The organism is Paenibacillus sp. JZ16, from assembly GCF_015326965.1.
Lineage (GTDB): Bacteria > Bacillota > Bacilli > Paenibacillales > Paenibacillaceae > Paenibacillus_AQ.
This window is the reverse complement of the sequence record NZ_CP017659.1, coordinates 2,018,500-2,076,170: the sequence shown is the minus strand read 5'-3', so window position 1 is coordinate 2,076,170 and position 57,671 is coordinate 2,018,500. Positions and strand designations below refer to the sequence as shown.

The window sequence follows — 57,671 nt, the reverse complement described above, 5'->3', positions numbered from 1 at the left end:
CAATGGCTGAGCATTACGAGCTGGCAAGGCAGCTGAACGTTCTCGAACGAGTTCATTTTGATCTCAAGGAGGAGCGGTTTGAACGCTCAAGTCTTACGGAAACATATGATATAGGGTTGCTACTAACCGTATTCTATCATGTGATGGACGATCTGCCGGCGCGGGAAGCATTTCTGAGGAAATTAGACCAGAGTGTTACAGGAGTTCTATTTTGGGAATCAGGGGCCGAGCCGGAGAAGGAAAAGGCTATTTTGATTAGTGGAACACAATTTGACAGATATGAGAAATTGGGGGATACCGAAGGGACCGGGAAGAAAAGAGAATTTGGTGTTTTTCTGAAATCATCATACAAATCCGGCAGCGCTATATGAATGGAACATCTTCTATAAGGAAGGTGTTTTCTTTTTATTCTTTACTGAAAAATGATATATTGTAAGAAACAAATAGATAAAATGGGAATTTATAATAGGGATAAAACATAGAGAAATGAGCTGATTCTATTCTATGAAAAAGATCGTTCTGGCTGGTGGAACAGGTTTTATCGGAACTTATCTTGCGAAAAAATTCACGAATGAGCAGCAAGCACAAGTACTTATGATATCCCGACGGAAGGGCCATATCCCATGGAACGATCAAGAAGCGATCGTCGCTGCTCTGGAGGGGGCGGATATGCTGATTAATCTTGCAGGTAAATCGGTCAATTGCCGTTACGATGAGGAAAATAAGAAGCTGATTCTGAAATCAAGAATAGATACAACGAATATACTCGGCACGGCTATCGAGGCATGCCGTACTCCTCCTCGTACATGGTTTAATTCTAGTACGGCCACGATTTATCGCCATGCTGAAGATAAGCCGATGACGGAGGAACAGGGTGAAATCGGGACAGGTTTCTCGGTTGAGGTTGCCAAGGCATGGGAGCGCGCTTTTTTCTCGTTCTCACTGCCTCAAACAAGACAAATCGCTTTACGCATTGCCATCGTGCTGGGACCGGGGGGCGGCGTCATGACACCTTATGTTAACTTGGTAAAATACGGACTCGGTGGCGTTCAAGGTACAGGCAAGCAAAAGTTCAGCTGGATTCATGTAGAGGATTTGTATCGTATGATCCTGTTTTTACAAGAAAGAGCAGAGCTGAGCGGGATATTCAATTGTGCCTCCCCTCATCCGGTTACGAACAAGGAACTAATGGAGCAGCTTCGGCTTGCATTGAATCGCAGAATGGGATTGCCATCACCCAAATGGCTGCTTGAACTGGGAGCCCGGCTGATTCAAACCGAAACGGAACTCGTGCTGAAGAGCCGATGGGTCATTCCGGACAGACTCTGCAAGGCAGGATTTCATTGTACATATGATACGCTGAATAAAGCACTGGCTGACTTCTTGAAGCGATAAGTGGATTTTAACGCCTTGGTGGATTACGCATTGTAAAAATGATTGCATATGGAAACGGAACGGATAGAATGAATTTATTAGATGAGAGAGGGAGTGTACTGTAATGAATTCTGCGTTTACGATTATGGAGGTCGACCAATTAGAAAGCGAGACGCATCATCAATTAACGGAACTATTGATTCGGGTAGTAGAAGATGGGGCATCGGTAGGATTCTTACCGCCGCTGTCTTACGATGAAGCTTTCGCTTACTGGGAGGATGTGCTTGGCCCAGGGGTTACCCTGTGGGTTGCCGTACAGGATGGGCAGGCGATTGGCACGGTTCAGCTGCAATGCGCCATGAAGGCAAATGGCAGACACCGGGCCGAGGTAGCAAAACTGATGGTGGATCCTGTATCTCGCCGCGGAGGTATCGGCAGAACGTTGATGCTTCATCTGGAGCCGAAAGCCAAGGCAGAGGGTAGAACGTTGTTGGTATTAGATACCCGGGAGGGGGACCCCTCCAACAAGCTGTATCAGTCTCTGGGTTACATCCAAGTTGGGATTATACCCGATTATGCCATATCCTCTAACGGCGAACTGGACGGGACGGTGCTGTATTACAAACGTATCTAAGCCACGAAACGGAGGGGTTGGATGGATCGAGATGAGCGATTCTATCGCAAATGGACTCAGATCCGGGCGAAGGGAAAAGGCAAATTCGTACTATCCCGAGGACTGGCTCACGGCTTATTTCTATATGTTGTGTGGGCTGCAGCTACCTGGTTTTTTGACAAGGACCGGTTTGATCCTGATTTTTTTATAACACGGTATTATTATTATTTTTTGATCTATATGATTGTCGGCTTCCTTATTTCTAGCGGAGCATGGAGAGGTCAAAATACCCGTTATGACAATTTGACCCGGTCTTATGAGAAACAGCGGAAGAAGAACTTGCCGTAGCGGCGAGTTCTTTTTTGCTTCTGGAATGGACGTCGATAGACGTTTTCTACTATTGGCCGTCGGCATTACTAGCCTTTTCGCCCAACATGGTATACTGTTTTTTAGCAGCAATTAGAGAAGGGATTGTGGTTATGGGTTACCAGCTGACCGAACGGGTGATCAAGTTATTATGCGGAAAGACCTCCTACGATCGCGGCGGGGTTTTATATAGAGATGGACATGTTACGATGTTGAAACAAGATACGGACACTCGGAAATACGAGGCTGAAGTGACGGATCAGGAGCCGGGTATCGCCTATGCCGAGATTGACTCGAACGGGGATGTATTCACGGAATGCAGCTGTATCGATTATGGATTCTCCCGGAAGCGATGCAGACATATTGCGGCTCTGCTCTTGAATATCCGTGATATTGAGCAAACGGTGGAAGCACCCATGCGCCCCTATCCATCGTTATTACATCCTTCTGACGGCGGAAATAATGGAGACGGGCAATTAACACCTCGGTACTCTTCGGAGCATGAGAGAAGCTCGGACGAAGGGGAGCAGGATGCGCGGCTCAGCAGCCAGCTGCTCGGATTGTTCTCTTATTCTGCAGGCCGGAGGGCTACGGCAGCATCCAGGTTTGACACCCGGGAAGTTCTGGAGATGGAGTTCATTTTCAAGTTATATCCTTACGGAAATCGGAAATATCTGTTTGGCGTTGAACTGCGAATCGGTAAGAAACGCTTGTACATTGTGCAGCGGATCCGAGAGTTTCTGGCGTGTGTAAAACTCGGAGAGACCTGCATGTTCACGAAGAATTTCACGTACGATCCGGAGCAACACAGCTTTAAAAAGGAGGATGATGATATTCTCCATGAGCTGATTCGTATATACGAGCATGAAAGTATGTTTAAACAGTCACTGGACATGTATGCTCCGCATGGCAAAAAGGGAGGCGGCGACCGAATGCTGATTATTCCTCCCACTTTTTGGCCTGAGGTTAGGGAACGAATATCCCATTCGAACCATTCCCTGCTGTCTTTGGACGGGATCCTCACGGATAAGCTGGAATTCGTTCAAGATCCGATCCCCCTTCAATTCGAGTTTGATGAAGCCGGGGATGATCACTACCTGATGAAGATCGAGGGACTGGAGCGAATGATCGTTCTGGAGGGATACGGCCTCGTCATTGTGGACGGTAAGCTCATTCAGCTTGAATTGGATGCTTGCAGAAGACTCTCCGAGATGAAGGAGCTGCTTGAGAATTCGAATAAACCGCATATCCGGATTCAACCTGAGATGATGGAGTCCATTATGGAACGGGTGGTTCCGGGACTGATGAAGCTTGGAAGTGTCCACGTGGCACAGACCGTATCGGACCGCATTGTCAAAACGCCTTTAAAAGCGAAGCTCTATCTGGACAGGGTGCGTGGCCGGCTTTTGGCCGGACTCGAATTTCAATACGGAGAAATCACCATTAATCCGTTGGAGGGACATCGTGCAACACGCAGCAGCAGCTCAATCCTCGTTCGCGACGGAGAGCAGGAGCAGCGGATTCTAGAGCTTATGGAAAACGCCTCCTTTGCCAAAACGGATGGCGGCTTCTTCATGAACGATGAGGATGCCGAATACGATTTCCTGTATCATACGATCCCGCAGCTGGAGAAGCTGCTGGTTGTTTATGCAACGACAGCCGTGAAGGAACGGGTGCTGACTGAACCGATGGGAGCCAAGGTGCGGGTGGAGGTCGACGAACGGACGGATTGGCTTGAATTGAAGTTTGACATGGAGGGGATTCGGGAAGCCGAAATCCGGGAAATCGTCAAATCGCTTGAAGAAAAACGAAAATATCACCGGTTGCGAAACGGAGCGCTGCTTCCGCTGGAGAGCGCCGAGTTCCAGGCCATGGTTGCCTTAATGAACCGGGTAGGGCCTTGGTTATACGAAGGGGAGGGCACAGAATTCAAAATGCCGGCAGTCCAAGGACTTCAGCTGCTGGATTGGGAGGAAATGGGATCAGCGGTCCAGCTTGGCCGATCCTTGCGCCGAATGCTGCAGCACGTGAAGAATCCGGATCATTTGGATTTTGCCGTGCCGCCGAGCCTCGAAACGGTCCTCCGGGATTATCAGAAGTTTGGTTTCCAATGGATGAAGACGATGGCCCATTACCGCTTCGGCGGCATCTTGGCCGATGACATGGGCCTCGGTAAAACCATTCAGAGCATTGCTTTCATTCTGTCGGTGCTCCCGGAGATCAGAGAGCGCAGCGAACCTGCACTTATCGTGGCGCCTGCCTCACTGCTCTATAACTGGTTTAACGAGCTCCAGAAGTTTGCACCCGAGATCAAGGCCGTCATTGCCGATGGCACGCAGACCGAGCGGACTAAGATTATACAGAATGCGGGGAACGCAGATGTTATCATTACTTCGTACCCGCTGCTCCGCAGGGACGTTGAGCGGTATGCGAAGCTGCCGTTCTTAACGTTAATTCTGGATGAAGCCCAATTCTTCAAAAATTATACAACGCAAACGGCTCAGGTTGTCAAAACGCTTCATGCCCGTTATCGGTTTGCACTGACAGGCACCCCGGTCGAGAACCGGCTGGAGGAGCTGTGGTCCATATATGACGCCGTTTTCCCGGCACTCTTTGGAGATCGAAAAGCGTTTCAGGAATTGCCGAAAGAAACCCTGTTGAGGCGGGTGCGTCCCTTCCTGCTTCGCAGGCTGAAATCGGATGTGCTCAAGGAGCTGCCGGAGAAGATCGAGACGGTTCAGGCATCAAGCCTGCTGATCGAACAGAAGAAGCTCTATACAGCCTATCTTGCGAAGTTAAGACAGGAGACGCTCAAGCATTTGGCGCAGGATGGATTTCAGAAAAGCCGGATTCGCATCCTGGCGGGCATTACCCGTCTGCGCCAGATCTGCTGTCACCCGGCCCTATTCGTGGAAGGCTATGAGGGCAGTTCGGCCAAGTTTGAGCAGCTCCTGGAAACCATTGAGGAATGTCGTCTTGCAGGCAGAAGGATGCTGGTATTCTCCCAGTTTACGGGGATGCTGAATCTGATTGCCGGGGAGCTCGGATATCGGGGGATCCCGTTTTTCTATCTGGATGGACAGACTCCGGCATCGAAGCGGGTGGAGCTGTGCGAACGCTTCAACGAGGGAGAACGGGAAGTGTTCCTCATCTCGCTGAAGGCAGGCGGAACGGGGCTGAACCTGACCGGGGCCGATACGGTGATCTTGTATGACCTGTGGTGGAATCCGGCTGTGGAGCAGCAGGCGATGGACCGGGCCCATCGCATCGGACAGAAGAAGGTTGTGCAGGTGATACGGCTGGTGGCTCAGGATACCATCGAGGATAAAATGGCTGCTCTGCAGCAGAAGAAGAAGGATCTGATCGAGGAACTGGTTCAGCCGGGAGAAGAGTCGCTTCCAAGCTGGACCGAGGCGGAGATCCGGGAGCTGTTGTCCCTTCAGAGCTAAACTCATGGGTATGGATGGCGCTCGAGTGCAAAAGATGACAAGGAGTTGTTGTTTTGAAAAAAACAATGTTTCTCATACTGGCAGCCGTGTTGGTCGTCATCAGTTACATGCCGCTTTTCCTGGGTGGATATGTATACAATGAAGAGCAGGCCTTGCAGCGCTTGCATCCTGCGTATACCGGGGATAAGTTATACGAGAGAATAGGGGATCATCACAAGCTGATCGTCTGGCATGATGGCAACGTGAAGATGGTCACCCTTATGGAAAGTAAATGGGGACTGCTGCACCGTGCTTCGAACTCGGTCGTTCTGGAACGGGGATCCGAAGATGAACCCTTTACTCGGATCTGGTCTGCTAGCCGTCGCGGGGAGGATATGTATGATACCTTACTGGCGGTCGAGACTTCAGAGAACGAGAGCAGGAAGATCATCGTGACTAATGAGCCATGGGATGATGAGCCGATCGATGATCTGGATCAGATCAAAGCCTTGTCCGGGGTCTACATTGAAATGGATGTCGAACAAGGATATGCCGTTCATTATGAACAGCTGCCTTCCGATCAAATCGGAGGTTTTATATTTCGAAGTATCGATTCCGAAGGGAATATTCTCTCCGTTCATCCTTAGCTGATGGGCGCAGAACATAAACGCTGATATAATAGCTGTATAAGATTGATGTAACGTATACTCCAGTTATAGAATAGGACGGTTTCCGGGATGATATCTTTTTTACTAACGTTAAAACGTCTTTTCAGCGGTCTGTTTCGAGCGTTTAAGCAGCGGTATTTTGTAGCGCTGTTTGTGCTTATCGTCATCATGCTGTTATCGGGCACGATGTTTTATACCAGACAAGAAGGCTTGTCGGTGCTGGATGCACTTTATTTCTGCGTGGTTACCTTGAGCACGGTAGGGCATCCGGAATTCGTGCCGCAGACGCCGCTTGGTAAAACATTCACGATGGTCTATATTGTCGTCGGAACGGGTTTATTCCTGGGGATGGCCGGACAATTGGCGTATGCCTTAATCCGAACGAATCAAAGGGATGAGAAGTAAACAACGAATTCATAATGAAAACGAAGAAACAGCCCTGGCGCCGGGGCTGTTTCTTTTCTTATGGAAAGACGGATGCGAGATGCTTGGTAAATCAATCCACAGCAGGTCTATTCAACCGTCACCGCGAAATAAAAGCTGGCTTCTCCTTGATCCAGGGGCCATGTGCAGTGAATTTCGTACAGGTACGAGCCGGCTTTCGCTGGTACGGTATATCCATCGTTACCTGAGTCCGTCAAGTTGAGAATGGTGAAGCCTTGTATTCCTTCGGGTGGCTTCGATTGAATGTCGGCACCGGCTTGGACCGCAACCGGCGTCATATCCTCAAGCCTGGGACGGGCCGCATCCGTCGTCGCGCAGTTATCCCCGTTGCACCACGAATAACCGCCACGTTGCAGCTTGATCTCGGTGCCGTCAATGCTTACCTTGGGCAGCGGAGGTTCGGCGGCTTTCACCCACAGGGTCTGAACGGCTTTGCGGGCATTTTCCTTCGAGATCGGCGTTACGTTCTCAGACCTGGATCCGATGTAGTACCCGGTACCGAACACCATGATTAGAAGAACAATGTATAACACCGGCCGCATTTTTTTCATGTCCAGCTGTCCCCCCTTTTATATCCTTTGTCTCATAACTTGCTAGAAAATATGTTATAATTTTGAAATCAGCACTTCCATTATAAACCAATCACGTATAGCAGGCGTTATATATTATGAGATTCTTTGAAGAGGATGAAACCTATGACAATAAAATGGTTAGCGTGGGCAAAGGAGATGCAGGCCATCAGCCAGGCCGGACTGGAGTATACGAGGGACGTTTATGACAAGGAACGGTTTGAGCAGCTGAGGGAGCTCAGCATCCAGATCATGCAGGAGTATACCGAGGCGGGCGAAGAGAAGATCCGTACGCTGTTTGCGAGTGAAACCGGATACCAAACGCCGAAGGTGGATGTCCGCGGCGTTATTTTTCAAGACGGAAAGCTGCTGCTGGTGAAGGAAAAGGCCGACGGGGCTTGGGCGCTGCCGGGAGGATGGGCGGACATCGGCTTATCCCCTGCGGAGGTCGTGGTGAAGGAAGTGAAGGAAGAGGCCGGTTACGACGTGCGTGCAGGGAGGCTGCTGGCCGTATTGGACAAGAAATTTCATAACCATCCGCCTTCGGCCTTCCACGTGTACAAAATGTTTATTCAGTGCGACATTACGGGCGGAGCCGCAGGCGTTGGGACCGAAACGTCCGCGTTCGGTTTTTTCCCTCAGGACGAACTGCCGCCGTTGTCCGAAGAACGGAATACCAAGGAACAGCTGAAGAGAATATTCGAATTCGAGAACAACCCGCATTTGCCGACTTGGCTGGATTAAAACATATAACAAAGGAGCGTAGACAATGTGATAGGCTTTAAACCTTATAAAGACGTACCGGATGAATCAGAAATCAGGCGTAGATTTCATGGGCGGATTAACATTTTCTTTTTCAGCGCATTTTTAATCTTTTGCGTCATTATCGTTCGCATGGCCATTTTACAGTTCGTGGAGGGACCGGAGCTGGCAAGCCAGGAAACCGGGGGGGAGCAGAAGCATTTCCCGCTGCAGCCGATCCGGGGGTCCATCATCGATGCGTCCGGCACCAAGCTTGCATACTCTACGGCTTCAAATTCTTTATATATCACGCTCATGAAGGATTACAGCAAGAAGACGGACAAGGGCAAAGCGAACAGGCCGGAAGCGGAGGAAATGGCAAAACGAATTGTCCAAGCGTTTAACAAGTATGGGGACCCCGAGGCAGAACCGATCACAGTGAAGAAAGTGATGGACGACCTGGATTTGGAATATAACAAGCAGCATGGTTATGAACCCAGACGCATCAAGACGGATTTGACGAAGGAAGAGATCGCTTATTTTATGGAGAACCGAGCCAAGTTTCCCGGCATCCAGATTGTGGAGGAGAATGTTAGACACTACGATCCGGATACGGTGGCCGTTCAGACGATCGGATATCTAAAGAAGTTCAGAGGCTCCAAAGACCTTAAGGATTATGAGGCTATTGATCAGAGCAACAAGGATCAGAAGAATCCCGGCTTGATCTACACGGAAGAAGAGTGGATTGGCTATGACGGATTGGAACGGATGTACCAGGAAGAACTGCGCGGCAAGAGCGGGTATCTCAGCATTCCGATCAATCCGCAGAATATGGTGGACGGCGTACCGACGATGGTCGCTCCCGAAAAAGGCCTTGATATTCACACCACGATTCATAAAGACATTCAGCTTGCCACGGAGCAGGCCATTATGGATCAGCTCCAATATCTTCATACTCATCCGGTATCGGGTAAGTTGCATAAGGATGCCTTAACCGGATATGCGGTTGCCATGGAGGTGGATACCGGTCATGTGGTTGCGATGGCGAGCATGCCGGATTACGACTCGAATGTGCGGGTAAATGGTGGCAAGATTACGCAGGATGTCGTAGACTCGTCGGGAAACGGGACGATTACAATCTATGGATCAGGTCGCTCGGGAAACGGCTTTGAATCCATGATCTTTCTCGGTTCCGTCATTAAACCGCTGACGGTGCTGATCGGGCTTAATGAGGGGTTATTTGGCATTAATGACACTTATCCTGATCAAGGGTACGCCACCATAGGTCGGGAAGGAAGCGAAACGAGGATATCCAACTCGGGCGGTCATCGAAACGGTCCCATCAAGCCGCAGTTAGCGATTCAGCAATCCTCGAATGCTTTTATGATTGATATGATCGGCAAAAGGCTTGTCAATAAGTATGGCGGGGAGAAGGGCGTTACGGTCTGGGATGAGTATATGGAGAAGTTTGGTCTTGGCGTCGTAACGGGGAGCGGTTTGCCCAACGAGCATAAAGGATTGAAAAATTATACCGATACCAAAGCAGCGGGAAGTAATCTGGCGGCGTTAGCCTACGCTTCCTTCGGTCAGCAGGGTAAATACACCCCTCTACAGCTTGCTCAATACACCGTCATGCTGGCAAATGAAGGCAAGCGGGTCAAGCCGCAGCTGGTCAGCAAAATCACGGACCAGGATGGCAAGATAATCAAGAAATTCGGGCGCGAGGTTCTGAACGAGGTCGAGTTCCCCAAAGCGTATTGGCAGACCGTCAAGCGGGGGATGAATACGCAGGGGCTGGCAGCCTTCGAAGATTTTAAATATGATTTTGCCCGCAAAACTGGTACATCCGAGCAATCATATAAAGGTGTTAACCTTGATAACGGCGTCTTCATCGCCTTTGCTCCGCGAGATAATCCGAAGCTGGCAGTTGCCGTGGTTGTGCCGGAGGGCGGCTTCGGCTCGCAAAGCGCTGCGCCGATTGCGAGGAAAATATTCGATGCTTATGACGAAGTCTATGGACTTGATGGAACACCGCATCCGAAGAAGACAGATGAGCAGAAGGACAGCACTCAAGACGAGACAGGGGACAATGAATAAACAGCGTAGACGTAGAATCGTGAAGATTAGCGATGGGAAAAGGGGCGATAAAGCAATGATTTTGAATGTAATTATCCTTGTTATAACTGTCCTGTTAACCGGTTATTTTTCAATAAAATATCGCTTGTGGAAACGCATATAACAATAGGCAGGTTGTAGAGGCGCACTTGATCCTCTCCAATCCTGCCTTTTTTTGTAACTCATTTCATCAATAAGGATTGTCCTTGTTCTTCAGCACTTCCGCGAGAAAGGTCAGAGCCAAGCCTTGACCCCAGCCCTGGATTCGCTTATCGGGCACGCCTCTGTAACCTGCGGCGTCTTTCATGACGGCCGTTCCCGCGGATACGCCGGTTACGGTGCCATCCTCAGTAATCTTGGACAAAATGCCGTCAATCGATTTCTGCGTGTATTTATTATAGATGCGTCCCTTGGTCAGCAGGGCGGCGGCGATGCCGGCCGAGCCGGACGTTTCCAGCGGGGATTGCGGATCGCTTGTAATCGTATGCCACAGGCCGGATTCATGCTGCAGCCGGACCAGGGCGCTGAGCTGGTCGCGCAGCGATCCTTCGATGATCATGAAGGAAGGATGCGTAACCGGCACGAGCTCCAGTGCACGAGCCATCGTGATGGCGGCCCAGGCATTGCCCCGGCACCAGAACACGCCCGACATATGGTTGCCGGCAATATTGTCCCAGCCGTGGTAATAGAGATTCGTAACAGGGTCCTGCAGGCAATCTTCATGGCCATGATACTGCTTCAGGCCATCCTCGAAGTAATCCTCCCGGTCCAGCATCACGCCGATCCGAAGCAGGAAGTAGCCTGCCATGAACATCGTATCAACCCACGCCTGCTCCGGAAAGTTATACGTTTCGGAGTTCACCGTATGCTGAAAGATGCCGTTGCCGAAACGCAGCGCATCATGCGTGAGAAACTCGGCCATTTCCTTGGCCGTTTCAATATACCGCTCATCTTCATAAACCTCGTATAAGGTCAGCAGGGAATGACCGATGGAGACGCCGTTGACGGACAGCTTGGGCAGCCCATCCTCCATATTTTCATCGACCCAGGCTTTCAGCTGTTCCAGATACTCCTGTTTGCCGGTGGCCTTATAGGCTTCGCATACTCCGTAAAAGGCGACCCCGCCCGGCCAGTCCCAGCTGAAATCCATGCGAAAGGTCCGGTCGACCACGCGGTCTATGACAACCTCAATCTGTTGATCATCAAATACAAGTGCAGGCATGATGAGAAACTCCCTTCATATTCTATTTGCTTCTATCTGTATGAATTACCCTTTCAATCCCGTCGTACTGATCCCTTCCACGATATATTTCTGGAAGATAAAGAAGACGATGACGACCGGCAGCAGCGATAAGGTAGCCATAGCAAACATGCCGCCCCAGTTATTAAGCGACTCCCCGTCAAGGAAGAGCTTCAAGGCAAGTGACACCGGGTATTTCTCCGGATTGTTCAAGTAAATGAGCGGATTGATGAAATCATCCCATCTCCAGTAGAAGGAGAATATGGAACACGTAATGAGAGCGGGTACGATCAATGGCACAACGATCCGGAAAAATATCCCGTATTTGCTGCATCCGTCAATCTTGGCGGCTTCATCCAGTTCCTTCGGAATGGTGCGGATAAATTGCATGATCAGGAAGATGAAGAACGGAATGCCGAAGAATTGGGGAACAATTAATGGTTTGAAGGAAGACAGCCAGCCGAATTTGGCGAACATCACATACTGCGGAACGATCACGACATCATGAGGCAGCATCATCGTAATCATCATGCAGGCGAACCAGAATTGCTGACCGAAGAACTTGGTCCGAGCCAGGCCGAAGGCGACAAGCGCAGAGGAAGCGACGGCACCGATGGTGGATATGATGACAATGATAAAAGAATTTTTAAAGAAGGTACCGAAGGTAGTCCCGGCAAAACCCTTCCAGCCTGTAGCATAATTCGAGAATTCCAGCCGACTCGGAATCAGGCTGTAAGCCGTCGTGAATATTTCATGATTGGGCTTCAGCGAGCTGGCGACCAGCCACAGAATCGGATAAGTCATGCAGAGGGCGAACAATCCGACCAGGGTATGGTAGAGAACACGTCTGGATTTGGTCATAACCGTCAATCTCCTTTCGACTCGTAATGAACCCAGCGGGTAGATGATCTGAAGATGAGCAGGGTCAGGACACCAACGATAATGAGCATGATCCAGGCAAGCGCCGACGCGTATCCCATCTCAAAATGCGAGAACGCCTTGCGGTACAAATAGAGCGAATAGAGCAGCGTTTGGTCCAGGGGCCCGCCTTCTCCGCGCGAAATAATGTAGGCCGGAGTGAAGGTCAGGAACGCCGAAATTGTCTGGAGCGTCAAATTAAACAAAATAATGGGGCTGAGCATAGGCAGCGTAATCTTGAAAAAGCGATGGACCGCATTGGCACCGTCCACGCTGGCAGCCTCATAGTAATCCTTCGGGATATTTTTCAAACCAGCCAGAAAAATGATCATCGAGGAGCCGAACTGCCAGATAGACAAGGCGATTAGTGTCCATAGCGCCGTGCTCGGATTTCCGATCCAAGAGGTCGTGGAATGGATCCCGAAGAGGGAAAGGGCAGAGTTCACGAGTCCCTTGTCGCCAAAGATCTGCTGCCACATGATAGCCACGGCCACGCTTCCGCCAATGAGAGATGGCAGGTAGAAGGCAGAGCGGTACAGCCCTACCGCCTTGGTTGCGGTATTCAGGATCATGGCAACAAAGAGGGCGAAGATAAGGCGGAGGGGGACACTGGCAAATACATAGGTGAACGTGACCTGGAACGATTTGCCGATCTTGTCGTCCTCCAGGAACAACCGTTCATAATTCCCCAAGCCCAGCCATCTTGGTGCTTCCATCAGATTGTAATTGGTGAACGAATAATACAGGGACGACAGAATTGGATATAAGGTAAAGATGAGAAAACCAAGAACGAACGGCGCTGAAAACACGTAACCGGTGATGTGCTCGTTCTCACGGAGCCTCTTCATAGATTTCAACCCCTATGATTCAGATTTGGTTGCGCCCCGTGCAGGGGTCACTGATGTAAAAAGGCATCTCTTGCACGGGAAAGACGTGCCGGAGATGCCTTGTCTAGCCGTGTCCTGGTTATTGCTGAGATCTGGCCAAGATGGCATTCGCTTCCTTGCGGAACTCGGCCGCGGCATCTTCGATCGAGATTTTCTTGAACAGGATGCGTTCGCTGAGATCTCGCAGCAGCTTCTCGATTTCCACCGCGCCGATCGGGTTAGGCGGATCGCCTGGCGTGCTGTTGGCCTCAGCCCAAGTAACATAGTCGAAAATCTTGGCTTCGTTCTCGGAGAGGAGCGGCTTGAGCGCTTCCTTCACCTTGGCGGATACGGGAACGCCGCGTTCGCCCTTGATCAGCTTGTTGGCCTCAATGTCGTTGATGAAGAAGCTGATGAATTTGGCGGCTTCTTCTTTATGCTTGGAGGTTTCGGTGACCGAGAAATACATCGATGGTTTCAGGAAGAGTCCTTCTTTTGTTCCGGGTCCCGGCATCGGATTCAGCTCCAATGGACGATCGGTTACCAGATTGGCCACGGCGAGGAATTGGTTGGACCAGCCGGTGCCTGATATGGAGTTGCCCAGGACAATTTCATCCTCTTCGGCTACGCCTTTCTTCTGGGCTTCCTTGTCCAGGGACAGGATATATCCGTTGTCGTACCATTTCTGGTAGCGGGTGAAGTAATCGATAAAAGGCTGGTCGTCGCTGTATCCGATGGTTTTGCCGTCAGCGCTGTACATTTTCTGCCCGATGGTTCTTAGGTAGTAAGGGAAGAAGACGTCATGCCGGTAAGCAAAGCCTCCGATTTGCAGGCCTTTTTCTTTGGCTTGTGCCCCCATCTTGTCCATGTCGTCCCAGGTCCATTCCTTGGACGGAATATCGATGCCGTTCTTCTTCATCGTCTCCACGTCGAATGTAGTCTGGAGTGCGTTCACGCCGAGGTTCATGGCAACCAGCTTGCCGCTGACCTCACCACCGCTCAGCGCATTCTCGCTGACATCGGCGACATCGAGCTCGCCGCTCTCGGTAAACGGCTTCAAATCCGCCAGTTGATTCCGGCCTGCATATTGATTCAGGTAGGAGATGTCCATCTGGATAATGTCCGGAAGTCCGCCGGCCACCGCTTGGGGAGCAAGCTTCTTCCAATAGTCATCGAATGGAGCATACTCCGGCTCAATGGTGACATGCGGATTCTGGGACTCATACATCTCGATGACCTTCAAGGTATAATCATGCCGGGACTGACCGCCCCACCACGCAATGCGGAGCTTGACCGGATCCTTGCTATCGCTTGCAGCCGGCGGCGTTTCCGTTCCGGTTCCGCCGTTTGCCGGTGGTTCTGCGGCGCCGCCGCCCGAACAGCCGATCAAACTTCCGATCAGGGAAAACATCAGAACCGCGTTTAACACTTTTTTCATTCCATTTCCTCCCCTTTGTTAATCAACCATTTCATGACGCTCCAAATGTTAGTGCTTACATTCCCAATTATCTAGTGTTTGCGGGGAAAGAGTAAGGAAAAAAACCGTGCAATTTGTTTAAAAAGCAGAGATGTACGTACAAGTTAATCACTCTTTTTCATGTATTCAGAGGGTGTACAGCCAATCTGTTTCTTGAACACTTGGCTAAAATATTGAGGATTATCGCCGAAACCGAGCCGTTCCGCCATTTCAAAAATTTTGATATCGGGATCGCTTGCCATCATTTCGGTTGCGCGCTTCATCCGAAGCTTCATCACGTAATTGGAGAACTTCTCGCCGGTCTCCTTCTTGAACAGCTTGCCGAGATAGTCGGCGTTCATATACAGCATGTCGTTTGCCACCAGATTTAGGGTAAGCTCCGAATTCCCCAGCTGCTCCTCGATAATCTCAACCACCTTGCGGACGATGGCATTATATTTGACTTTGTTCTGCTCGAAGTTTCGCAGCGTGATTTCCCGTACCGTTTTCTCCAAGAAAGATTGAATGGCTTGAAGCGTACTCATCTCGGCGATTTCCGGAATCCGTGCATAGTGTTCTTGCATCCGATCCGGGTCGGTTAGACGGATGAGGGATACATATTGCTGAATGACATAGGATTTGGTCATGTCGATACTAAGCTGCGCATGCTTCAGCTCCTGAACAAATTCGGCCAAGGCAAGCTCCGCTTCGTTGCGGTGGCCGGATCGGACCGGCATGCACAGGCGTTCCTCGTCGAGGACAAACGTTCCTTCCAGGCCGCCGGCGTGCAGCGTATCTTCCGTCGTGATCATCCCGCTCTCATCCAGATAGAAACGGTAGTTCAAGCATTGCAGCGTATCCCGGTACAGCTTCCGCGCCAGGATAACAGGTCCGGGATCGCTGATCGCGATTGTGACGTCCATCTTGTAATACTGTTTAAAAGTACACCGGATATCCTGCAGCTGCTCATGGAGCCGCTGCTGATCATGTTGGTTCTCGATTAGCACCAGTACATGCTGTCCGATCGTCGTACTCAGCAGCGTTGTGTCCAACAGATCCTCCGCAATGTTCTTCACGGCAAATTGATGCTCGTATTCGACGGTGCCCTCCAGCTGGAACAATAGCAGCCGTACGGGCTGATCGAAATCGTATTCGAATAGGCTTCGGTACTCCTCCAGATCATGGCGCCCATAGGTCTTGTTGGTGACAAACTCTTTGAGCACCTGTTCTTTGACATGGGGCAGTACCTTCCGGAGCCGGTTCTTCATCTCCTGGACAAACGTTTCCTTGTTCCGGTCCTGGGTCAACTCGTTGATGACCTCTTTCAGCGCTCCTCCGATCTTGACCTCGTCGGTCGGCTTCAGCAGATAATGCTTCACGCCGTATTGCATGGCGCGATTGGCATACTCGAATTCGCCGAAGCCGGACAGCAGCACGAATTTGATATGAGGATGGGAGGCGTGGGTCTTCGCAACGAGCTCCAGACCGTCGAGCCCGGGCATGCGAATGTCGCAAACGACGATATCCGGGCTCTCCCTGACGATTTTTTCATATGCTTGAATTCCGTTCTGGGCCGTACCCGCCAGCTCGGTTCGGTATGATCGCCAGTCCACCATCTGAGATATGCCATCCAGTATAATCCGTTCATCGTCCACAAGCAGAACTTTGTACATCCGAATCCCTCCGTTATTTGGGTAAATACAGAACTACACGGGTCCCTAGACCCGATCCGCTGTCAATGGACAAACCGTAGTGGTCGCCGAAAGCCAGCTTGATTCGTTCATCGATATTTAACAGTCCGATCCCGTTACCGCTGGTGGCCAAATCGCCATTTCGCAATTGCGTCAAGGTATCTGGTGCCATGCCGGGACCGTCATCCTCCACGATGACGCAGAACGCGGAAGGTGTCTCCTTGCAGAACAACGAAATTCGGCAAGGGTCAACGGACGGCTCCAGCGCATAATGAATTGCATTTTCGAGCAGAGGCTGGAGAGACAGCTTGGGGATTTTGCGGTGCAGATCCTGCTCTTTAACATCCAGCGTAAACTCTAGTCGGTCTTCAAATCGGAACTTCTGTATGAGGACATAGTTTCGGACAATCTCCAGTTCTTCACCCAGTGTCAGAATAGGCTCCTTCAGACTGACGGAGTTACGGAGAAGGAAGGCTAACGCTTGCACCATGTCCGAGATTTGGGTTTGCTTGTTCATCTTTGCCAGCCAGTTCACGGATTCCAGCGTGTTATACAAAAAGTGGGGGTTGATTTGCGCTTGCAGCGCTTTGAACTCGGTCTCTTTGATCAACAACCGGTTTGAATAATTCTCGGTGATGAGGGCATTGATTCTTTCGATCATGAGACGGAATGTGCGATGCAGCAGGCCCAGCTCGTTCATGGCGACAGGGGCTGCGTCCTGCGGGAGCACGTTGGCTTCCGCAAAGTTTCCTTTTTCCGCGAGCTTCATCCGGGTGATGAGACTTTCGATAGGACGTGTCAGACCCCGGCTGAACCGGATGCCGAGCAGAATCGCAACCGCGAAAATAACGGTGAACACGATGATGACAAGCTCTTTAATGAAAATGATTTGCTTGAAGGTTTGGTTAAAGGGTGTAACATTCATATACGTCCAGCCCGTGTTGCCAGATCGATTATGTGCGATAAAGTAGGTGTGGCCATCGATTTCCCGAGTTAGGTACCCGTTCCCGGACGACAGGGAGGATTGAATGACGACCGGATCGAAGTGCGGCGTTGCGGGATATATGACATCGGTACCGGAAGTTACGATCAGGTCGCTTTCCCCGCCGGCGGACTTCCGGACGATTTTGTCCATATTGATGCGAATGATGATGGTACCCAAATAGTTAAGATCGAACAAAGTGCCGGTATAGGATCTTATTTCCCGGGAAAGTAGAAGGGCAGAATCCGTATCGTCAGGGTATATCCAGCGCTCTCCCCCATCCGCGTCCCCGGCAAGCTGAAGAATCAACTCCTTCTTGGCAGGATCAATCGGGACAACGCTGCCGACGTCCTGCTGCTGATCATACGAATCGATCAGGTGAATGGAGTAGAGCATGGGCTCGGAGCCTACGTAATTCAGGAGGCGGTCCACCAAATGCTGCCGGAGGATGAGCCTGTCATAGTCGGATTCGCTTCCGGCGATGGAACGTAATATATTCTGGATCTGGGTATCGGTAATGATATTAAAAGATAACTGTTCGATCCGCTCGAGCTCTGCCTCAATCGCGGAGGAAGACAGGTGAAGGACCTGGGATGATTTGAGGTACAGCTGCTCGTCGTAGATGGAGAAGGCATACTGCTGGACGATGACGGCGAACGTGAATGCCATTGCAACAATTAAGCTGATAAGAAGGGAAAGCTTATTTTTGATTTTCATATTTTTATAAATCGTTATCCATTTTTGCACGGCAACGTCTCCTTGCGCTGGTCCCAAAATGTTGTGTACACATTATGTACCGGGCTGTAAACGCTGTCAATACAAGCGCTGTTATTCCAGCGCCTGGAATAATTAAAGAGGCTTTGCTTATGTAGTCGGTTATTTGAACAAGGAGAACGGTTATTTGAATTTATGTTCGGAGGCTCGCAATTCATAATGGATTTAGATGAAATTCAACCGGAAGAGGTGAAGTACGTTGCAATGGATGTATAAATTCGATTTTGGCACGGGAACGCCGGGCCAAGAACATATCAAAATAAACGCTGAAACCTTATATAATCCTGACATTGGCTACGGATTCCTTTCCTTATCCAACGTCTCTGCCTTGAAGCGGGCGGGGGAAGAGGCATTAACGGGAGATTTTATCATACCGCTGAATGCTGCGTTTCAAGTCGATGTGATCGATGGTCTGTACACCCTGCATCTGCTGATCGGTGATGCCTGGTTTGATACCGAAACCTCGATTCATGGAACGGAAGGTCAGAGGCTGCTGGACGGGAAACGTATACCGGCAGGCCACTTTGAACGATTTAGCATCACGGTGCCGGCCGTCCAAGGTAAAATCGTACTGACCTTCTCGGGCCGGGCTCCCCGGATTAATGCAATGGAAGTGGCACCTGCGCCACATGCTTGCAACTTGTTTTTGGCAGAGGATTCAACCGTAACGAACCAGCCTGCGGACGGTTATCCCTATGCTGGGTGGGGGCAAATGCTGCCCGCTTATATTAAAGCGGATGCGGTTGTGAGCAATTATGCTCGTTCCGGCCGAAGCTCCAAGAGCTTTATTACGGAGGGATTATTGGAGCAAATACGTGAGAAGATGAAGCCTCATGATTATATGCTGATTCAGTTTGGCCATAACGACCAAAAGCGGGATGAGGAGAGGCATACGGAGCCTTTTTCGACATACAAGGAATTTTTAAAGAAATACGTGGATGTTTGCCGGGAGAAACTGGCGACGCCGATCCTGGTAACGCCCGTTCATCGTCGCTATTTTGATAGTAAGGGGCTATTGGAGGACACGCATGGCGATTATATCACGGCGGTGCGCGAACTGGCGCAGGAGGAGCATATTCCCTTGGTCGATTTGGCGGCGCTGAGTTTGGAGTATTTTAACCAGCTGGGTCCCGAAGGGACCCAATCCGTGTTTATGTGGGGGAGGCCAGGGGAATTTCTTCTGTTTCCACAGGGCGTTAAGGACAACACTCATTTTCAAGAGCGCGGTGCGGCCCGATTGGCCGGTATGGTGGTTGACGGCTTGAAGGCACTTGGACTCCAGCCGTTGTCACTGTTTCTACGCTAGCATGATGAGTCGGAACGTGGATTAAAGGAACTTTCTGCGTTGATCGCGAATCTAGTATCTATTCAAATTTCTTAAATTATGAGTTGTGAGGAGTGAAACACATGTCAAAAGGTGAAAAACATTGGATTATTCCGGATGGGTATATCCCTCCTGAAAGCAGCGGAGAACTAACCAGTCATGAATCCGTCTGTGTCTTGAACTTATCCGAGCAGGACGTTGTGGTTACGATTCATGCTTACTTCGAGGATCGTGATCCGTTGCTGGGAATGGAAACCATCGTACCAGCTAGAAGAACCAAACATATACGAACGAGCACGCTTCAAACGGACGGCGGGGAAGGTATTCCTTCAGGTATTCCTTATGCCATGGAAGTTACGAGCAGTGCACCCGTATTTGTTCAATACAGCCGTCTCGATTCGACTCAGCCCGAGAATGCGTTGATGAGTGTCATGGCGTATCCGGTAACCCGATCCTAAGGAAGGTGATTGAATGGTAGGGGATATCATATATACCTCAGAGCCGCCTGAGGATTTTCGTCAACTGGAAGCATTGTATGCTTCGCTTGACTGGAACTCTATTCGTCTATCCGTCACCGAATTGAAAACCATGTGTTTGCAGAGCTGGTATGCCATCTATGCATATGAAGGACAAACACTGGTGGGTATGGGGCGGGTGATTTCCGATGGGGTGATCACCGGCGTTATATGCGGACTAGGCGTACATCCGGATTATCAGTCCAAGGGGATAGGCCGACAGATCCTCCATCGATTGGTTGAACATTGCGAGAAGTCCCGGGTCTTCCCGCAACTGATGTGTGAAGAAGGGCTGGAACCATATTATGAGAAGCTGGGTTTTCAGCGATTTACCATTGGGATGAAGAAGGATATACAGCGAACTCATTCATCGGACGTTCCGTAATCTTTGATCGTTATTTTCACCTCAGACTTAATCGGAACCTCACTAAATATTTGATCCCAATCTTTTTTGGTTGTTTTCCATATACGAGGATATTTAATTCTCAATTGGTTTCCGAAGCCGGCAACGTCCGTTTTGTATTCATGTTGAAGTTTATTGAGTACGTTGTCAACTAAACGCTCCACCTCTTCTTCAATAGCTTTTTCCGTTCTTTTCAAAAATTCAGTTTCAATGGAATTCTCTGAAACCACCCAATGCTCGGCGATTCTTCCTTCAGACTCGATTTTTATATCAAACGAGATGTTATTCCCATTAACATGAGGTTTAATTTTACTTTTCAAGGATAACACTTCGTATATAATTGGCTGCCCCGTCTTCCTATCAACGCTTTTTACCAAACCGCCTTTCCCATTTCCGAATATCCACGTTAAGCCTTCCAAGTCCTTTTCATTCAAAAAGCCGCGCAGTTTTTTAGTTTTCCCTTCAATGACGGCAGCTCCGGCGAATTTTATTTCTCCTTTCGTCGACACGATATTTTGCAAAAGAAAGCTGGCCCCCGCATGCAGCTTCCCCTCTATCTTGGTAATTGTAGTAGGAGGCAGAATTTTGGTTGTTCTTCCGTGACCGTGTGTCATTTCAACGAGTTGAAACGCTGGAATATCCATTGGCTTGTTCGATTCTAGCGTTTGACTCGCACGGTTTTGAGCGATAAGAAGGAGTCCGCTTGGTCTCATCTCCTGTTCCCTAATGTAAAAATCCAAAATCTTTTGCATATCCAGGGTACGTGCAAGATCCTCTCCAATGATAATCACTTTTGAATGCTCGGCAAAGGCGCGCTTGTCGATTCTTAATACCATATTACGCAAAGTCGGCAGGATCGCATCTCCTGTTTCAGAAACGTTATTGTAAGCTTTTTGTGGTGATGATCCTGTTTTTGTTCCTTTTCCTGTAGTCTCTGAGGTAACAAATTGATTGGTTATCGTAATTCGATTCCGGTGAGGCTGACCGCCTGGTTGTCCCGCTGACTCTTCCTGAGCACCTTCCTGTTTTTCCAAATCCATTGAAGTGCCTACAATGAGGGCTAAATCTTCAATTTCTTTATTGCTCCAACATCCTGTAAGGGGCAGGAGTATAAAAACCAACAGTGCACTCAAGAGGATCCGTATCGTGATGTGCTTCAAGCTTTTCCACCTCTCAGTCTTGATACTACAAGTAAGATTAATGGCAGTACAGCAAATAATATTAATGCGATATTGCCGATGATATCCCCAAGTTTAAAGAGGTCATTGATATTTTTTGGAATCATCGCAATGATGTAAATAATCGGAATCAAGCCATAAATAAAGGGATGAATCTTCTTTTTGAAGAGCTGCGCCATTCCTAAAGCAGCTGCATAGTAGGTAATGGTGAATGTGGTGAATATTTGCATAATCCATATCACAAGCAGCAAAGATTCAAATCGTTCAAAGATCAATCCGGGGATTTCAAAACTTCGCATAAGCTCAAGGGTAGGCCATGTACTCGTGACCACCCCATCGATCGACAAGGCTCCGATAACCATGACAACGGTGATGACGTAAAAGAGCAGAGGGATGGAAACACCGATTAGAACAACTTTTACGGCTTTGTCCGGCTTTTGCATAAACGCAACAAGAAGCAGCATAACTTCAGAACCTAAAAATGCGAGAACGGTTGTCTTTATTCCTTTTAGCATGGGGCCGATTCCCAATCCTAATACGGGACGGAGATTATCGATCTCAAATATGCCTAAGCTCAAAAAGGCAACCAGTAGAAAAATGACGATCGTAATAGGGAATATGATTTCAAACAGACGGGCGAGCGTATTGATTCCGCCAATGATCAGATAGAGACCTATCCACATGAAAGGCAGAATGATGGCCCAGGTGGGGGTGCCTTCCAGCAAAAAAAGGCCGGTTACTTCTGCCATTGTTCTGACTTCATAGGCAGAAATGGTAAAAAAGTAGCCGATAACAAGTAAACTGAGGAACCCGCCCATCCATTTACCTACAATTTCCTGGTTATATTGATAAAAGGTTTTTCCGGGGAATCGCTGGTTTAATTTCACGATGATCAACGCTACGATCATCGCGATCATCCCGCCCAAAATCACGGTAATCCAAACATCCGGTGTTTTCACTTTCTCCACAGATGTTCGCGGTAGGGTTAGAATCCCGGCAGCAAGAATATAGTTGACGAGGATCACCACTGCTTGCGAATTCGTAATTTGTTCTTTTGAACTACCTATCATGTTGGGTTATTTCCTTTCTTAGAGAGCTAGCCTTTACGGATGGAGTCTTTCCGGTGTATCGCCTCCCGACGGCGTTTCATCTTCACGAGTGGCATACGAATCATAAAGTCTTTCCAATCGCTTACTCGATATGGAACGATAGGGGTGACAAAGGGAACACCAAAACTCTCCAACCTTACTAAATGGCTGCAAAAGAAAAGGAAAAACAGAACGACCCCGTATAATCCAAACACTGCAGCGAAAAACATGGCTATAAAACGAAGCATACGAAACGTAATTCCAGCGCTGTATTGAGGGATGGCAAAGGAAGAAATGGCGGTTAACGCCACCACGATCACCATAATTGGACTGACAATCCCCGCTTGTACGGCTGCTTCTCCTATCACCAGACCACCAACGATCCCCATGGCCGGACCAATGGGTTTAGGTAATCGCAGCCCACCTTCCCGCAAAATTTCGATTGCTACTTCCATGATCAGTGCTTCGATGAGTGCGGGAAACGGTACGCCTTCCCTCGTGCCCATGATCGACAAGGCCAGTTTGGTTGGGATCAATCCTTGGTGAAACGATACAAACGAAATGTACAAGGAGGGTCCAAATAGCGATATAAAAGCCGCAAAATAACGCAACAGGCGGATGAGAAATGTAGGTAACCAACGATCATAATAGTCCTCTGGTGAGTGCAGCATCATACTAAATGAAATTGGAACGATCAAAGCGAAAGGCGTCCCATCTAACAAGATCGCTACTCGTCCTTCCATCAAGGCACTGTAAACGCGGTCGGGACGCTCCGTATTCTGTACTTGGGTAAAAGGACTAAGGTAATTATCCTCGATCAGCTGTTCTACATAGCCTGATTCCGGTACATCATCTATATTTATTTTTTGGATTCTTTTCTGGACCTCTTCCACCAAAGCAGGATCAGCCATATCTGTGATATAAGCGATGACAAGTTCTTTTTTTGAACTTTGCCCTACTTGAAACTTAATGATGGATAAGTTGTTGTTGTCACCATGCTGTCGTAAAAGAGCGGTATTATCACGTAACGATTCTGTGAAACCTACCCGTGGGCCTCTAACCAATGGTTCAGAAGACGGTTCTTCAATACTGCGCGATTTCCCTTTGGTCGTACCAAGAATGAGCACATGCTGCAATCCATCCACTAACAGTGCAGTCGAACCTGTCAATATCTTGGACGTTAAGTCATTAACATGTTGTGTTTCTGTTACTTCACTAATGGTAAGAACTTGATTTTTAATCAACTCTTTAGAGAGGACCCCTTGCACAAGAGATGGATCCTGATTGTTTTTTTCGGAGAAGCTCACCATAAGCGATTTCATAATGTGCTGGTCGATGAGCTCTTTATCCGACAGTCCGTCTACGTAAATGATGGCCGCACCAATGCCTGTGCCTCCAATGTAAAACTCCCTAAATTGCACATCCGAGTTATGGCCGATCTTAGTTCTTACCAGTTCAAGATCCAAGGCGAAGTTCCCCGAAAAACGGTTTGTTGAGGTTTCAGCAGGATCCAATGTTTTTTTGTTTTCATGGTCATGTTGTTTCATGGTTGAACCCCGCCATTTCTTCAGTCTTCCTTTGAGTTATGAACCCATTTAAAAAACCTTGAGATTATATATGGAACCATAAATGCGATAAAACCCTGCATAAAGACCTTCCAATCCGGAAGGTAGGAAAGCACCATTCTCCACATGTTAATCCCCCTGTTATGACAGCATTAGCGCCATTTAAGCGTAAGTCTCTATAATGCCATTATTATCTAAGCAACAACCGTTTAAACTTAATACTCGACGACTACGCAGGAGTCGAACTAAGGATTATTGGAAAGATTGGCTTGACCAAAGACACTGGATACGCGGGAGGGAAATAATGTTAAAATAGCATCAGGCAGGTAGCTCGATGTACGTTGGGAGGTTACCATAAGATGAAGACATTGTCGGTAGGGATCATAGGGACCGGATTTGGCGGTACTGTTCATGCTCCCATTCTTCAACTGCACCCGGGGATGGAGGTGAAATCCATTGCCAGTGTGCATCGACAGCGCACGGAGGACCGCTCGTGGAATGGAATTCCGTATTACAGGAACTGGCGTGACATGCTGGAGAGTGAACCGTTAGATCTGGTCTCGATTGTATCGGCGCCCGTCCATCATTATGAAATGACGATGCTCGCCCTCCAGTCCGGCTATCATGTCCTGACGGAGAAGCCTCTGGGCATGAATACGGAGCAAACGTTACAGATGTGGAGAGCGTCAGAACAGGTGGATCGACAAGCTTTCGTTAATTTTCAATGGAGATGGACACCGATTCGGCAACGAATCAAGCACATGTTGCAAGGTAAAGAACTCGGAGACATACAGCATATCAAATATACAGGGAGCTTTTCCGGCCACTCCGTACTGTCTAATTCTTACCGGGGATGGGAAGCGCGCAGCGAGGATGGCGGTGGATTCCTGTTTGCGATCGGTTCGCATATGGTAGATTCCCTCTTGTGGTGGATGGACGAAGAAATTACGGAAGTGTACGGCGACCTGAGAACCCAGGTTCCGGCCTATAACGGAGATGCAGGGCTTGAGCTTAGGGATGCTGATGATGCCTTTACCTTCACAGGGTGTTTTAAGGGAGGAGCTTCTTTCCTTGCGGATGTATTTTTTCCGGGAATCCGCGGAGCGGGCTGGACGTTAGAGATCTACGGGACGAAGGGGACGCTGGTGATGCGAAATGATCATACCCTCGAATGCAGCTTCGGCGGGGCGTTTGACTCTATCCCGATGGATCCGTTTGACCCGCCGGCTAACCTGGAAGCCCCGGCAGTGCCCTATTATAACGGTTTCTATCAGATGATAGACGGCATATATCAGAGCATAACTGCAAACCGATTATTGTTGAATATGCCGAATTTCGAGGATGGCCACAAGGTACAAGCTGTTCTGGATGCGATTCGTCTTTCGTCCGTTACACACAGCCGAGTCAGCGTTGATTATGGATCCATGATTCGAAATGGGTAATAGGAAAGGTAAAGGAGGGGGAGTCATGACTCCGAGGCGCTTACAGATCGGAATGTGGGATCATTTTACCGAAGATCGATGGGAGGAGCTTGCAGACAAGTTTATCAGCGGGATGGAAATTTGCTGTTTTTCGAATCGGGAGGAATTATTGCAGGTCAGCGATTTTTGCTGCAGCCAGCGGATCGCTTTCGGTGTGCATGCTCCGATACTGGGCGACGCTGGATATCGATTGCCTCAAGTTAATGCACCGGAGGCCGGGATTTTCCAGGAAGCACTTGAACAAATCTCGACTGAGGTTCAGTTAGCCTCCAGTGTGGGCGCAGATTATATGCTGTTCCATTATCCATTCTATCCGGTATTTCAGGAGCCCTTTACTCCGTATCCGAGACTTCCCGATTCCGCACATCGTTATAGTTACAACCAATTGAGCAAAACAAAATTCCGGGACATTTCCAAGCGGTTATTTGAGTTTCTTTGTGAGCTGCAGCTCCGCTACGGGCAGCACATTGTACTGGAGCATGATTTTTTTGGTGATTACGAGGATGTGTTTGTAGATAGCTTTCACGATTATCCTGACATCGGGTTTGTGCTGGATACGGCCAGACTTGATATTACCCGCAGGGCCTTTCGCGGGTTTGACCCGTATCATTTTCTGGATCGGATGGCATCCCGGGTATATTTGGTCCATTACAGCAACGTATTTTATGATGAGGACAAGTTCACGCATCACCTGCCTGTCCTGCCGGAGCATGATCATGATGTGAATTACGGAGATGCCCACGCTTATATGCGGTATCTTGCAGATCGCAATTCACAGTTTCATGTAACGTTTGAACATAAAGCCAGTCTCATAACCCGCCAGCAGCTGCACCAGATTTATAGCCGGACGGCTTTGATGCTGGAAGAGCAGGGAGGGCACGTACTAATCCGGTAGTAAATCGGATAGATATAAAGAGTGGGCAGAGAGCTTGCAGACCCATTGCCACAATATTGGGTACGGTGTTTGACCTGAACATCAGGTGGGGAGGAACCCTCTATGCTACAGAGCTTGATCGTTGTGTTTGTGCTGACGATGGTTATTCATACGGCCGAAACCTTGTCGTACTCCGCAAGGTATGCCGGAGTGAAGCTAAACAAGATCGCTGTTGCATTATCGTTGACGGGGATTATTGTGCTGGTTTCCCGAACGTCCAACTTAGTTCAAGCTCCGCTGACAGCCAAGTTTGTTGATTATGCCAAGTTGGATCCTTCATTTGATGTGCTCTCTTATTTCAGGGCGATTCTGTTAGCCGCCTCGATCGGAACCATTGTTGCAATCGCATTGTTTCCCACCTTTGTCAATCTGTTCAGCAGAGTCATCAGCAAGCTGGAGGTCGCCGGATCGATTCCGAAGCTGGTATCCAGTGTGACCATTGGACAGCTTAAGAACACAAGGCATTACATAAGAAAACCCAACTTGAAATGGAGTCAGTTTCGTTACTTAGGAGTACCTAAACGGTTTATTATCCTGAATATTGTGGTTACGGCTTTTTACACCGTAGGTGTCCTGTCATCCCTGTATGCAGCTCACCTCATTCCTCAGTACAGCACCACAGCATCTCAGGCATCCGGGTTAATCAACGGAATCGCGACCATTATTTTAACGATATTTATTGATCCCCAGCTTGGTTTGATTACCGATAAGGCGACTCGGAACGAGGAAGCGAGGGATCAGCTTGGCAAAGTATATACGATGCTGATGGTTTCAAGGTTTTTTGGGACCATGCTGGCACAGCTCGTGATCATTCCAGCCGCTTATGTAATCAGCGAGATTGTGAAGTGGATATAAGGACTGTGATTGTTGCATGAACGCCAGAAGGAGAGAGGAAGAATCGTTATGACGCGTAAACGTGTAGTGATGGAATCCGTGCTGTTTGCTGCAGTGATATATATCGGCTATTTTGTATTTATGGTGCTGCAAGGCATGGTGCTAACACAGAGATATGTGCGGGATCTGGATTTGACCAGGCAATATGAACAATCGGAATCCCTCCAGACTCAGGTAGCTTTTGGAGTAATCGAGCGGACTAGCGAATGGTTTATCATAGCCGCAATTGGAGGCTTTATTGGATTAGGTTGCTTATATGGAAGTGTTAGATGGATGTTGGCAAAACGAAGACCGCAATCCTAACGTTGGATTTTCTACGTGAGCATAAACCCTGTCATGGATTCCTATCCAAGCCAGGGTTATTTGTTTTGAACTATATAGTCGATGTTGGATTATAGACCTTACGCATATTGGAAGTAATCCATAATAAAAGGTGTGGAAAAAGAGGACAAGAAGAAGTTGATTGGGTCATCCAATTACCCGGTGTATCTGTATATTAGGTGCTGACAGACCTTTGAAACGGTTATGTAAGCGCTATTTTTATGCTTGACAGCCATTTCGGATGCGTTTATGCTAAACATGCGGTTAATTGGGTCGTCCAATTATCGTTTGCGCAAGTAGGGATAGAGAGGGTAGTCATATGACCATTAAGAAGATTAAATATCATCGGGTGTACGAGGATGTCATCGAACAGATCAAGAATTTGATTCTGGAAGGAAATTTGACCCCGGGTGACGTTCTTCCGACAGAGCGGGAGCTGGCCCAATCGTTTGGCATTAGCCGCGGGACGTTGCGGGAAGCTTTCCGCATTCTGGAGCGCGAAGGACTGATCGAAGCCAGACCCGGAGGCGGGCGTTTCCTGAGCAAGGCACTGGATGTTGCCGAGGATCGCAGCCGCATCCTGGATAATATCGAACGTGCAACCATCATTGAGTTGTTAGAGGCGCGCGAATTGTTTGAGACCGGAATTGTGGAGCTGGCGGCAAAGCGCGCAACCGATGAGGATATCGCCGAGATTGAGGCAGCCTTCGCGACTTGGGGGGAGATCGATCAGAATGCGGAGGATCGATCGAAGCCGGATCAAGCATTCCACTTGTCGATTGCGAAAGCCACGCATAACGTTGTCCTCGTCAATATGATTGAATTGCATATGGATTTGCTGCAGCGGACACTGAGCAAAACCGCTCAGATTCCGGGTCGCAAGAGCGAGGTCTACGAAGAACATTTACTTATTTTGCAAGCCATTAAGGAACGTGACCCGGTAAAAGCGAAGCTGGCTTTGCTGAACCATCTCAGAAGGGTTAAAGAAAACATACAGAAAAACTACATTCATGTTTAAGAGGGGAGAAAGGCACCCCTTTTAGCACAAATTGGATAATCCAATTATCCAATGGTCATGGGTGAATATGTTGGTAGAGAGGGACTGCAGATGAATACAGACATTCGAATTCTATCACCCTGCGGCATGCTGGGATATGGATTTCCTGAACAATCCTTTCGGAACGGACTGGAGTTCGAGCTGCACGGCATCGTCGTTGATGCGGGCTCCACGGATGGGGGACCGCACAAGCTGGGCGCCGGCGTATCGATCGTCAGCAAGCGGGCGGTCAAGAAGGATCTGGACATTATGCTCACAAACGGTTTGCCCCGGAAAATTCCGATCATCATCGGCTCGGCCGGGGGCTCGGGGCACGGACCCATGTGAACTGGACGCTGGATATCATTGATGAGATTTTGGATGAGCGGGGGCTTCAGGCCAAGGTGTCCGTCATATGGGCCGACTTCACCCGGGAGGAAATCCATCAGGCGAAGGAAGAAGGGCGGATTAAGGCACTAAGTCCGAATATTCCGCCGCTCACCAGTGAGTTGATTGACTCCACCAACAGCATCGTTGCCCAGATGGGACACGAGCCTATTGTGGAAGCGCTTCAACAAGGTGTGGACATCATCGTCTGCGGCCGGGCGTATGATCCTTCGCCTTTCGCGGCGATCGGGATCTATCACGGCAAGGACCCGGGGCTGTCCTATCATCTGGGCAAAATATTGGAATGCGGCGCATTGTGCGCGGAACCGGGAACCACCAAAGACAGCATTCTTGGCACGATCAGCGACCATTCGTTTACCGTTCAATCGCTTAACCCGAGCCGGACGTGCAGCCCGACCAGTGTTGCGGCCCATACCTTTTATGAGAAGGAACATCCGTTTATTCTGCACGGCCCCGGCTTTACCCTCGATTTGGAGAACTGCCGCTTCGAGGAAGTGGAGAAAGGCATCGTTCGTGTGACGGGCAGCCGTTTCCTTCCGGCGGAGAAATATTTCATCAAGCTGGAAGGAGCAAGACGCGTAGCGTATCGGACCTTCGTGGTGGCCGGGATCCGGGATCCGCTCTTGATCGGGAAGCTGGAAGAGGTTGAGGAATATGTGCGCAACCAGGCGCGCGAATATTACCGGGAAATTCCGGAATCGGATTATCGGATCCAATTTTACAACTACGGCAAGAATGGTGTTCTCGGAAGCAAGGAGCCTGAGTCTTTTGCCGGACATGAGGTCGGCGTCATGTTCGAAGTGGTGGCCAAGACGCAGGAATTGGCGAACAGCATCTGCGCGACGGTGCGCTCCACCTTCCTGCATTATGGCTATGAAGGCCGGAAATCAACAGCAGGCAATCTGGCATTTCCATTCGCGCCAAGCGATATCGAGTTCGGTCCTGTGTATGAGTTCTCCGTCTATCACCTGATGGAAATGAAAAATAATGCTTTTCGTATAGAGCATCGATAAGGAGGATCAAACCATGACAGAACTCGGCGATTTAGCGAAAGTGCTGCGAAGCAAAAACTCGGGACCCTTCGAAATTACATTAGACGTGTTGTTTGATTCCAAGGAGCAGTATGACAGAGTGAAACAGTCCGGCGTCATTACGAAACGGACGATATGCGAGCTGTATCAGATACGGGAGGAGCAGATTCATCATTTGGTATTTTTCGACCAGGCGCTGGGTTTCAAAATCACGATGTCGCGGGACATATCGTCGGGCAGTGTCGGCGATCGCGACGTGTACGGTGCCCAGCAGCATGCTCCCCTCATGAAACTATCCATTGAACATCTGGAGGAGGGGTAAGCCATGAAGGTATTAAGGCGATTAAGGCAGGATTGGGTACTGTACGCGATGCTGTCGCTGCCTCTGCTCTACTTTTTTATCTTTCACATCATTCCGCTGTACGGCATGAAACTCGCCTTTCAGGATTACCGGATTCTCGGGGATCATGTCTGGGTCGGGTGGAAGCACTTCAAAACGCTGTTCAGCTCGCCCGCCTTCACAAGCGTGCTGCAGAATACCATTATCATCAGCTTGATGAAAATCGTATTCGTGTTCCCGATTCCGATCATGCTGTCGCTTCTGATTAATGAAGTTCGGAGCACGAAATACCGCAAATATGTGCAATCCGTGGTCTATCTGCCACATTTCCTGTCCTGGGTCGTCATTGCCGGAATCTGGATCAGTCTCTTGAACCCTGCCGAAGGCGGAGTCAATCTGATAGCGAATTTCTTTCAACTGCCATCCGTGGATTATATGACCAGCAAGGAGCATATCCGTTGGGTGCTCGTATTCTCCGAAATTTGGAGAAGCGCCGGCTGGGATTCGATCATTTATCTGGCAGCCATCATGAAGATCAGCCCAGGATTGTATGAAGCAGCCAAGATGGACGGGGCGACCCGGCTGCAGCAGATGAGGTTCATTACGCTTCCTCATTTATACAGCACAGTTGTAACCGTCTTCATTCTGAATCTGGGCTTCTTCATGAATGCTGGTTTTGATCAGGTGTTTAACTTTATGAACGATTCCATCATTAGTGTGGTGGATATTCTGGACACATATGTGTACCGAATCGGTATCGGGAACGGACAGTTTGCCTACGCAACTGCAGCGAGTCTGTTCAAGGGCGTGATCGGTATCATCCTCATCCTGGGCACGCATTTCATATCGAAGCGCTTCTCGGGCAAGGGCGTCTGGTAAAGGAGGGATTTAAGGGTGAGACGGCTGGAAATATCCAAAATCGTCATTTATCTCATGTTGTTCGTGTTTACGCTCATGGTATTGGTTCCTCTCCTGAATCTGCTGGCGCTGTCCTTAACCGATCCCGGCAAAGCCCATCTAATGGGTGGACTGGACATCTTTCCGAAGGGATTCTCAACAATCAATTACCAACTGTTAATGTCCAATCCCTTGATTACAGGCAGTATTCTGAATTCCTTATGGATTACCGTAGCAGGCACATTCCTGAATCTGCTGCTAACCTCCATGGCGGCGTACGTGCTGGCCAGAACCGAATTTATCGGTAAAAAGGTCGTGTTGTTTTTTCTGATCGTCATTATGGTGTTTGAGCCGGGTATGATCCCAGAATACCTGCTGGTAAAGGACCTCGGACTGATGAATACGCTAACATCACTGATCCTGTACAAAGCGATCAACGTGTACTATCTCTTTATTCTCATGCGGTTCATCCAGGACATACCGGAGGAGATTCTGGAGGCATCCCGAATCGATGGCGCAGGTCATTTCCGCTTATACAGCCGAATCATACTGCCGCTGTCCAAACCGGGGCTGGCGACCTTGGGCTTGTTTTACGGAGTGTACCACTGGAATGAATATTTCAGAGCGACGCTCTACATTTCGGACCCGACCAAATGGCCGCTGCAGGTCGTGCTTAGACAATTCGTTGTCCGCAAGGACAATACGTCCCTGATCGGCAACCAGAACATGTTCGACAGCTCGATCAACTTTGATTTTGCTTCCCTGCAGGCAGGTACGATCATGATTGCGATTGTGCCGCTGTTATTCCTATATCCGTTCATTTTGAAATATTACGCCAAAGGCGAACTGGAGGGCGGAGTGAAGGATTAAGCGGGAAGGCGAAGTCAGCTTATTTATAAGGCATGAATGTTCAAATTCATAAAAAGGGGAGAAAGATGAACATGAAAAAATTAAGCCTTTTACTCGTCGTTGCCATGCTGGTTATGGTCATGTCGGCATGCACATCGAAATCAAACACGCCGGGAGCGGGCCAAACCGAACCCGGGACTACCCAGCCGGATGGGAGCGGTGATCCCGTTACATTGAAGATCGTGTATAAGGATGAAGGAACGGCGAACCCTGTTTCGGTTAAATTCTTCGAGACCTTGGAGAAATCCCTGGCCGAAGACGAAGGATTGAACGTGAAATTCGAACTTGTTGATCTGGCACAGGGCAGTTATGCCGAGAACCTGAATCTGCTGCTGTTAGGCGGAACCATTCCGGATATCATCTACTTCCAGGGCGGCGACCAGCAAATTGCCGAACAAGGCCTGCTGGAGGATCTGACGCCTTACATTGAAAAATCCACTTACATTAAAGATATCATAGAGACGCATAACCAAACGCGGATGGCAAGCTATCCGTATCTGCTGTGGATCAAACCGCTCGCCCCGAAGACCCCGGTCATCCGTGCCGACTGGTTTAATGCCATGGATAGCTCCAAGGCCCTGATGGAGAACCCGACCGTCGACAATTATTATGCCTTCTTCAAGGAACTGGTGGAGAAGAAGCCGGGTGAAGGCAAGCCGAGCTATGCGCTGACGGCAGCAGGCGATATTGCTGAGATTAACTTTATTTTCAATACGGCTTTCGGTTTAGATACGACTTGGCTTAAGAAGGAAGACGGAACGTATGAGTACTCCAAGGTTTCCCAGAAGGAGAAAGAAAAGCTGACGTTCTACAACAAGCTCTACAAGGAAGGGCTGCTGGACCCGCAATTCATTACGAAGCAGTGGGATACGAAGGAAGACGCCTTCTATAAAGGTGAGGCTGCCGTTATTACGGGCACAGCCGGCAAAATCATCGATTTGTATGACGGAAGAATGCAGGAACTCGGCGGAGATGACGCCAATCTGATCGTGCTCCCGCCTGCTAAAGGCGAGGCTCAAGGCTTCGGGGCCACCGATGTTACGAAGGAATCCAGAGGACTTGCGATCTCCTCGCAATCTCCGCATAAAGACGTAGCGTTCAAGGTATTCGATTACCTTGCAAGTCCGAAGGGGCAAATGCTGGACCGCCTCGGTTTCGAAGAGGAGCATTACAAGGTGGTTGACGGCGAAATCGAGCTGAACGAGAAATACTACAGCGAATGGTATGCGCGTTTCTGGGAACCGACCGAGATCCAATCCGAAACGCCTTTGAAAACGCCGCTATTGGGTGAGCCTGGAACCGAATCGTTGAAAATGGCTGGCGAATTCTACACGGAAGACAATAATTTCATCATCCCTGAGCAATTCATTGCGAACTGGGACGCGATGAACAATCTGTACAAGGAATATTCGACGGATTTTATTACAGGCAAGAAGGACTTGTCCCAATTCGACCAATTCGTTGAAGCCTGGAATGCTGCAGGCGGGGCAGAGATAACGAAATACGCCAACGAAAACATCAAGTAAGGAGCCTATAACTATGACTTCATTTCGTGACCGGGTGAGGGGCGTGGTGATATCCACCGCGCTCGGAGACGCAATGGGAGCTCCCATCGAGAAATTGACGTACGGGGAGATCAAGTCCAAGTACGGACGCGTGGAATCCCTCATGACAAGATGGCATAAGATGGATCTGCCCCCCGACGCTCGGCTTGGCCGTGTAAGAGGCGATGGCATTGTCACGGACGATACGCTGATGACCATTGCGCTCATGAACGTGTATCTTACCGAGGGCAGGCATCTGGATGCCTATGATATGGGCAATGAATTCGTGAAGGAGATCGCGTTCCGCAAGACGTTTGTCCCTGAGCTGAATGAGGAAACGTTGATCATTGACCGGTTGTTCTATCCGGAAAAATATATCTTCATGCGCCATGTGCTGGCCAACTGCGATCCGAGAGAAGGCGGCATCGGGAATATGGTGAACTGCGGGGCGGCGATGTACATCGCCCCGATCGGGATCGTCAATGCGGGCAATCCAAAGGCGGCTTATGATGAAGCCATCCTGTTTGCGATGGGTCACCAGAGCAGTTACGGCCTGGAAGCCGCGGGCGTTCTGGCCGCTTGCGTGGCGAAGGCGTTTGAGCCGGGGGTGAGTGTGGACGAAATTGTCCACACTGCCATCAGCCTGGCGAAAGACGGCACGAAAGCCGCCATTGTGGAAATGACGCAAGCTGCCCGCGAAATGCGGCATCAGCGGGATGACATGGACAAAGTGATCGAAGTGTTTCAAGCGATCATGCTTAAATATTCGCCGATGGGCGATGACGTGAGCCGCCACATCGACAAGGTTGGCATCGCGAGCAACCATTATACACCCAGCCGCCTATGGTCAATTGAAGAGCTGCCGATGGCACTGGCGTTTATCGTTCTCAATGACGGTGATTATTATCGTTCGATTCTGGACGGGGTTAACTCCGGACGTGACACCGACTCGATCGGCGTCATGGCCGGGGTGATCCTGGGCGCCATGTATGGCAGCGAGGTTATCCGCAAGGAAGATATTAAGCAGCTGAATAAGGTGAACCGCTTGGACCTGTGCGCTATCGCCGACCGGTTCAGCGGCATAGCCTCGAAGATCATTGAGGAGGATATTCGCATCAATGAGTCTCGGAAGGTCATAGTGAGTCGTTAGCTTTAACAGCGATAAGAACCACAACGGATAGAGAAAATGCTTAAAATAGGAGGGAGAGCAAATGATACCTAAACATTATGTAGAGACGGTATATGCGGGATTCATCGGCATGAACATTGGCATAAGGCTCGGTGCTCCCATCGAACCGGTGGCTTGGACGTATGAACGCATTCGGGACGTCTACGGCGATATACGGGATTACGTGAAGCCGTATACAACCTTTGCCGCCGACGATGACGCCAACGGTCCGGTTTTCTTTATCCGCGCGCTCTATGACGATGCGACAGATCGTGAGCTTGAGCCGGAGGATGTGGGCAAAGCATGGCTTAATTACGCAAGGGAAGGGATCGGCATGTTCTGGTGGGGCGGTGAGGATATCAGCACCGAGCACCGCGCCTATGTGAATCTGCGCAAAGGCATTCCGGCGCCTCGGTCGGGCTCGATCGAGGTCAACGGCACGGAGATGGCGGAGCAGATCGGCGGCCAGATCTTCATCGATTCCTGGGGCCTGCTTTTCCCGGGTCAGGCGGAGAAAGCAGCGGATTACGCGGAAAAAGCGGCCAGCGTCTCCCACGACGGCAACGGGCTGTATGGTGCCCGCTTCATGGCTGCTTGCATCGCCAAAGCCTTTGATGCTTCGTCCATGGATGAGATTATTGCGGAAGGCCTGCGCATGATTCCGGATGATTCCACCTATGCGCGCGTGGTCCACGCCGTCATGGACTTCCACCTGGAGGAGCCCTCGGATTTCCGCGCTTGCCGCCAGTACTTGGAGGACCATTGGGGATACGATAAATATACGGGCGTATGCCATATTATCCCGAATGCGGGTGTGTGCGTGCTTGCCCTTCTGTATGGCGAGGGAGATTATGCGCGCACGGTTGAGATCGCGTCGATGTGCGGCTGGGACACCGATTGCAATGCAGGCAACGTGGGAACGATCCTCGGTGTTTACAGAGGTCTGGCGGGTATTCCCGAACATTACCGCAAGCCGATCAATGACTTCATCGTGGCTTCCAGCGTGTCTGGCTATTTGAATTTGGTGGATTTTCCGACATTCGCCAAAGAGCTTGCACTGCTTGGCTATCGCCTCAACGGAGAGAAAGCACCTGAAGAGCTGGCACGTCGGGTGAGGCAGGGCGAGGTGTATTTCGATTTCGACCTGCCGGGGTCTACGCATGGATTCCGGACGAGCCATGCCTTCAAAACGCCGGTCGTTCGCCATTCGACGAAACATGTTTATGATAGCAGAGGATCGCTGGAAGTGGTTTTTGACAGACTGGTGGAAGGGGACAGCAGCAAGATCTACTATAAACCGTTCTATCGCCGGGCGGAGTTTAACGATGAGAAATATAAGCCGACCTTTGCCCCTCTGGCCTACAGCGGGCAGACCGTATCCGCCCACATTTATGTGGATCAGTGGGAAGGCGAACCAATTACCTTGACTCCGTATGTACGCAATACCTATACGCAGGAGGACGTGCGTATGGCTGCGTTTACTCCCGTGTGCGGAGAGTGGAACGCTGTTCAATTCGTCATTCCGGATACGGAAGGTGCCATGATTGATGAGATCGGCTGGATACTCGAGAGCCCGTCGCCGCTATTGAATCGTGCCATCGGAAGTTTGTTCGTCGGGCAATTCCGCATCACGGGAGCTGCGGATTATACGATCGATTTTGCCAAGCAAGCCAAAGAATTCGCTTCGATCACGCCATTCTCGCATCATCGAGGAACATGGGAGCTGCGTGATGGAACGATGCATTGTACATCACAAGGAGATACCTCGTCCTATTCCGGCAATTACTATGCTGAAGATATGGAGATTGAAGCGACCATCAAACCGATATCCGGCACCAGCCATTGTCTGATTACAAGAGCGCAGGGCGTCATGCGTCATTATCTGGCCGGGTTCGACGGGCCCAATTCCGTATCGTTTATCAAACAGGATTTCGGGATCAAGCGTCTGATTACTGCAAGATACGATTGGGCATTGGGTCAAGAATACCGCCTGAAGCTGGTGTCCGAGAAGGATCGGTTCATCTTGTATATTAATGGAGAGAATGTGCTGGAATGCAAGGAAACCGCTTATGGACATGGCATGTTCGGCTTTGGCTGCTTGGATGACGGCGAGAATGAGATCAAGGATGTTCGTGTTCGTACATCAGAGCCGAAGTCGGTATAAGAGAGAAGGGAGCGGATTATCTTTGCGCAAGCTGGTTGTCATTGGCAGCATTAATATGGATGTTGTGAGTACTGTAGGGCAGTTCCCTCGGCCCGGGGAAACGATTCATAGCAGAGGCACCTCTTTTTTTCCTGGGGGGAAAGGGGCGAATCAGGCGGTGGCGGCATCCTCGGCAGGTGCGGATTGTGCCATGGTCGGCGCGGTTGGTCTTGATCCATTTGGGAAGACCCTGGTTGCTTCTTTGGAGGAACGAGGCGTTGGCGTTACTTCCGTCCTCTCCAAGACAGGCACCTCGGGGATGGCGATCATCACGGTCAACGAGGAAGGCGAGAATTATATTGTGCTGTCGGAAGGAGCCAATGGGCAGTTGACTGAAGAAGACGTAGCGGCAGTGGTGAAATGGGATGGAGTATATGCCGTGCTGCTGCAGAATGAAATTCCGTGGCAGACGACGCAGTACGTTATCCATTCGGCCAACAAGGCAGGCGTTCGCGTCTGGCTGAATCCGGCGCCTGCGCGAGAGGTCCCTCATGACGTGCTGCCGCTGATCGATACATTAATTGTGAACGAGACCGAAGCGGAAGTGGTGAGCGGCCTGAAGGTGGAGGACGCTGCTACAGCGGATGCAGCGGCAGCGTCGATCATCGGCAGAGGCACCTCCAACGTGATTATCACCCTTGGTGAGCAGGGCTGCTTCTATGGGAATGCCAAAGGTGAGCGTTTCACCGTTCCGGCTTTCCGTGTCACACCCGTGGATACCACTGCGGCAGGAGATACCTTCATCGGTGCTTATGCGGCGGCTTGCACGGAGGGACAGGAGACGGAAGAGGCCCTTCAGTTTGCAACTGCAGCGGCTGCACTGACGGTAACCCGGCCAGGCGCACAAGCCTCTATACCGTCCAAGGAAGAGATTATGGCTTTTATAAATAAATAATTCGTTGCAAAAAGCGAGAGGGCGTCTTTGTTGCCTTCTCGCTTTTGTTATATTCCCCTCGCATTTCAAATATGCGCGATAGGCGTACGATGACGACGATCCGCCATTCATTCCGGACCTGATGAGGCTGCAGTGATTGTGAACCATGTCATGTGAGATCTAAATGGAGCTGCCCGACATGTTCTGCCGAACCCTTTCATATATGTAAGAGTGATGATAATGAATCTATGAAATGGGGTATCTTCATGGCAAAACAAAAAAGAGGCAAATCCTTGTGGAACCTACCAACTCGCGCCCGCGGTACATGCCCGGTGTGCAAGAGTACCCGGACTAAACTGTTGTATCCCCGGACCAAATCGGACGGGACTGCCCTGAAAGTGTGCAAGCGCTGTGACGGCGCTTCGCAGGAGCGGGTTGACGCGGCTGTGTAGTTGTCACAACAGCGGCCTTGATTGCACGAACGATGGGATAATCTTGTAAATCTCGCGCATAACTCGAAATACGGTTTCTTAAGCTCCCTTACAGGAACATACCGCAATCAAACCGGCTCAAGTGGCAGCTGTTAGTGTGCATGCTCAGGTTTCTGTCCGGCATGCAGCTCGGGTGGCACCCGCTGCGGCTATAATCCCTGCCTGTCTTGCCGTTCAGGGATTATGTGGAATATAATAGTTTTACCAAAGAGCGTGCATAGACCGTATTCCTCGTGAAGCGGTCTATGCTTTTTTTCACGGATACAGGATTATAGGGTTACGCTCATATTCAAGTTGCGGCTAGCCAATGTAACAACCTATGGAAAATGAATGACAAGCGGGCGGCGAATAACATCAGGTTACTGGAGGTGGATGGATGTTAGAGGAGCGGTTAAAGGAATACATAAGCCGGCATAAGCAATTGATGACGGATTTGGGCAGCGTTCGCGACTTAGGACTGCCGCAATGCTATATTGCTGCGGGCTACATTCGAAATTATGTGTGGGACCTGCTTCATGGGTTAGAAGGGACGGATCGACATACGGATATTGATGTGGTGTATTTCGATCCGGAAGATGTGTCTGAAGCGCGGGATATTCGATTGGAAGAGCTTCTTAGAACAACAACGGCGAACCCGAAATGGTCAGTCAAGAACCAAGCCAGAATGCATGTGAAGAATGGAGATGAGCCTTATAACTCAACCCATGCAGCGTTAACCTATTGGCCGGAGACGGCGACCGCGGTCGGAGCAAGGTTGAACATCGAAGGAGCGCTTGAGCTCTGCTGTCCTTACGGATTGGAGGATTTATTTGCGCTTCGGGTTCGCAGAAGTCCTAACTTCCATAAGCGGAGCTATTATTTGGATCGGGTGGCGAAGAAGCAATGGAAGGATCAGTGGCCGCAGCTAACGATAAGCGATGATTAGATAAGGATACCCTATATCCTAGCAGGAGCTGCGGTGAGCAAGGAAATCGGCTGTCCGTGTTGAAATTATAGGTAGGCCTTATAACGGCCGGAACAAGGGGCTATCGAATGGACATATTCAACCGCGCACGTCAAAAGGAAAGATTGTATCACGAGACTCTGTACGAGGAAGCCGTATTGTTTCAGCCTGGGAGCTGGTTAGCCAAGCCCGTGCAGACGGTCCTCGATCATCTGGAATTATTGTCGTTTCATGAGACGCGGGTATTGGATCTGGCCTGTGGCGTCGGGCGTAACAGTATCCCGGTTGCGCAGCGGATCCAAGCGGCGAACGGGCAGGTCGTCTGCGTAGATCTGCTGCCATCGGCAGTCGAGAAGCTGCGGCAGTATGCGGTACTACATGGCGTAAGCTCCAACCTTGAGGCCATTGTGGCAGACGTAGAGCACTATGACATTGCCGTGGATACTTATCATTACGTCATTGCATGCTCATGCCTGGAGCATATGAGCTCCGAGGATGCCTTCGCATCCAAGATCGAACAGATGCAGGCAGGAACCGTGCACCAGGGCATACACTGCATCATGATGAGCACAGAGGTGAAGGAAATCGATCAGGAAACGGGCCTGGAGGAGGAAGGTTTAATCGAGCTGAATCTGTCCGCGGACAGAGCCTTTTCCATCCTCGATGAGCTGTATTCGGAATGGGAGATCTTAACGAGGCGTCAGGTGCAGCAGGATATTCAAGAAGTGAAGGGTGGGAGAGACGTACTTTTTCGAAGTCAATGGATCACCTTCACTGCAAGAAAAGGAGTGTGTTAACTGTGGTGAAACATACGCATCTCGGCGTTTATGGAGTATTAATTCAGCATGATCATATCCTGTTGATCCAGAAAGCGAGAGGGCCGCACAAGGGGAAGTGGGATTTACCGGGCGGCTCCATTGAGTTCGGAGAAGAGCCGGAGCATACGCTGCAGCGCGAATTTATAGAGGAAACCGGGCTTTCTCCAATAAAGGGCAGTATACGGACGGCTATCTCCTATACGATCGTATACCAGTATGAAGCGAATCAGATAGAAGAGCTGCATCACATCGGTATCATGTATGATGTCGAGCTGCTGAATGATAAAGCCGTAATCAAAACGGACGGAGACGGTCAAGACTCATTAGGAGCTAAATGGATTCCCTTGGATTCATTGGGGTTGTTACCGTTAACACCGTTTGTGGAGATGATGATGGAGCCTGTATTAAAGGGTGAGACTTCAAAAGAAGCAGAGGTTGAAGGATGACGACTTTCTATTTTGTGAGACATGCGGAATCTCCCTTTATCCATGGGAAGGAAAGGTCGCGGGGATTATCCACCGAGGGCTCCCTCGCTGCGGTTCGAGTCAAGGATGTGCTCCTGGGAGAAGGGATTGACGCTATCATATCAAGCCCTTACAAGCGAGCCAAGGATACGGTTCAACCATTGGCGGACGCTTTGGGATTGCCGATTACGGAGCAAGAGGACTTAAGGGAACGGAAGGTCGGGGATTTTCAGGGGCATTCCTTCCTCGATGCCAAGAAGATCCTTTTTCAGGATCCAACTATCTCCTTCCCCGGAGGGGAATCCAGCAAAAGCGCGCAAAGCCGAGCAGTCCAGGTGCTAAAGGAAATCCTGAATAAACATATCGGAAAGTCTGTCGTGATTGGCACCCACGGCGACATTATGACACTCATGCTGCAGCATTATGATCAACGATTCGATTATCATTTCTGGCTAGGTACGACGCTGCCGGATATTTACCGAGCCGAGTTTGAGGAAGGGCGGCTCGTGAATATCGCGCGGTTATGGAACGAGCCATAGGGCTGGAGTACGCTGCATGATATAAAAGGGGGCTGCCCCCTACGACGGTTTGCTCACTTGACGGACGGTTCGTCATACTCGAAAATGTGTCCAATGAAGAATGGCTGTGCTCAGGATGTTATCCTAGCACAGCCATTTTTTGCATTTCGGCTCGTTGCCGCTTCGAAAGCGCGTATACATTATGTAGCGTGTACCTTACTTAAAATTTGAAAATGTTGATCGTTTTTTGCAGCCGGAAAACGGCATTATTCATTGCTTCCGCTTCCTCGGCCATCTTCTGGATCGATGAGATGCCTTCATTCATGGATGCCGACACCTGCTCCGTTCCCGCGGCGGATTGCTGCGTGATTGCCGATATATTCTGAATCGCGGAAGAAATGCTCTTCGCACTTTCGAGCATGGATTCGCTCTCCTTGGAGAAAGCGGCGATCTGTTCCGAAATATACTGCACACTGTTTACAATCTCCATGAACACCAGCTCAGCTTCACGGATCATTTCGGTTTGCTGCCTGACGACCTCTTCATTAATTTTAATGTTCTGGGTGGCATGTTTCACGTCCGATTCGATGCTCCGTACGAGATTGAATACTTCCCGTGTTGATGACGTGGATTCTTCGGCCAATTTACGCACCTCTTGGGCGACAACGGCAAAGCCGGCGCCGTGCTCGCCTGCTCTTGCCGCTTCAATGGATGCGTTCAAGGATAACAAGTTGGTCTGATCGGCAAGTTCCGAGATCGTCTCCGTGATCTGGGTAATTCCTCTGGCACTCCGGGCCAGTGCATCAATGGACTCCGCGACTTTGGCCGTTGCGTCAATATTACGCTGCATTCCTGCGGACTGCTTGGCGACGGAGTCCCTTCCTTGCTCTACCAGTCCCAGCGTTTCGATCGAACGGGTATTCATTTCCTGGGTTGAATGCGTATAGTTGCTGACCTTCTCCTCGATCTCGCCAATGGAATGTGTCATTTCGGCTACGTCTTCCGAAATTTCGTTAGCCCCGACGGCCAGCTCATTGGAAGATAAGGAGACTTGATTCATCACTTGAATGAGCTCCTGGTTTTTAATCGAGATATTGGAGCTTGAGGTCATGACCTGACGCGTAATATCCGAGGTTTCCTGCAGTATTTTACGAAGCTTGTCCACCATGCTGTTGAATGTTCTGCTTAGATCGTTCATGCCCCCAACCTCTTCTACCTGGAAGGTGAAGTCGCCTTTAGCGATTTTGGCAGAAACGCTGGAGATTTCCGCAAAGGAGTTAGTAAGCGTTTTCTCAATAAGACGAGAAAGAGGAAAAGTAAGACCTGTTAGTACCACCACGATGACCACGCCAATGATTGCTTTACCCATTAGAATAAACGCAAGCAGCATTGGAACCGCAAACAAAGTGGCAATGAGAAAACAGGCTGCAGTAATTTTTCGTGAAATAGGGAGTCTGTTGAACCATGCCATAAGAATGAGTCCTCCTCAACAACATAGGATATATTTACCATGATTATAGCATCGACGGGCAAAACTAGATAGAACGAATTGACAAAAAGTGTTGGATTAGGTCGAAAGAACTGAAAATGAGGAAAGAGAGGGGATACGTAGCAAATATGCGAATCCCCACTTGATGCACAGATGTGAAAAGGTTCTATTTTACTGCCCGGAATAAGGCGGAAGCGAGATAATCGGTATTATCCAGAATCATGCGATCATGCTTGAACAGCGTTTCCCAGAGCGCAACATCGAACAGGAGTCCTTTATCGCGCTGTTCAAATGTATCCAGATGACGTGTCTGCTCTTCCTTTAACTGCTCATTGAAGTGATTGTACTCCAGAATTTCTTCCTGTTTAAACCCGCAAGCCAAGAGGGATTCCTCCCATTCTTCTCTCATCATCAGATTAGGTATTCCGAAGAATTCGAGCAGTTCCTGAAGCTTTGCTTCCGGCATGGGCTTATCTAGCAGTAATTCTCTGTCCAGCAGGACGCCTCCGCGATCCAGAACGCGGTAATATTCGGGCAGCGACTTCGAAGTATCCGTAAATACGGTAACAGACTCGGCCATGATCAGATCAAATTGATTGTCCTCGAAAGGCAATGCGCATACATCGGCTTGATGGAACTGCACGTCGATTTCCATCGCTTCGGCTCGTGCTCGTGCTTTTTTGATCATATTTTCGTTCAGATCAATAGCTGTCACTTGATACCCCATCTCCGAAAGATGGCATGCGGTTCTGCCAGTTCCGCACCCCACCTCCAGAATGCGGCTGCCCGGTTGAATGGGATAATTCTTCAGCATTCTGAGGGTTGCCTCGAATCCTCCCGGGTGGGCACTGCCCATGCCTAATTTAGAGAGCATATGAATGTAGTTCATCTCATCTATCCCTTCTTCCCTTGTCATCAACATGAGGGTAATCGTTTATTTACCATATGATTCAGGTACGTTTAGGGTTTTAGCTGAATTAGATATTTTGAGCCCTTTTTTCGGGAGGATCAGAGTCATAATGGAGGAAACGTCATGAGGATGGAACCGGTAGAGGCAGCGGAACGCGTCATTCAACACGATTATCCCGACTGTTTGCTTGCCGTGCTTGGCGGCAGCGCGAGCAGAGGCGAATATAATGAACAATCCGATTTGGACATTATGGTCCTTGAACGAGAGGGTCATGATTTCAGCAGGAGGACGATAGAGGCGCATGGATGGATCGCGGAAATCTTTATATTGTCTTTATCCTCCTATCGCGAATATTTTGACGAGGGAGTGATCGCGGCGAATCCGTCATTTCAGCGGATGATCGCAGAAGGGACGGTGTTGCGCCTTATGCCCGAGGGGGAAGAGGTGCGGACGGAAGCCCAAAGCGATTTGGATTACGGACCTCTGCCCTTGACGATAACCGATATTAACGACTACCGTTATGTGCTAACCGAGTACATGCTGGACTTGAAGAGTCCCCGAAGCGATGGTGAAAAATGGTTTACGGTGCACAAAATAGCCGCGATTCTCTGTGATTTTGTACTTAGGGTGAACCGGGAGTGGACGGGTGAAGGGAAAACGCTGTTCCGCCTGTTTAACCGCTTTGACACAATTTTAGGAGAGCGATTGGAAACAGCGCTCGCGGCGATGTATCGCCAAGATGATCCTTCTGTTCTAATGGCATTTACCGAGGAAATGCTCCGTCCGTACGGAGGGAAACTTCTCATCGGTTATGAGGAATAAAATATCGATGCCAATAGATAAAGAGAGGTACATTAGCCGTGACGCTAGCAAGGCGCGGTAAATACTATAATAGTGTGATTACATCACGGCATACTTTAAATCCAGGAGGGGATCTTCATGAGCGGAGTATATGGCGGCGGTGAATATGGCAATTCAGTAGGAATTATTTTGGTTCTCTTTATCCTGCTCGTAATCATCTTGAGTGCTTGGGTTTAAACCGTCAAGATTCTTGGCAGTAGTGACAGAAAAGCCCGGCGCATGCCGGGCTTTTGTCTGCCTCAATCGAACTCAATTCGATGCGGCTTTAACCGAGGGGCTGTGAGCGGACACCACTGCAGTCATGACCAGATGGCTGCTGTCGGATTGGATCGCATACAAAAACGCCTCTTCAAGAGACCCGAACACCCGGGATAAGGATCCGTCCAACCGGCTGGCGTAATGAACGCTTCCGGCGAACGTACCGGCTGCCTTCGCACGATTTACTTCACCGTAGATGACATCCATGTAGTTGTCCGTACCCATGGGGTAAAGAGCGAATTGGCAGGCAGTCTCCATATCGGCATGTTCTCCGATGTCGTTGTTCAAGCGGGTTGAATCCTCAGTCATATATACATCGGCGTCCGTATCTCCGGGGCAGCCAATGGAATAAGTGCCATTAAAAACAGTGTGCACGCCACTCGCCGCAGCATGGGCGAATATCGCTCTTGTAACATCAAAGACATGCTCTGCACGTCCACGAATACAAGTGCTCACATCGTCTGTCTGAATCCACACCTTTCCCGCATCCACAGATTGCAGAGCGCCCAGGATGACCTCCACAAACCGGTCTGTCATGGGAAATACCGAGAACCGGCATCCGACGATCCGGCTGGTTCCGCAAACAAGCTCATTCATTTTCATTTCCTCCCCATTATATAAGTCCACGCAAAAAAACCGCACCCCATGAAGAAGGTGCAGTTATGCCTACGAAAAGAAATAAACATAAATGCTACACTTCCCCACGCTAGTATGACCTAGATCGGGTGATAAGGGTTAACGGCAGCCCGCCGTCTCTCAGCACATGGCACCCCTAGTACAGCCAACATCTTATGTAGTTGGTTACCGCAAGATTTGCCCCGGAGCTTCATGTTATCGTAGAAGTTCGAGGGTTCTTACCTGTGTAATTGTATCGTTTTGCCATCGGTTTTTCAATCTTTGCCCATTATAAAAAAAACCGCCTGTCCCATTTGCAGGAACTTAGGGAGGCGGCTTTTTTCATCTGTTTGATTAGTTATATACTTTCACGCGATCTTCAAGCGGTGCAAATTCTTTTTCGCCTGGTTCAGCAACCGGCTTACCGAAAGGCATTTGAGCAATCAGCTTCCAGCTTTCCGGGACGTTCCATTCGGCTTTTACTTTTTCGTCGATCAGCGGGTTGTAGTGCTGCAGGGATGCGCCCAGACCTTCTGCTTCAAGGGATGTCCATACTACAAATTGCAGCATGCCGTTGGATTGGTTGGACCAAACCGGGAAATTGTCGGCATAAGCGGCAAAGCTTTGTTGCAGCCCGGCAATGACGTTATTGTCCTCGAAGAACAGTACCGTACCGTAACCAGCGCGGAATGAAGCCATTTTGTCGGCAGTGGATTTGAATGCTTCTTCATCGCCAACAACTTCCTTCAGGATGCCTTCCGTGATGTTCCACAGTTTATCGTGCTGTTCGCCAAGCAATACAACGACGCGTGCACTTTGGGAGTTGAAAGAAGACGGAGTATACTTAACCGCTTCGTTTACGATTTCCTGAATACGCTCGTCCGAGATAACGGATTCTTTGCTAATCCCGTAATAAGAACGGCGATTTTTGAGTGCAGCTGAAAAATCTTTAGACATTGAAAAAAAACCTCCTGGTGTAATCGAATTTGCATACGCCTGATTAGAAGATGTCCCTTACTACAAGCAAATATGCATTTTACGTTATTAGCCATAAAACCAATTATTATTCCACACTAACTTACGTTTAGTTAGAAATAATAATTCTGTTAGGATATTAATATAACTTAGAGGAATTGTCAACGACTTTATATAATTTTTCTTATCCATTTAATAAGAATTGAAACAGTCGTTTTTAGAGAAGTCTCATCATTGCAGAAGCTGCATTAAAGGGGGACTTAACCAAAGTGTGATTCTGTCCTGAGGATAAAAGCTATGTCTCCACCTAACTTCATATTATGAACAATTCATGAACAAAATATACTTGTATGAACAATTTAATTGATTTTGATTCTCAATTATACTTGTCGAGCCAGAATGAGGATGATATAATGCATATCAGAACGCGATTGATAATCAATCTCAATGAGAATAGTGACGAAAATTGCATGATCCCGGGTATTTAGAGACATACGCATAGAAGGAAGAGCCATGAAGATTAGATACTTATTTGCAGCCGTTGTGGTACTCTCGATAATCTCATTATTTATTGGAGTTAAGGATATCTCGCCACTGCAATTGTTCTCGATGACAGAACAACAACAGCATATTATGCTTGTCAGCCGGATTCCTAGGCTTGTCAGTCTCATATTGGCGGGTGTCAGCATGAGCATCTGCGGATTGATCATGCAGCAGCTCAGCCGCAATAAGTTCGTATCGCCCACCACGGCAGGTACGATGGACTCTGCCAGACTGGGGATATTGGTAGCCATGCTTGTCTTCACGACAAGCGGACCGCTTATCAAAATGCTTGTGGCATTTGTATTCGCTCTGGCAGGAACCTTTATCTTCATGAAGATACTGGATCGGATTAAGTTCAAGGATGCGATCTTCATCCCGCTCGTAGGGCTGATGTTCGGTAATATCGTCAGTTCGATCGCCACCTTCTTTGCATACAAATATGATCTTATTCAGAATATGTCCGCATGGCTCCAGGGTGATTTTTCCATGATCATGAAGGGCCAGTATGAAATGCTCTATCTTAGTATCCCGCTTGTGATTCTGGCGTATCTGTTCGCCAACAAGTTTACGGTGGCCGGAATGGGAGAGGAGTTTGCTACCAACCTGGGCCTTCACTACCGGAGAGTTGTGAATCTGGGACTGGTCATCGTGGCGCTGGTTACGGCTTCCGTCGTGCTGACGGTCGGCGTGATTCCGTTTCTTGGTCTGATCATACCTAATATTGTTAGTTTGTACTTAGGAGACCATTTGAAAAAAAGCCTTTCGCATACCGCGCTGCTGGGGGCCGGTTTCGTACTGTTCTGTGACATCCTGGGCCGGATCATTATTTATCCCTATGAAATTCCGATTAGTCTAACCGTGGGCGTACTCGGAAGCGGTATATTCATTTTCTTACTGATGAGGAGAAAGGCTTATGACTTATAAAGCCAAACTCGGCCTGTTGGCCGCAGCGGCAATCATCCTGGTGGCAGTCTTTCTGTTCATTGATCTTGGCGGCAATTGGGATTACGCGCTTCCGAGGAGAATCAAGAAGGTGCTTGCCATTATTCTGACCGGCGGAGCGATTGCTCTGTCTACCACGGTGTTTCAAACGGTCACGAATAACCGGATACTGACGCCTAGCGTTATGGGATTAGATTCCTTATATATACTGATCCAGACCACCGTCATCTTTGTCTTCGGATCCTTCACGCTGTACAAACTGGGCAGCAACGTTAACTTTCTGATCAACGTCGGCGCGATGATCCTGTTTGCCGGAGTCTTATATAAGATTCTGTTCAAAAGGGAAGGGAATAACATTTACTTCCTGCTGCTGATTGGCATGATCTTCGGAACCCTGTTCTCCAGCATGTCTTCCTTTATGGAAGTGCTGATTGACCCGAACGAGTTCCAGTTTGTAGCCGACAAAATGTTTGCCAGCTTTAACAATGTGAAGACCGAGCTTCTGGTCCTTTCCGTCATTGTCGTAGCGCTGACCTTGCTGTACTTTGCCCGATTTGCCAAGTACCTGAACGTGCTGGCACTAGGTCGTGAGCAGGCGATCAACCTCGGCGTGAATTATGATTATGTAGTGAAGCGGCTTCTGATTGTGGTTGCCGTTCTGATCTCGGTGGCTACCGCTTTGGTAGGTCCGATTACATTCCTCGGGCTCCTGGTGGTCAATGTTGCCTACGAAGTGATGAAGACATACAGGCATTCATATTTAATAGCAGCATCCATACTGATTAGCATTATTGCGCTGGTCGGCGGTCAATTGGTTGTAGAGCGGGTGTTCACGTTCTCTACAACGCTCAGCGTCATTATCAACTTCATCGGCGGTGTCTACTTCATATACCTGCTACTAAAGGAGAGTAAAGCATGATCCAGGTTACGAACGTATCGAAAGTCTATGGCGGCAAAAAAGTCGTTGATAACGTGTCCGTTACGATCCCGAAAGGTCAAATCACTTCCTTTATCGGTCCGAACGGTGCCGGCAAGAGTACGTTGCTGTCCATGATTAGCAGATTAACAGGCAAGGACAGCGGACAAATTACGGTGGACGGTAAAGAGGTTAGCCAATGGAAGAGCGGCGATCTGGCGAAGAAGGTTTCGATTCTGAAACAATCCAACCATATCAGCCTCCGTCTGACGGTGCGTGAGCTTGTATCCTTTGGTCGTTTTCCTTACTCTCAGGGTAGATTGAACGCGGAAGACGAGAAATACGTAGATGAGGCTATCTCTTATATGGAGCTTGGGGATATGCAGCATAAATATCTTCATCAGCTCAGCGGCGGCCAGACCCAGCGTGCTTACATAGCGATGGTCATCGCCCAGAATACTGAGTATATCCTGTTGGATGAGCCACTAAACAATCTGGACATGAAACACTCCGTACAGATTATGAAGATTCTCAGAAAGCTTGTCGCTGATCTGAACAAGACGATTGTCATTGTTATTCATGACATCAATTTCGCTTCGTTCTATTCGGATTACATCGTGGCATTGAAGGATGGAGCCATTGAAAGCGAAGGGAAGACCGAGAATATCATTCAGAGCAATGTGCTTCGCGGAATCTATGACATGGACATTGAGATCGAAGAGATTAATGACAATCGGGTGTGCGTATACTACGGCTAAGTGACATGATATGAGAGAGTGGAGGATAAGGATTCTGGAAGATAACAGCACGGAATTCTTATCCAATACAAGGACAGGGCTGCCTTGGATATAGGACGGCATGATTTAATCTGTTCTTATTGAATTACATATTCAACCATAGATTCAAATATATGTTGAATTATAGAAGCTTTTAAATATAAAAAATGGGGTGTAAATAATGAAAAAATGGTTGGCTTTATTTATGGTAGCAATGTTCACGCTCGTACTCGCGGCTTGTGGTCAAGACGATAAAACAAGCGGCACGGGTGGCGGAGATGCAGCTGGAGATCCACCGGCTGCCACTGAAGAAATCACGATTACCCATCAACTGGGTGAAACGCCTGTTAAGAAGAATCCTTCCCGCGTTGTTGTTTTCGATTTTGGTATCCTGGACTCTGTCGATAAATTAGGTATTGAGGTTCTGGGCGTTCCACAAGCGAACATCCCGGCCTACCTGTCCAAATTCGAAGACAAGAAATACGAGAATGTGGGCAGTCTGAAGGAGCCTGACTTTGAGAAAATCAACAGCATTAACCCGGATCTGATCATCATTTCCGGCAGACAGCAAGATGCGTATGAGGAGCTCAGCAAAATTGCTCCAACCATCTTCCTGGGTGTTGATACAAGCAAATACATGGAATCCTTTAAAGCAAACATGAACACGCTGGGTCAAATCTTTGATAAAGAAGCAGAAGTTGAAAAAGAGCTTGTTACGATCGACGAGAACATCAAAGCATTGAATGAGAAAGCTACAGCTACCGGTAAGAAAGCATTGATCATCTTGGCTAACGAAGGCAAAATCAGTGCATACGGACCGGGTTCCCGCTTCGGCATTCTGCATGACGTGTTCGGTTTCGGAGCTGTAGATCCTAACATCGAAGTCAGCACACATGGTAAAGACATTTCGAATGAGTACATCGTTGAGATGAACCCGGATTATCTCTTTGTTGTCGACCGCGGTGCAGCGGTTGCCACGGGCGAAGGAGCTTCAGGTGCTAAAGCGGTTGTTGAGAACGAGCTTGTGAATACAACGAACGCGGCAAAAGAGGGTAACATCGTTTACTTGAACCCGGATTTCTGGTATCTTTCCGGCGGCGGCCTGACGTCGGTATCCGAAATGATCACGGAAGTAGACGCAGCTATTAAATAAGTTTAGCGAATTGTTATGAATATAGGAAACACTGGAGCTTTCGTATAAAGCTCCAGTGTTTTATTTTTTTGCATTAGGGTAAGTGGGTAACGGATAATAAGAAGGACGGATCATGACCGCAGCAGTTGATGATCAACAAGCATTCACAGCCATGATGAGACGATGAGGAGGTCTTTACTATGTTTCGTAATCAAATCTATATTGCTGGACAATGGATTCAGACCGAAGAACAGATGGACGTATATAATCCGGCGGATGGGAAGGTAATAGGTACCGTGTCCAAGGCCGGCAAGAAGGAAGCCGGGCTTGCCGTTGATGCGGCAGCCGATGCGTTTTGCGCATGGTCCCGCAGAACGGCGAATGAGCGGGGAGAACTGCTGCGCCGCTGGCATCAGCTCATAGCGGAACACACGGATGATTTGGCGCGGATTATGACCACAGAGCAGGGGAAACCGCTTAAGGAAGCAGCGGGCGAGATACAATATGCCAACAGCTTTGTGTCCTGGTATGCGGAGGAAGGCAAACGAATCTACGGCGAGACTATACCGGGATCATCCAGCCGGCAGCGCATCATTGTAACGAAGCAACCCGTAGGCGTCGTAGCAGCGATTACGCCGTGGAACTTCCCCGCATCCATGATTACCCGCAAAGTGGCGCCTGCTCTAGCCGCCGGCTGCACCGTGGTGATCAAGCCATCCAGCGAGACGCCGTTCACGGCCATCAAGCTGGTGGAGCTTGCCGATCAGGCCGGTATTCCAGCCGGGGTCATTAACATCGTAACCGGAGCTTCAAGCGACATTTCCGGTGTGTGGCAGGCAGACAGCCGCGTAAGAAAGCTGTCTTTTACAGGATCAACCGAAGTGGGGAAACAGCTGATGGCCGGAGCTGCGGCTAACGTCAAGAAAATATCGCTGGAGCTTGGCGGCCATGCGCCGTTTATCGTAACGGACCAGGCTGATCTGGATCAAGCGGCTGCCGGATTAATCTCCTCCAAATTCCGCAATGGGGGACAGACCTGCGTATGTGCCAATCGGGTTTATGTACAGGAAGGGATTGCGCAGGAGTTTGCCGCAAAGTTTGCTGAGCTTGTGAAGCAATTGAAGGTAGGAAATGGACTGGAGAACGGCGTCGATATCGGTCCTTTGATTAACCGGGACGCTGTGGATAAAGTCGTGAGGCAGATCAAGGACGCGGAAGGGAAGGGCGGCCTCATATTAGCAGGAGGTCAAGCATTACCGGAGCTGGGCCGCAATTATATTGAGCCGACGGTCATTATGAACGCAACCGACGACATGGAATGCATGAACGAGGAAACCTTCGGCCCCCTTGCCCCGATTACCACATTCAAAACGATAGACGAAGCGGTGCAGCGTGCCAACAACAGTCCCTATGGATTAGCTGCCTATGTATTTACGCAGAATCTGGGCGAAGCGGTGAACATTGCGGAATCGCTGGACTACGGGATTGTGGGTGTGAATGATCCCGTTCCTTCGACGGCGCAAGCGCCGTTCGGCGGATTCAAAGAGAGTGGACTAGGCCGGGAAGGCGGGCACTACGGAATGGATGAGTTCCTGGAGGTGAAGTACATTTCGCTTGGTTTATAAGAGCGGGGTGAGTACATCATTACGCTATAGTGCGAAACGGGTGAGCTGTTGAGCAGTTATCAGACTACGTCACACCATACGAACCCAAAATCAAGGGGCATGCTCAAGGTCTACAGACCACGAGCATGCCCCTTTTTTATAATGATTGCAGGATGACCGGTTGGCCGGTTTCCGCGGATTCATTGGCGGCCAGCGTCACTTCCAGCGTCTTGAAGCCGTCTTCATAAGATGCCAGCACGAGGCTCGGATCGTTGTTACGAATGGCGTCAATCAAGGCGTTGGTTAAGTTTTTGTAAAAGTCCGATTTGCTGCGGTACACGATTTCTTTCTCCTTGTCTACAATGGAGAGCGTGGTTCCGTCCAGCACTACGCGGAAGTCGCGACCCATGATCTCGATTCCGCTCCGGTGATCGAACTGGATAAATCCAGTTTGCATATGGCCGACGGCTCCGGAGTCCAACACGAACTGGATGGCGCCCACATCCGGAATGTCGAGGTCCGGAATGTCATTCACCAGCAGCAGCTTCATATCGGCATACAGGCGGGTGATATCGCCGCACAGATAGCGAACCAAGTCCATGGTATGCGTGGACTGCTCAACCAGCTGCCCGCCGGATAATGCCTTCTTGCGCCACCAAGGAGTCGGTACAGGTGTTGTTATGTAGTGGGCGCGAACCATACCGATTTTTTTGTCCTTTAGAAAATCTTTGGCGATCGCAACGGTGTCCAGATAGCGCAGACAGTAGCCGGAAGCTGCTATGATTCCGCTTTCAGTTATGACTTTGGCTTTGTGTCGGACAGACTGGGCGTCCAGCCCAAGCGGCTTCTCCACCATCAGGTGAATGCCCTTTGCGGCTGCCTGTTCTTCGATATCACCATGGCAAAATGGCGGAATGCATACATACAGCACATCCAGCTGCTCTTGCTCCAGCATCGTGCTGCCGTCCGTATAATAAGCTGTGCCGTACAGTTCGGCCTGCTGCTGCGCTAACGCTTCATTGGTGTCGCATATTGCAGCCAGCTGAACGTGTTCGTTCCCGTGCAGGTTTTTGATATGGACCGCGCCCATGCCTCCCGCTCCAAGCACGCCTGCTTTTATCATAGGTTGCCTCACTCCTGATCGTATAGGATGTTGGTTTCATGTTCCGGTAACTCGATTACTCACACGTGATTATAGCCCCGCTATCCATATTATTCAAGCTTCATTTGAACATAGATTGACGGATCCGCTATGAAAAAAGCACAGAAGACCTCCTCGAATACCACGAGTACGATTTCTGTGCCGGTTAACGATTACAGCTCCGACAACGCGATTGTCCGATGGCTCGCGGATGATCGGTAGGCGGCTACGGCCACGGCAAGTGCCTTGAGCCCATCTTCACCAGTGACGGATGCTTCCGCTGCGCCGGAGGAAATCGAAGATACGAAATCCCTGATCAGGCTGGCATCCATGCTATCCCCCCATGCATGATGGCGGTATCCGGAATCATCGGTGTATACGTGAAGTTTCTGGCTGGTGGCATTAACGCTAAGGGTCCCGGCAGAGCCTACAATCTCTAAGGTCACGTCGCCCCATGTCGGAAAATCCTTGTTGCGAGACCAGCTGCAATCCAGCGTGGCAAACACACCATTATGGAACTCCATAGTCAGAATGCCGCAATCATCGATAGGGGATTCCGAGATGAGATGGTCGACTTCGGCATACACGTCTTTCACCTCGGCACCTGTAATCCAGCGCATGATATCGGCGACATGCACCGTATGATCCATGACGGCTCCTCCGCCGGACAGCTTGGGATCGATGAACCAACCGCCGGGATTTCGCCCGCGGTTGGTCCCCTTCATCGCCAGAATACGGCCTAATTTTCCCTCATCGACCATCTGTTTGGCTCGAACGACCGTGGCATTGTAACGGACGGGGAACGCCGTTTGCAGCAGCACGCCGCTTGCTTTGCACGCATCAATCATATCCTGTGCATCCTGTATATTGGTCGAAAGCGGTTTTTCGCAAAGCACATGCACCCCGGCTGCAGCCGCGGCAAGCACGTGCTCCTTATGATGGACATTCTCGGAGGTGACAATGACGCCATCCAGGCTTTGACTAAGAAGCTCGTGATAATCCTGATAATAGGCTGTCCCGAAATACTCGGCGTATTTCCGTCCGCGCTCCTCTACAGGATCGGCGATGCCGACAAGCTCTACACCTTCGATCCCCTGCAGCGCTTTGGCATAACTGAACGCATGCATATGCGCAAAGCTGATTACTCCCAATTTCATAGCTTTCTCTCCTTCTAAAAAAGATGAGAAAGGATATCCACCAGAGGTGTATCCTCCTTATCCCGTAAGAAAAATGATCCGCTGCATGCGGTCTGACATTTGAAAATGCGTCGATCGCCTTTTTCTATGTTGAGGCGAGTGTGAGCGCATCGTCCTTGATAACCACCGGCTCGCCGGAGGCCATGGAGGCAAGGGCGGCAAGCGCGATACGAAGCGCTTCGTATGCGTCTTCTGCCGAGACGAGCGGCTCGCTGCCATCACGGATACACGACATGAAGTGCTCCAGTTCCCGGTAATAGGGACTCCGTTCGAGCGGGCTTTCCGGCACGACGACGCCGGGGACGGTTGCGGCACTGCTCCGCGTTTTGAAGAGGAGAGGGCTGTCCTTCGCGCTGTCATAATCGATAACGCCGCTTGTGCCCGCCATCTCTAAATTCATGGAGAAACCCTCGTGAGCCCAGGTTCCTTCCACATGCGCGATGATACCACTACGGAAACGTAGGGTTACCAGCGAATAATCGAGCTGGGCCTGATGACGGCCATGAAGCCCTTTGGCATATACGCGCTCAACCTCGCCAAAGCACCAGCGCAGGTAATCAAAATCATGAATCATTGCGTCCAGCGTAATTCCGCCGCTCGCTCCGAAGTCACTGTACCAATGGTTCCAGCCGATCGGATAACCGCCGCCCCTGCCTGCCCGGATGACAGCGGGTTTGCCGATGCTGCCCTGATCCAGAAGCGACTTGGCCTTCACATATTCCGGAAAGAAGCGGAGGACGTGACCCACGAATAAACGCACGCCTTTATCCTGGCAGTAGTTGATCATGAAGCGTGCATCCGCTTCGCTTCTGGCGAGCGGTTTCTCGCATATGACATGCTTGCCGATGTCCGCGGCTTTGACAACATAGTCCTTATGAAGCGGGGTTGGCAGGCAGACGTCAATCACATCCATGCGAGCCGCGCCCAAACCTGCAACGGCTGCTTCGAATGAAGCGTAGGCCTGTGCGCCGTATCTATCTGCCAGCTGATGTGCTTTTTCCGTCTGGATATCGGCAATCCCCGCAAGCTTAACGCCCGGCATCGAAGCATAAGCGGCGGCATGGGTCCTACCCATGGTGCCTGCACCAATCACTAACACCTGTAACATTTCCGTACACTCCTTTTTTTCTGCATGGTTCGAGCGATCCGTGCGCTATCCTTTAATCCCGTTCATGGCGATCCCTTCAATAAAGTAACGCTGAAGGAAGATAAACAGGATGATGATGGGGAGGGTAGCCATTAAGGCCCCTGCCATCAGCAGCGGGTAATCGGTGGAATGCTGTCCCTGGAAGCTGGATATCCCGATGGAAAGGACTCGCATCTCCTCGGAGCTCGTCATGATGAGCGGCCACAGCAGATCGTTCCATGAGGCTAATATGGTGAAGATCGCCAGGGAGACGAGAGCTGCCTTGGATAAAGGCAAGTAAATATTCCAGTAAATCCGGAAATAACTGCAGCCATCGATTTTGGCCGCTTCCTCCAGGTCCTTCGGCAGCGTCATAAAGAACTGTCTCAATAAGAACGTACCGAAGGCGCTGAATATGCCGGGTACGATCAATACGTAGAACGTGTCCAGCCAATTGAACTCGCGCATGATGACAAAGCTCGGAATCATAACAACCTGGGATGGGACCATCAATACGGCCAGGAGCGCGAGAAAGATGGCGTTCTTAAAAGGGAATCTTAAGCTGGCAAATGCATAGGCTGCAAGGGAGCACAGAATGAGCTGTCCAGCCGTCCGTCCCACTGTCACGATAACGGTGTTCAAATAATAGGTTCCGAAATCAATGGTTTGGATGACCCGCAGGTAGTTGTCCGGGTGCCATTCCACAGGGAGCCATTTGGGCGGAACAGACATGGAATCCGCAAAGGACTTGAAGGATGTGGATATCATCCACAGAAACGGCATAATCATGAGCAGCGCCCCGACAGCTAAGAGGATGTGGACCGCCAGACGGCTTGCTTTTCCCGCATCGGTTGAAGTATTCACTTCTACGCACCTCCTGTTATTGGTAGTGGACCCAGCGCTTCTGAATATACATCTGGACCATGGTGATGATCAGAATAACGATAAACAGAATGAAGGCCTGCGCTGAAGCGTAACCCATATTGAAGTATTTGAAGCCGTCTTCCCAGATGCTGTACACAACCGTTCGGGTGGATTCCAGCATCGTGGTCTGTTGATCCATCATGATGAAGATCAGGTCAAACACCTGGAACGAATTGATGAAGGACATGACCAAGACAAAGAACAGGCTGGGTGTCAGCAGAGGCAGCGTAATCCGGAAGAACTTGTACAGCGTTCCCGCTCCGTCAAGCGAAGCCGCCTCATAATAGCTGCCGGAAATGCCCTGCAGACCGGACAGCAGAATGACGGCATTGTATCCGATGCTGCTCCAGACACTGACGAGCACGATGGAGAACAAGGCGAATTTCTCATCGAACAGCCAGTTGGGCTGCGGCAGGTTCATGACACCCAGCACGTGGTTGATCAATCCGAATTCGGAGTTGTATAACCATTTCCACACCATGCCGACCGCGATCGGCATGGTGATCACGGGAATGAAATAGAAGGTGCGGTAAAAGACCATGCCTTTGATCTTCTGGTTCAGGAGCACGGCCAGCACCGTTGCGAGTGCGACGGATAACGGCACCGTACCGACGGTGTACAGCATCGTGTTCAGCATGGAACCGGTGAATTTGTCGTCCTTCATCAAATTT

Annotated in this window: 55 protein-coding genes, 1 pseudogene and 1 riboswitch (2 of these 57 only partly in view); of the genes and pseudogenes, 37 read left to right on the top strand and 19 right to left on the bottom strand. The window is 49.6% G+C overall.

All coding sequences use genetic code 11. The features are described from left to right. The 7 genes from BJP58_RS09310 to BJP58_RS09280 all read left to right on the top strand — a co-directional run. Window positions 1–371 carry the 3' portion of a class I SAM-dependent methyltransferase gene (locus BJP58_RS09310; RefSeq protein WP_233355014.1) on the top strand. Its footprint begins 763 nt before the window's first position, so only the last 371 of its 1,134 coding nucleotides appear in the window; its start codon lies beyond the left edge, outside the window; it ends in the stop codon at window positions 369–371. Between the two features lie 133 nt (window positions 372–504). After that, window positions 505–1,395: a TIGR01777 family oxidoreductase gene (locus BJP58_RS09305; protein WP_194543681.1), complete on the top strand. Its 891-nt coding sequence runs from the start codon at window positions 505–507 to the stop codon at window positions 1,393–1,395. A gap of 103 nt (window positions 1,396–1,498) precedes the next feature. Continuing rightward, window positions 1,499–2,008 (top strand): GNAT family N-acetyltransferase, encoded by a 510-nt coding sequence (locus BJP58_RS09300; protein ID WP_194543680.1) that lies wholly within the window; start codon window positions 1,499–1,501, stop codon window positions 2,006–2,008. A 21-nt stretch (window positions 2,009–2,029) separates the two neighbouring features. Next, the gene (locus tag BJP58_RS09295) at window positions 2,030–2,335 is read left to right on the top strand and encodes a hypothetical protein (RefSeq protein ID WP_194543679.1); all 306 of its coding nucleotides are present in this window, start codon (window positions 2,030–2,032) and stop codon (window positions 2,333–2,335) included. 131 nt (window positions 2,336–2,466) lie between these two features. Next, the gene (locus tag BJP58_RS09290; protein ID WP_194543678.1) at window positions 2,467–5,802 is read left to right on the top strand and encodes a DEAD/DEAH box helicase; all 3,336 of its coding nucleotides are present in this window, start codon (window positions 2,467–2,469) and stop codon (window positions 5,800–5,802) included. Window positions 5,803–5,855: 53 nt separating this feature from the next. Next, window positions 5,856–6,428: a hypothetical protein gene (locus BJP58_RS09285; protein WP_194543677.1), complete on the top strand. Its 573-nt coding sequence runs from the start codon at window positions 5,856–5,858 to the stop codon at window positions 6,426–6,428. 90 nt (window positions 6,429–6,518) lie between these two features. Further along, window positions 6,519–6,854 carry a potassium channel family protein gene (locus tag BJP58_RS09280; protein WP_194543676.1) on the top strand — a complete coding sequence of 112 codons (336 nt, stop codon included), beginning with the start codon at window positions 6,519–6,521 and terminating at the stop codon, window positions 6,852–6,854. Window positions 6,855–6,961: 107 nt separating this feature from the next. Here the strand turns inward: BJP58_RS09280 and BJP58_RS09275 are convergent, their stop codons facing one another. Further along, on the bottom strand, window positions 6,962–7,444 hold the full coding sequence (locus BJP58_RS09275) for a hypothetical protein (protein WP_194543675.1): 483 nt from the start codon (window positions 7,442–7,444) through the stop codon (window positions 6,962–6,964). Between the two features lie 144 nt (window positions 7,445–7,588). On the opposite strand from BJP58_RS09275, the gene BJP58_RS09270 reads away from it, so the two are divergent. Beyond that, the gene (locus tag BJP58_RS09270) at window positions 7,589–8,206 is read left to right on the top strand and encodes an NUDIX hydrolase (protein WP_194543674.1); all 618 of its coding nucleotides are present in this window, start codon (window positions 7,589–7,591) and stop codon (window positions 8,204–8,206) included. A gap of 27 nt (window positions 8,207–8,233) precedes the next feature. Then, window positions 8,234–10,300 carry a peptidoglycan D,D-transpeptidase FtsI family protein gene (locus BJP58_RS09265; RefSeq protein WP_194543673.1) on the top strand — a complete coding sequence of 689 codons (2,067 nt, stop codon included), beginning with the start codon at window positions 8,234–8,236 and terminating at the stop codon, window positions 10,298–10,300. Between the two features lie 208 nt (window positions 10,301–10,508). Here BJP58_RS09265 and BJP58_RS09260 read toward each other — a convergent pair whose 3' ends face one another. The 6 genes from BJP58_RS09260 to BJP58_RS09235 all read right to left on the bottom strand — a co-directional run bounded on the left by BJP58_RS09260 (window position 10,509) and on the right by BJP58_RS09235 (window position 18,218). Then, on the bottom strand, window positions 10,509–11,540 hold the full coding sequence (locus tag BJP58_RS09260; protein WP_194543672.1) for a glycoside hydrolase family 88/105 protein: 1,032 nt from the start codon (window positions 11,538–11,540) through the stop codon (window positions 10,509–10,511). A gap of 45 nt (window positions 11,541–11,585) precedes the next feature. Beyond that, window positions 11,586–12,362, bottom strand: coding sequence for a carbohydrate ABC transporter permease (locus tag BJP58_RS09255; RefSeq protein WP_373456890.1), 777 nt, complete (start codon window positions 12,360–12,362; stop codon window positions 11,586–11,588). Window positions 12,363–12,424: 62 nt separating this feature from the next. Then, window positions 12,425–13,324 carry a carbohydrate ABC transporter permease gene (locus tag BJP58_RS09250; protein WP_009589786.1) on the bottom strand — a complete coding sequence of 300 codons (900 nt, stop codon included), beginning with the start codon at window positions 13,322–13,324 and terminating at the stop codon, window positions 12,425–12,427. A gap of 118 nt (window positions 13,325–13,442) precedes the next feature. Then, window positions 13,443–14,780, bottom strand: coding sequence for an ABC transporter substrate-binding protein (locus BJP58_RS09245; protein ID WP_194543671.1), 1,338 nt, complete (start codon window positions 14,778–14,780; stop codon window positions 13,443–13,445). A 143-nt stretch (window positions 14,781–14,923) separates the two neighbouring features. Further along, window positions 14,924–16,471 (bottom strand): response regulator, encoded by a 1,548-nt coding sequence (locus BJP58_RS09240; RefSeq protein ID WP_194543670.1) that lies wholly within the window; start codon window positions 16,469–16,471, stop codon window positions 14,924–14,926. A 13-nt stretch (window positions 16,472–16,484) separates the two neighbouring features. After that, on the bottom strand, window positions 16,485–18,218 hold the full coding sequence (locus BJP58_RS09235; RefSeq protein ID WP_194543669.1) for a cache domain-containing sensor histidine kinase: 1,734 nt from the start codon (window positions 18,216–18,218) through the stop codon (window positions 16,485–16,487). Between the two features lie 235 nt (window positions 18,219–18,453). Between BJP58_RS09235 and BJP58_RS09230 the strand changes: the two genes are divergently transcribed. The 3 genes from BJP58_RS09230 to BJP58_RS09220 all read left to right on the top strand — a co-directional run bounded on the left by BJP58_RS09230 (window position 18,454) and on the right by BJP58_RS09220 (window position 20,469). Then, the gene (locus BJP58_RS09230; RefSeq protein ID WP_194544880.1) at window positions 18,454–19,551 is read left to right on the top strand and encodes a rhamnogalacturonan acetylesterase; all 1,098 of its coding nucleotides are present in this window, start codon (window positions 18,454–18,456) and stop codon (window positions 19,549–19,551) included. A 101-nt stretch (window positions 19,552–19,652) separates the two neighbouring features. Continuing rightward, window positions 19,653–20,027 carry a sensory rhodopsin transducer gene (locus tag BJP58_RS09225; protein WP_194543668.1) on the top strand — a complete coding sequence of 125 codons (375 nt, stop codon included), beginning with the start codon at window positions 19,653–19,655 and terminating at the stop codon, window positions 20,025–20,027. Between the two features lie 13 nt (window positions 20,028–20,040). Further along, window positions 20,041–20,469 (top strand): GNAT family N-acetyltransferase, encoded by a 429-nt coding sequence (locus tag BJP58_RS09220; protein ID WP_194543667.1) that lies wholly within the window; start codon window positions 20,041–20,043, stop codon window positions 20,467–20,469. Here BJP58_RS09220 and BJP58_RS09215 read toward each other — a convergent pair. The 3 genes from BJP58_RS09215 to BJP58_RS09205 are packed head-to-tail and all read right to left on the bottom strand — an operon-like array spanning window position 20,448 to window position 24,300. Continuing rightward, the gene (locus BJP58_RS09215; protein ID WP_194543666.1) at window positions 20,448–21,647 is read right to left on the bottom strand and encodes a Ger(x)C family spore germination protein; all 1,200 of its coding nucleotides are present in this window, start codon (window positions 21,645–21,647) and stop codon (window positions 20,448–20,450) included. The two genes, BJP58_RS09220 and BJP58_RS09215, sit on opposite strands and share 22 nt — an antisense overlap. Then, window positions 21,644–22,735 carry a spore germination protein gene (locus BJP58_RS09210; RefSeq protein ID WP_194543665.1) on the bottom strand — a complete coding sequence of 364 codons (1,092 nt, stop codon included), beginning with the start codon at window positions 22,733–22,735 and terminating at the stop codon, window positions 21,644–21,646. Before BJP58_RS09210 ends, BJP58_RS09215 begins: the two co-directional genes overlap by 4 nt. Window positions 22,736–22,761: 26 nt before the next feature. Next, on the bottom strand, window positions 22,762–24,300 hold the full coding sequence (locus tag BJP58_RS09205; RefSeq protein WP_194543664.1) for a spore germination protein: 1,539 nt from the start codon (window positions 24,298–24,300) through the stop codon (window positions 22,762–22,764). A 377-nt stretch (window positions 24,301–24,677) separates the two neighbouring features. Here BJP58_RS09205 and BJP58_RS09200 point away from each other — a divergent pair, with 377 nt between their 5' ends. From BJP58_RS09200 to BJP58_RS09115, 18 genes and pseudogenes are all read left to right on the top strand, one after another. Further along, on the top strand, window positions 24,678–25,760 hold the full coding sequence (locus BJP58_RS09200) for a Gfo/Idh/MocA family protein (RefSeq protein WP_194543663.1): 1,083 nt from the start codon (window positions 24,678–24,680) through the stop codon (window positions 25,758–25,760). Window positions 25,761–25,785: 25 nt separating this feature from the next. Then, window positions 25,786–26,694: a sugar phosphate isomerase/epimerase gene (locus tag BJP58_RS09195; protein ID WP_194543662.1), complete on the top strand. Its 909-nt coding sequence runs from the start codon at window positions 25,786–25,788 to the stop codon at window positions 26,692–26,694. Window positions 26,695–26,796: 102 nt separating this feature from the next. Continuing rightward, a complete protein-coding gene (locus tag BJP58_RS09190; protein ID WP_194543661.1) occupies window positions 26,797–27,588 on the top strand; it encodes a lipid II flippase Amj family protein in 792 nt (263 codons plus the stop codon). 48 nt (window positions 27,589–27,636) lie between these two features. Continuing rightward, window positions 27,637–27,930 carry a hypothetical protein gene (locus BJP58_RS09185; protein ID WP_194543660.1) on the top strand — a complete coding sequence of 98 codons (294 nt, stop codon included), beginning with the start codon at window positions 27,637–27,639 and terminating at the stop codon, window positions 27,928–27,930. 337 nt (window positions 27,931–28,267) lie between these two features. Beyond that, on the top strand, window positions 28,268–28,966 hold the full coding sequence (locus BJP58_RS09180; protein WP_113057336.1) for a FadR/GntR family transcriptional regulator: 699 nt from the start codon (window positions 28,268–28,270) through the stop codon (window positions 28,964–28,966). A 51-nt stretch (window positions 28,967–29,017) separates the two neighbouring features. Further along, window positions 29,018–30,405: pseudogene (locus tag BJP58_RS09175) on the top strand (acyclic terpene utilization AtuA family protein). Window positions 30,406–30,418: 13 nt separating this feature from the next. After that, window positions 30,419–30,745 carry a DUF4387 domain-containing protein gene (locus BJP58_RS09170; protein WP_194543659.1) on the top strand — a complete coding sequence of 109 codons (327 nt, stop codon included), beginning with the start codon at window positions 30,419–30,421 and terminating at the stop codon, window positions 30,743–30,745. A 3-nt stretch (window positions 30,746–30,748) separates the two neighbouring features. Continuing rightward, window positions 30,749–31,642, top strand: a complete 894-nt coding sequence (locus tag BJP58_RS09165; RefSeq protein ID WP_071219970.1) for an ABC transporter permease — start codon at window positions 30,749–30,751, stop codon at window positions 31,640–31,642. A gap of 15 nt (window positions 31,643–31,657) precedes the next feature. Next, window positions 31,658–32,530, top strand: coding sequence for a carbohydrate ABC transporter permease (locus BJP58_RS09160; RefSeq protein WP_194543658.1), 873 nt, complete (start codon window positions 31,658–31,660; stop codon window positions 32,528–32,530). A 71-nt stretch (window positions 32,531–32,601) separates the two neighbouring features. Next, window positions 32,602–34,095 (top strand): extracellular solute-binding protein, encoded by a 1,494-nt coding sequence (locus BJP58_RS09155; RefSeq protein WP_194543657.1) that lies wholly within the window; start codon window positions 32,602–32,604, stop codon window positions 34,093–34,095. A gap of 13 nt (window positions 34,096–34,108) precedes the next feature. Next, window positions 34,109–35,263 carry an ADP-ribosylglycohydrolase family protein gene (locus BJP58_RS09150; protein ID WP_194543656.1) on the top strand — a complete coding sequence of 385 codons (1,155 nt, stop codon included), beginning with the start codon at window positions 34,109–34,111 and terminating at the stop codon, window positions 35,261–35,263. 61 nt (window positions 35,264–35,324) lie between these two features. Next, the gene (locus BJP58_RS09145; protein WP_194543655.1) at window positions 35,325–37,445 is read left to right on the top strand and encodes an ADP-ribosylglycohydrolase family protein; all 2,121 of its coding nucleotides are present in this window, start codon (window positions 35,325–35,327) and stop codon (window positions 37,443–37,445) included. Between the two features lie 22 nt (window positions 37,446–37,467). Continuing rightward, a complete protein-coding gene (rbsK, locus tag BJP58_RS09140) occupies window positions 37,468–38,379 on the top strand; it encodes a ribokinase (RefSeq protein WP_194544879.1) in 912 nt (303 codons plus the stop codon). 245 nt (window positions 38,380–38,624) lie between these two features. Next, a complete protein-coding gene (locus BJP58_RS09135) occupies window positions 38,625–38,810 on the top strand; it encodes a hypothetical protein (protein WP_074961828.1) in 186 nt (61 codons plus the stop codon). A gap of 415 nt (window positions 38,811–39,225) precedes the next feature. Next, complete coding sequence (locus BJP58_RS09130; RefSeq protein ID WP_194543654.1) at window positions 39,226–39,774, top strand: nucleotidyltransferase family protein; 549 nt, start codon at window positions 39,226–39,228, stop codon at window positions 39,772–39,774. Window positions 39,775–39,881: 107 nt separating this feature from the next. Beyond that, window positions 39,882–40,589, top strand: coding sequence for a class I SAM-dependent methyltransferase (locus BJP58_RS09125; RefSeq protein ID WP_194543653.1), 708 nt, complete (start codon window positions 39,882–39,884; stop codon window positions 40,587–40,589). A gap of 2 nt (window positions 40,590–40,591) precedes the next feature. Continuing rightward, the gene (locus BJP58_RS09120) at window positions 40,592–41,056 is read left to right on the top strand and encodes an NUDIX hydrolase (RefSeq protein WP_194543652.1); all 465 of its coding nucleotides are present in this window, start codon (window positions 40,592–40,594) and stop codon (window positions 41,054–41,056) included. Beyond that, the gene (locus BJP58_RS09115) at window positions 41,053–41,613 is read left to right on the top strand and encodes a histidine phosphatase family protein (protein WP_194543651.1); all 561 of its coding nucleotides are present in this window, start codon (window positions 41,053–41,055) and stop codon (window positions 41,611–41,613) included. The genes BJP58_RS09120 and BJP58_RS09115 overlap by 4 nt, the downstream gene beginning before the upstream one ends. 199 nt (window positions 41,614–41,812) lie before the next feature. On the opposite strand, the gene BJP58_RS09110 is transcribed toward BJP58_RS09115, so the two are convergent. Together BJP58_RS09110 and BJP58_RS09105 are read right to left on the bottom strand one after the other, a co-directional pair. After that, window positions 41,813–43,063, bottom strand: coding sequence for a methyl-accepting chemotaxis protein (locus BJP58_RS09110; protein ID WP_194543650.1), 1,251 nt, complete (start codon window positions 43,061–43,063; stop codon window positions 41,813–41,815). Between the two features lie 184 nt (window positions 43,064–43,247). Further along, window positions 43,248–43,955 (bottom strand): class I SAM-dependent methyltransferase, encoded by a 708-nt coding sequence (locus BJP58_RS09105; RefSeq protein WP_233355013.1) that lies wholly within the window; start codon window positions 43,953–43,955, stop codon window positions 43,248–43,250. A gap of 159 nt (window positions 43,956–44,114) precedes the next feature. Between BJP58_RS09105 and BJP58_RS09100 the strand changes: the two genes are divergently transcribed. Together BJP58_RS09100 and BJP58_RS09095 are read left to right on the top strand one after the other, a co-directional pair. Beyond that, entirely contained in the window at window positions 44,115–44,813 is a 699-nt protein-coding gene (locus tag BJP58_RS09100) for a nucleotidyltransferase domain-containing protein (RefSeq protein WP_194543648.1), read from the top strand. Between the two features lie 117 nt (window positions 44,814–44,930). Beyond that, window positions 44,931–45,029, top strand: a complete 99-nt coding sequence (locus BJP58_RS09095) for a YjcZ family sporulation protein (protein WP_194543647.1) — start codon at window positions 44,931–44,933, stop codon at window positions 45,027–45,029. A 72-nt stretch (window positions 45,030–45,101) separates the two neighbouring features. Here the strand turns inward: BJP58_RS09095 and BJP58_RS09090 are convergent, their stop codons facing one another. Both BJP58_RS09090 and BJP58_RS09085 read right to left on the bottom strand, forming a co-directional pair. Continuing rightward, the gene (locus BJP58_RS09090) at window positions 45,102–45,707 is read right to left on the bottom strand and encodes a YkoF family thiamine/hydroxymethylpyrimidine-binding protein (protein WP_194543646.1); all 606 of its coding nucleotides are present in this window, start codon (window positions 45,705–45,707) and stop codon (window positions 45,102–45,104) included. Between the two features lie 84 nt (window positions 45,708–45,791). Continuing rightward, window positions 45,792–45,894, bottom strand: a riboswitch (TPP riboswitch). A gap of 185 nt (window positions 45,895–46,079) precedes the next feature. After that, complete coding sequence (locus BJP58_RS09085; RefSeq protein ID WP_194543645.1) at window positions 46,080–46,682, bottom strand: nitroreductase family protein; 603 nt, start codon at window positions 46,680–46,682, stop codon at window positions 46,080–46,082. Between the two features lie 531 nt (window positions 46,683–47,213). Here BJP58_RS09085 and BJP58_RS09080 point away from each other — a divergent pair. The 5 genes from BJP58_RS09080 to BJP58_RS09060 all read left to right on the top strand — a co-directional run bounded on the left by BJP58_RS09080 (window position 47,214) and on the right by BJP58_RS09060 (window position 52,634). Beyond that, on the top strand, window positions 47,214–48,167 hold the full coding sequence (locus BJP58_RS09080) for an ABC transporter permease (RefSeq protein ID WP_071219984.1): 954 nt from the start codon (window positions 47,214–47,216) through the stop codon (window positions 48,165–48,167). Further along, on the top strand, window positions 48,157–49,104 hold the full coding sequence (locus BJP58_RS09075) for an iron chelate uptake ABC transporter family permease subunit (protein ID WP_071219986.1): 948 nt from the start codon (window positions 48,157–48,159) through the stop codon (window positions 49,102–49,104). The genes BJP58_RS09080 and BJP58_RS09075 overlap by 11 nt, the downstream gene beginning before the upstream one ends. After that, entirely contained in the window at window positions 49,101–49,859 is a 759-nt protein-coding gene (locus BJP58_RS09070) for an iron ABC transporter ATP-binding protein (RefSeq protein ID WP_076325073.1), read from the top strand. The genes BJP58_RS09075 and BJP58_RS09070 overlap by 4 nt, the downstream gene beginning before the upstream one ends. 199 nt (window positions 49,860–50,058) lie before the next feature. Continuing rightward, entirely contained in the window at window positions 50,059–51,030 is a 972-nt protein-coding gene (locus BJP58_RS09065) for a siderophore ABC transporter substrate-binding protein (RefSeq protein ID WP_194543644.1), read from the top strand. A gap of 179 nt (window positions 51,031–51,209) precedes the next feature. Then, window positions 51,210–52,634, top strand: a complete 1,425-nt coding sequence (locus BJP58_RS09060; protein WP_194543643.1) for an NAD-dependent succinate-semialdehyde dehydrogenase — start codon at window positions 51,210–51,212, stop codon at window positions 52,632–52,634. Window positions 52,635–52,770: 136 nt separating this feature from the next. On the opposite strand, the gene BJP58_RS09055 is transcribed toward BJP58_RS09060, so the two are convergent. From BJP58_RS09055 to BJP58_RS09035, 5 genes are all read right to left on the bottom strand, one after another. Continuing rightward, complete coding sequence (locus BJP58_RS09055; protein ID WP_194543642.1) at window positions 52,771–53,736, bottom strand: Gfo/Idh/MocA family protein; 966 nt, start codon at window positions 53,734–53,736, stop codon at window positions 52,771–52,773. A 191-nt stretch (window positions 53,737–53,927) separates the two neighbouring features. After that, entirely contained in the window at window positions 53,928–54,911 is a 984-nt protein-coding gene (locus tag BJP58_RS09050; protein WP_194543641.1) for a Gfo/Idh/MocA family protein, read from the bottom strand. Window positions 54,912–55,035: 124 nt separating this feature from the next. Continuing rightward, window positions 55,036–56,058, bottom strand: a complete 1,023-nt coding sequence (locus tag BJP58_RS09045; protein WP_194543640.1) for a Gfo/Idh/MocA family protein — start codon at window positions 56,056–56,058, stop codon at window positions 55,036–55,038. A gap of 45 nt (window positions 56,059–56,103) precedes the next feature. After that, the gene (locus BJP58_RS09040) at window positions 56,104–56,940 is read right to left on the bottom strand and encodes a carbohydrate ABC transporter permease (protein ID WP_113057310.1); all 837 of its coding nucleotides are present in this window, start codon (window positions 56,938–56,940) and stop codon (window positions 56,104–56,106) included. A gap of 16 nt (window positions 56,941–56,956) precedes the next feature. Then, window positions 56,957–57,671 carry the 3' portion of an ABC transporter permease subunit gene (locus BJP58_RS09035; RefSeq protein ID WP_194543639.1) on the bottom strand. It continues 227 nt past the right edge of the window, so the window shows 715 of its 942 coding nt (coding positions 228–942); the start codon falls outside the window, past its right edge; its stop codon occupies window positions 56,957–56,959.

Coding starts and splice junctions, on each gene's coding strand:
- BJP58_RS09045 (WP_194543640.1), bottom strand. CDS start 56,058: ATGTTACAGGTGTTAGTGATTGGTGCAGGCACCATGGGTAGGACCCAT.
- BJP58_RS09085 (WP_194543645.1), bottom strand. CDS start 46,682: ATGTCTAAAGATTTTTCAGCTGCACTCAAAAATCGCCGTTCTTATTAC.
- BJP58_RS09270 (WP_194543674.1), top strand. CDS start 7,589: ATGACAATAAAATGGTTAGCGTGGGCAAAGGAGATGCAGGCCATCAGC.
- BJP58_RS09110 (WP_194543650.1), bottom strand. CDS start 43,063: ATGGCATGGTTCAACAGACTCCCTATTTCACGAAAAATTACTGCAGCC.
- BJP58_RS09100 (WP_194543648.1), top strand. CDS start 44,115: ATGAGGATGGAACCGGTAGAGGCAGCGGAACGCGTCATTCAACACGAT.
- BJP58_RS09105 (WP_233355013.1), bottom strand. CDS start 43,955: ATGCTCTCTAAATTAGGCATGGGCAGTGCCCACCCGGGAGGATTCGAG.
- BJP58_RS09050 (WP_194543641.1), bottom strand. CDS start 54,911: ATGAAATTGGGAGTAATCAGCTTTGCGCATATGCATGCGTTCAGTTAT.
- BJP58_RS09255 (WP_373456890.1), bottom strand. CDS start 12,362: ATGACTTATCCGATTCTGTGGCTGGTCGCCAGCTCGCTGAAGCCCAAT.
- BJP58_RS09185 (WP_194543660.1), top strand. CDS start 27,637: ATGACGCGTAAACGTGTAGTGATGGAATCCGTGCTGTTTGCTGCAGTG.
- BJP58_RS09075 (WP_071219986.1), top strand. CDS start 48,157: ATGACTTATAAAGCCAAACTCGGCCTGTTGGCCGCAGCGGCAATCATC.
- BJP58_RS09195 (WP_194543662.1), top strand. CDS start 25,786: ATGACTCCGAGGCGCTTACAGATCGGAATGTGGGATCATTTTACCGAA.
- BJP58_RS09135 (WP_074961828.1), top strand. CDS start 38,625: ATGGCAAAACAAAAAAGAGGCAAATCCTTGTGGAACCTACCAACTCGC.
- BJP58_RS09210 (WP_194543665.1), bottom strand. CDS start 22,735: ATGATAGGTAGTTCAAAAGAACAAATTACGAATTCGCAAGCAGTGGTG.
- BJP58_RS09125 (WP_194543653.1), top strand. CDS start 39,882: ATGGACATATTCAACCGCGCACGTCAAAAGGAAAGATTGTATCACGAG.
- BJP58_RS09190 (WP_194543661.1), top strand. CDS start 26,797: ATGCTACAGAGCTTGATCGTTGTGTTTGTGCTGACGATGGTTATTCAT.
- BJP58_RS09300 (WP_194543680.1), top strand. CDS start 1,499: ATGAATTCTGCGTTTACGATTATGGAGGTCGACCAATTAGAAAGCGAG.
- BJP58_RS09230 (WP_194544880.1), top strand. CDS start 18,454: ATGTATAAATTCGATTTTGGCACGGGAACGCCGGGCCAAGAACATATC.
- BJP58_RS09275 (WP_194543675.1), bottom strand. CDS start 7,444: ATGAAAAAAATGCGGCCGGTGTTATACATTGTTCTTCTAATCATGGTG.
- BJP58_RS09225 (WP_194543668.1), top strand. CDS start 19,653: ATGTCAAAAGGTGAAAAACATTGGATTATTCCGGATGGGTATATCCCT.
- BJP58_RS09280 (WP_194543676.1), top strand. CDS start 6,519: ATGATATCTTTTTTACTAACGTTAAAACGTCTTTTCAGCGGTCTGTTT.
- BJP58_RS09090 (WP_194543646.1), bottom strand. CDS start 45,707: ATGAATGAGCTTGTTTGCGGAACCAGCCGGATCGTCGGATGCCGGTTC.
- BJP58_RS09245 (WP_194543671.1), bottom strand. CDS start 14,780: ATGAAAAAAGTGTTAAACGCGGTTCTGATGTTTTCCCTGATCGGAAGT.
- BJP58_RS09065 (WP_194543644.1), top strand. CDS start 50,059: ATGAAAAAATGGTTGGCTTTATTTATGGTAGCAATGTTCACGCTCGTA.
- BJP58_RS09250 (WP_009589786.1), bottom strand. CDS start 13,324: ATGAAGAGGCTCCGTGAGAACGAGCACATCACCGGTTACGTGTTTTCA.
- BJP58_RS09095 (WP_194543647.1), top strand. CDS start 44,931: ATGAGCGGAGTATATGGCGGCGGTGAATATGGCAATTCAGTAGGAATT.
- BJP58_RS09115 (WP_194543651.1), top strand. CDS start 41,053: ATGACGACTTTCTATTTTGTGAGACATGCGGAATCTCCCTTTATCCAT.
- BJP58_RS09055 (WP_194543642.1), bottom strand. CDS start 53,736: ATGATAAAAGCAGGCGTGCTTGGAGCGGGAGGCATGGGCGCGGTCCAT.
- BJP58_RS09180 (WP_113057336.1), top strand. CDS start 28,268: ATGACCATTAAGAAGATTAAATATCATCGGGTGTACGAGGATGTCATC.
- BJP58_RS09170 (WP_194543659.1), top strand. CDS start 30,419: ATGACAGAACTCGGCGATTTAGCGAAAGTGCTGCGAAGCAAAAACTCG.
- BJP58_RS09130 (WP_194543654.1), top strand. CDS start 39,226: ATGTTAGAGGAGCGGTTAAAGGAATACATAAGCCGGCATAAGCAATTG.
- BJP58_RS09305 (WP_194543681.1), top strand. CDS start 505: ATGAAAAAGATCGTTCTGGCTGGTGGAACAGGTTTTATCGGAACTTAT.
- BJP58_RS09240 (WP_194543670.1), bottom strand. CDS start 16,471: ATGTACAAAGTTCTGCTTGTGGACGATGAACGGATTATACTGGATGGC.
- BJP58_RS09200 (WP_194543663.1), top strand. CDS start 24,678: ATGAAGACATTGTCGGTAGGGATCATAGGGACCGGATTTGGCGGTACT.
- BJP58_RS09290 (WP_194543678.1), top strand. CDS start 2,467: ATGGGTTACCAGCTGACCGAACGGGTGATCAAGTTATTATGCGGAAAG.
- BJP58_RS09070 (WP_076325073.1), top strand. CDS start 49,101: ATGATCCAGGTTACGAACGTATCGAAAGTCTATGGCGGCAAAAAAGTC.
- BJP58_RS09260 (WP_194543672.1), bottom strand. CDS start 11,540: ATGCCTGCACTTGTATTTGATGATCAACAGATTGAGGTTGTCATAGAC.
- BJP58_RS09220 (WP_194543667.1), top strand. CDS start 20,041: ATGGTAGGGGATATCATATATACCTCAGAGCCGCCTGAGGATTTTCGT.
- BJP58_RS09080 (WP_071219984.1), top strand. CDS start 47,214: ATGAAGATTAGATACTTATTTGCAGCCGTTGTGGTACTCTCGATAATC.
- BJP58_RS09155 (WP_194543657.1), top strand. CDS start 32,602: ATGAAAAAATTAAGCCTTTTACTCGTCGTTGCCATGCTGGTTATGGTC.
- BJP58_RS09165 (WP_071219970.1), top strand. CDS start 30,749: ATGAAGGTATTAAGGCGATTAAGGCAGGATTGGGTACTGTACGCGATG.
- BJP58_RS09150 (WP_194543656.1), top strand. CDS start 34,109: ATGACTTCATTTCGTGACCGGGTGAGGGGCGTGGTGATATCCACCGCG.
- BJP58_RS09205 (WP_194543664.1), bottom strand. CDS start 24,300: ATGAAACAACATGACCATGAAAACAAAAAAACATTGGATCCTGCTGAA.
- BJP58_RS09295 (WP_194543679.1), top strand. CDS start 2,030: ATGGATCGAGATGAGCGATTCTATCGCAAATGGACTCAGATCCGGGCG.
- BJP58_RS09145 (WP_194543655.1), top strand. CDS start 35,325: ATGATACCTAAACATTATGTAGAGACGGTATATGCGGGATTCATCGGC.
- BJP58_RS09060 (WP_194543643.1), top strand. CDS start 51,210: ATGTTTCGTAATCAAATCTATATTGCTGGACAATGGATTCAGACCGAA.